General features: G+C 67.5%; 59 protein-coding genes and 1 tRNA gene (2 of these 60 only partly in view). 19 read left to right on the top strand and 41 right to left on the bottom strand.

All coding sequences use genetic code 11. The features are described 5' to 3' along the window. Positions 1-48, top strand: partial view of a GNAT family N-acetyltransferase gene (locus EP380_RS10595; protein ID WP_420845854.1) — the final stretch only. Its footprint begins 1,161 nt before the window's first position; only the last 48 of its 1,209 coding nucleotides appear in the window; its start codon lies off the left edge, out of view; the stop codon is at positions 46-48. Between the two features lie 11 nt (positions 49-59). Here EP380_RS10595 and EP380_RS10590 read toward each other — a convergent pair whose 3' ends face one another. After that, on the bottom strand, positions 60-389 hold the full coding sequence (locus EP380_RS10590) for a DMT family transporter (RefSeq protein ID WP_106569413.1): 330 nt from the start codon (positions 387-389) through the stop codon (positions 60-62). 92 nt (positions 390-481) lie between these two features. On the opposite strand from EP380_RS10590, the gene EP380_RS10585 reads away from it, so the two are divergent. Then, complete coding sequence (locus EP380_RS10585) at positions 482-916, top strand: HIT family protein (protein ID WP_106569414.1); 435 nt, start codon at positions 482-484, stop codon at positions 914-916. Between the two features lie 23 nt (positions 917-939). Here EP380_RS10585 and EP380_RS10580 read toward each other — a convergent pair whose 3' ends face one another. The 6 genes from EP380_RS10580 to EP380_RS10555 form a co-directional block, all read right to left on the bottom strand. Next, positions 940-1,290, bottom strand: a complete 351-nt coding sequence (locus EP380_RS10580) for an AzlD domain-containing protein (protein ID WP_106569415.1) — start codon at positions 1,288-1,290, stop codon at positions 940-942. Beyond that, positions 1,287-2,036, bottom strand: coding sequence for an AzlC family ABC transporter permease (locus EP380_RS10575; protein ID WP_106569416.1), 750 nt, complete (start codon positions 2,034-2,036; stop codon positions 1,287-1,289). Before EP380_RS10575 ends, EP380_RS10580 begins: the two co-directional genes overlap by 4 nt. Before the next feature lie 45 nt (positions 2,037-2,081). Further along, complete coding sequence (locus EP380_RS10570; protein ID WP_106569417.1) at positions 2,082-2,603, bottom strand: hypothetical protein; 522 nt, start codon at positions 2,601-2,603, stop codon at positions 2,082-2,084. A gap of 22 nt (positions 2,604-2,625) precedes the next feature. Next, complete coding sequence (gene clpA, locus EP380_RS10565; RefSeq protein WP_127598493.1) at positions 2,626-5,097, bottom strand: ATP-dependent Clp protease ATP-binding subunit ClpA; 2,472 nt, start codon at positions 5,095-5,097, stop codon at positions 2,626-2,628. Positions 5,098-5,104: 7 nt separating this feature from the next. Beyond that, the gene (gene clpS, locus EP380_RS10560; protein ID WP_106569419.1) at positions 5,105-5,455 is read right to left on the bottom strand and encodes an ATP-dependent Clp protease adapter ClpS; all 351 of its coding nucleotides are present in this window, start codon (positions 5,453-5,455) and stop codon (positions 5,105-5,107) included. A 262-nt stretch (positions 5,456-5,717) separates the two neighbouring features. After that, complete coding sequence (locus EP380_RS10555; RefSeq protein WP_106569420.1) at positions 5,718-6,047, bottom strand: phasin family protein; 330 nt, start codon at positions 6,045-6,047, stop codon at positions 5,718-5,720. 420 nt (positions 6,048-6,467) lie between these two features. Here EP380_RS10555 and EP380_RS10550 point away from each other — a divergent pair, with 420 nt between their 5' ends. Then, on the top strand, positions 6,468-7,742 hold the full coding sequence (locus EP380_RS10550; protein WP_238719821.1) for a D-alanyl-D-alanine carboxypeptidase family protein: 1,275 nt from the start codon (positions 6,468-6,470) through the stop codon (positions 7,740-7,742). Between the two features lie 62 nt (positions 7,743-7,804). Here the strand turns inward: EP380_RS10550 and EP380_RS10545 are convergent, their stop codons facing one another. From EP380_RS10545 to EP380_RS23870, 6 genes are all read right to left on the bottom strand, one after another. Then, a complete protein-coding gene (locus EP380_RS10545; protein WP_106569421.1) occupies positions 7,805-8,500 on the bottom strand; it encodes a DnaJ domain-containing protein in 696 nt (231 codons plus the stop codon). 12 nt (positions 8,501-8,512) lie between these two features. Beyond that, positions 8,513-9,244, bottom strand: a complete 732-nt coding sequence (locus EP380_RS10540) for a vWA domain-containing protein (protein WP_106569951.1) — start codon at positions 9,242-9,244, stop codon at positions 8,513-8,515. Between the two features lie 97 nt (positions 9,245-9,341). Next, positions 9,342-10,280 (bottom strand): division plane positioning ATPase MipZ, encoded by a 939-nt coding sequence (locus EP380_RS10535; protein WP_106569422.1) that lies wholly within the window; start codon positions 10,278-10,280, stop codon positions 9,342-9,344. A 152-nt stretch (positions 10,281-10,432) separates the two neighbouring features. Then, positions 10,433-10,873, bottom strand: a complete 441-nt coding sequence (locus tag EP380_RS10530; protein ID WP_127598491.1) for a DUF1489 family protein — start codon at positions 10,871-10,873, stop codon at positions 10,433-10,435. 76 nt (positions 10,874-10,949) lie between these two features. Beyond that, on the bottom strand, positions 10,950-12,350 hold the full coding sequence (locus EP380_RS10525) for an L-serine ammonia-lyase (protein ID WP_127598489.1): 1,401 nt from the start codon (positions 12,348-12,350) through the stop codon (positions 10,950-10,952). Positions 12,351-12,521: 171 nt separating this feature from the next. Further along, positions 12,522-12,650, bottom strand: a complete 129-nt coding sequence (locus tag EP380_RS23870) for a hypothetical protein (protein WP_275069001.1) — start codon at positions 12,648-12,650, stop codon at positions 12,522-12,524. A gap of 284 nt (positions 12,651-12,934) precedes the next feature. Between EP380_RS23870 and EP380_RS10520 the strand changes: the two genes are divergently transcribed. Continuing rightward, complete coding sequence (locus EP380_RS10520) at positions 12,935-13,627, top strand: DUF599 domain-containing protein (protein WP_106569952.1); 693 nt, start codon at positions 12,935-12,937, stop codon at positions 13,625-13,627. Between the two features lie 113 nt (positions 13,628-13,740). Here the strand turns inward: EP380_RS10520 and EP380_RS10515 are convergent, their stop codons facing one another. Together EP380_RS10515 and EP380_RS10510 are read right to left on the bottom strand one after the other, a co-directional pair. Next, the gene (locus tag EP380_RS10515) at positions 13,741-14,562 is read right to left on the bottom strand and encodes a YdcF family protein (RefSeq protein WP_106569425.1); all 822 of its coding nucleotides are present in this window, start codon (positions 14,560-14,562) and stop codon (positions 13,741-13,743) included. A gap of 38 nt (positions 14,563-14,600) precedes the next feature. Continuing rightward, positions 14,601-15,227, bottom strand: coding sequence for a hypothetical protein (locus tag EP380_RS10510; RefSeq protein ID WP_106569426.1), 627 nt, complete (start codon positions 15,225-15,227; stop codon positions 14,601-14,603). A 273-nt stretch (positions 15,228-15,500) separates the two neighbouring features. On the opposite strand from EP380_RS10510, the gene EP380_RS10505 reads away from it, so the two are divergent. Further along, positions 15,501-15,758, top strand: coding sequence for a YjhX family toxin (locus EP380_RS10505; protein WP_106569427.1), 258 nt, complete (start codon positions 15,501-15,503; stop codon positions 15,756-15,758). Between the two features lie 50 nt (positions 15,759-15,808). On the opposite strand, the gene EP380_RS10500 is transcribed toward EP380_RS10505, so the two are convergent. The 3 genes from EP380_RS10500 to EP380_RS23740 all read right to left on the bottom strand — a co-directional run bounded on the left by EP380_RS10500 (position 15,809) and on the right by EP380_RS23740 (position 17,804). Continuing rightward, on the bottom strand, positions 15,809-16,864 hold the full coding sequence (locus EP380_RS10500) for an aldo/keto reductase (protein ID WP_106569428.1): 1,056 nt from the start codon (positions 16,862-16,864) through the stop codon (positions 15,809-15,811). Between the two features lie 84 nt (positions 16,865-16,948). Then, positions 16,949-17,248 (bottom strand): DUF2218 domain-containing protein, encoded by a 300-nt coding sequence (locus EP380_RS10495; protein ID WP_106569429.1) that lies wholly within the window; start codon positions 17,246-17,248, stop codon positions 16,949-16,951. 91 nt (positions 17,249-17,339) lie between these two features. Continuing rightward, the gene (locus EP380_RS23740) at positions 17,340-17,804 is read right to left on the bottom strand and encodes a hypothetical protein (protein ID WP_238719820.1); all 465 of its coding nucleotides are present in this window, start codon (positions 17,802-17,804) and stop codon (positions 17,340-17,342) included. Positions 17,805-18,012: 208 nt separating this feature from the next. On the opposite strand from EP380_RS23740, the gene EP380_RS10485 reads away from it, so the two are divergent. Then, a complete protein-coding gene (locus tag EP380_RS10485) occupies positions 18,013-19,053 on the top strand; it encodes a DUF1176 domain-containing protein (protein WP_127598487.1) in 1,041 nt (346 codons plus the stop codon). Positions 19,054-19,065: 12 nt separating this feature from the next. Here the strand turns inward: EP380_RS10485 and EP380_RS10480 are convergent, their stop codons facing one another. The 8 genes from EP380_RS10480 to EP380_RS10445 all read right to left on the bottom strand — a co-directional run bounded on the left by EP380_RS10480 (position 19,066) and on the right by EP380_RS10445 (position 25,902). Continuing rightward, positions 19,066-19,485 (bottom strand): DUF1330 domain-containing protein, encoded by a 420-nt coding sequence (locus tag EP380_RS10480; RefSeq protein WP_127598484.1) that lies wholly within the window; start codon positions 19,483-19,485, stop codon positions 19,066-19,068. Positions 19,486-19,516: 31 nt separating this feature from the next. Further along, a complete protein-coding gene (locus tag EP380_RS10475; protein WP_238719819.1) occupies positions 19,517-20,383 on the bottom strand; it encodes an alpha/beta hydrolase family protein in 867 nt (288 codons plus the stop codon). A gap of 61 nt (positions 20,384-20,444) precedes the next feature. Further along, the gene (locus tag EP380_RS10470; RefSeq protein ID WP_127598482.1) at positions 20,445-22,067 is read right to left on the bottom strand and encodes an NTP transferase domain-containing protein; all 1,623 of its coding nucleotides are present in this window, start codon (positions 22,065-22,067) and stop codon (positions 20,445-20,447) included. Further along, on the bottom strand, positions 22,064-22,774 hold the full coding sequence (locus tag EP380_RS10465; RefSeq protein ID WP_127598480.1) for an XdhC family protein: 711 nt from the start codon (positions 22,772-22,774) through the stop codon (positions 22,064-22,066). The genes EP380_RS10470 and EP380_RS10465 overlap by 4 nt, the downstream gene beginning before the upstream one ends. Positions 22,775-22,786: 12 nt before the next feature. Next, the gene (locus tag EP380_RS10460) at positions 22,787-23,125 is read right to left on the bottom strand and encodes an XdhC family protein (RefSeq protein WP_106569434.1); all 339 of its coding nucleotides are present in this window, start codon (positions 23,123-23,125) and stop codon (positions 22,787-22,789) included. 28 nt (positions 23,126-23,153) lie between these two features. Beyond that, a complete protein-coding gene (locus tag EP380_RS10455) occupies positions 23,154-24,413 on the bottom strand; it encodes a vWA domain-containing protein (RefSeq protein ID WP_127598478.1) in 1,260 nt (419 codons plus the stop codon). 14 nt (positions 24,414-24,427) lie between these two features. Then, entirely contained in the window at positions 24,428-25,357 is a 930-nt protein-coding gene (locus EP380_RS10450; protein ID WP_127598475.1) for an AAA family ATPase, read from the bottom strand. A gap of 50 nt (positions 25,358-25,407) precedes the next feature. Further along, positions 25,408-25,902 (bottom strand): flavin reductase, encoded by a 495-nt coding sequence (locus EP380_RS10445; protein ID WP_106569437.1) that lies wholly within the window; start codon positions 25,900-25,902, stop codon positions 25,408-25,410. Positions 25,903-26,072: 170 nt separating this feature from the next. Here EP380_RS10445 and EP380_RS10440 point away from each other — a divergent pair, with 170 nt between their 5' ends. The 6 genes from EP380_RS10440 (at position 26,073) to EP380_RS10415 (ending at position 31,587) form a co-directional block, all read left to right on the top strand. Then, positions 26,073-27,137: a branched-chain amino acid ABC transporter substrate-binding protein gene (locus EP380_RS10440; protein ID WP_238719818.1), complete on the top strand. Its 1,065-nt coding sequence runs from the start codon at positions 26,073-26,075 to the stop codon at positions 27,135-27,137. Continuing rightward, complete coding sequence (locus EP380_RS10435) at positions 27,134-28,138, top strand: P1 family peptidase (protein ID WP_127598471.1); 1,005 nt, start codon at positions 27,134-27,136, stop codon at positions 28,136-28,138. The genes EP380_RS10440 and EP380_RS10435 overlap by 4 nt, the downstream gene beginning before the upstream one ends. 189 nt (positions 28,139-28,327) lie before the next feature. Next, a complete protein-coding gene (locus tag EP380_RS10430; RefSeq protein ID WP_127598469.1) occupies positions 28,328-29,056 on the top strand; it encodes a DUF2259 domain-containing protein in 729 nt (242 codons plus the stop codon). Continuing rightward, on the top strand, positions 29,053-29,583 hold the full coding sequence (locus tag EP380_RS10425; RefSeq protein ID WP_106569441.1) for a hypothetical protein: 531 nt from the start codon (positions 29,053-29,055) through the stop codon (positions 29,581-29,583). Before EP380_RS10430 ends, EP380_RS10425 begins: the two co-directional genes overlap by 4 nt. 57 nt (positions 29,584-29,640) lie before the next feature. After that, complete coding sequence (gene purB / locus EP380_RS10420; RefSeq protein ID WP_127598467.1) at positions 29,641-30,948, top strand: adenylosuccinate lyase; 1,308 nt, start codon at positions 29,641-29,643, stop codon at positions 30,946-30,948. A gap of 90 nt (positions 30,949-31,038) precedes the next feature. Next, on the top strand, positions 31,039-31,587 hold the full coding sequence (locus EP380_RS10415) for an RBBP9/YdeN family alpha/beta hydrolase (protein ID WP_127598465.1): 549 nt from the start codon (positions 31,039-31,041) through the stop codon (positions 31,585-31,587). Between the two features lie 22 nt (positions 31,588-31,609). Here EP380_RS10415 and glmU read toward each other — a convergent pair whose 3' ends face one another. Together glmU and EP380_RS10405 are read right to left on the bottom strand one after the other, a co-directional pair. Continuing rightward, the gene (glmU, locus tag EP380_RS10410) at positions 31,610-33,001 is read right to left on the bottom strand and encodes a bifunctional UDP-N-acetylglucosamine diphosphorylase/glucosamine-1-phosphate N-acetyltransferase GlmU (protein ID WP_127598463.1); all 1,392 of its coding nucleotides are present in this window, start codon (positions 32,999-33,001) and stop codon (positions 31,610-31,612) included. 88 nt (positions 33,002-33,089) lie between these two features. Further along, positions 33,090-33,836: a cytochrome c biogenesis CcdA family protein gene (locus EP380_RS10405; protein ID WP_106569445.1), complete on the bottom strand. Its 747-nt coding sequence runs from the start codon at positions 33,834-33,836 to the stop codon at positions 33,090-33,092. A gap of 240 nt (positions 33,837-34,076) precedes the next feature. Here EP380_RS10405 and EP380_RS10400 point away from each other — a divergent pair. Continuing rightward, positions 34,077-34,152, top strand: a tRNA-Lys gene (locus EP380_RS10400). Between the two features lie 149 nt (positions 34,153-34,301). Further along, positions 34,302-34,475: a hypothetical protein gene (locus EP380_RS23570; RefSeq protein WP_164749823.1), complete on the top strand. Its 174-nt coding sequence runs from the start codon at positions 34,302-34,304 to the stop codon at positions 34,473-34,475. A 221-nt stretch (positions 34,476-34,696) separates the two neighbouring features. Here the strand turns inward: EP380_RS23570 and EP380_RS10395 are convergent, their stop codons facing one another. After that, positions 34,697-35,524 carry a ferredoxin--NADP reductase gene (locus EP380_RS10395; RefSeq protein WP_127598461.1) on the bottom strand — a complete coding sequence of 276 codons (828 nt, stop codon included), beginning with the start codon at positions 35,522-35,524 and terminating at the stop codon, positions 34,697-34,699. Between the two features lie 210 nt (positions 35,525-35,734). Here EP380_RS10395 and EP380_RS10390 point away from each other — a divergent pair, with 210 nt between their 5' ends. Together EP380_RS10390 and EP380_RS10385 are read left to right on the top strand one after the other, a co-directional pair. Further along, the gene (locus EP380_RS10390) at positions 35,735-37,807 is read left to right on the top strand and encodes a hydantoinase/oxoprolinase family protein (protein ID WP_127598459.1); all 2,073 of its coding nucleotides are present in this window, start codon (positions 35,735-35,737) and stop codon (positions 37,805-37,807) included. 3 nt (positions 37,808-37,810) lie between these two features. Further along, a complete protein-coding gene (locus tag EP380_RS10385; RefSeq protein ID WP_127598457.1) occupies positions 37,811-39,523 on the top strand; it encodes a hydantoinase B/oxoprolinase family protein in 1,713 nt (570 codons plus the stop codon). Positions 39,524-39,549: 26 nt separating this feature from the next. Here the strand turns inward: EP380_RS10385 and EP380_RS10380 are convergent, their stop codons facing one another. From EP380_RS10380 to EP380_RS10355, 6 genes are read right to left on the bottom strand one after another with little or no spacing between them, the layout of a single operon-like run. Next, positions 39,550-40,005 carry a MarR family winged helix-turn-helix transcriptional regulator gene (locus tag EP380_RS10380; RefSeq protein WP_127598455.1) on the bottom strand — a complete coding sequence of 152 codons (456 nt, stop codon included), beginning with the start codon at positions 40,003-40,005 and terminating at the stop codon, positions 39,550-39,552. Next, positions 40,002-40,586: an amino acid synthesis family protein gene (locus EP380_RS10375; protein ID WP_127598453.1), complete on the bottom strand. Its 585-nt coding sequence runs from the start codon at positions 40,584-40,586 to the stop codon at positions 40,002-40,004. The genes EP380_RS10380 and EP380_RS10375 overlap by 4 nt, the downstream gene beginning before the upstream one ends. Further along, on the bottom strand, positions 40,579-41,457 hold the full coding sequence (locus tag EP380_RS10370; RefSeq protein ID WP_127598451.1) for a UPF0280 family protein: 879 nt from the start codon (positions 41,455-41,457) through the stop codon (positions 40,579-40,581). The genes EP380_RS10375 and EP380_RS10370 overlap by 8 nt, the downstream gene beginning before the upstream one ends. Beyond that, positions 41,454-42,983: a 6-hydroxynicotinate reductase gene (locus EP380_RS10365; protein WP_127598449.1), complete on the bottom strand. Its 1,530-nt coding sequence runs from the start codon at positions 42,981-42,983 to the stop codon at positions 41,454-41,456. Before EP380_RS10365 ends, EP380_RS10370 begins: the two co-directional genes overlap by 4 nt. Further along, positions 42,980-45,739 carry a molybdopterin-dependent oxidoreductase gene (locus EP380_RS10360; protein WP_420845853.1) on the bottom strand — a complete coding sequence of 920 codons (2,760 nt, stop codon included), beginning with the start codon at positions 45,737-45,739 and terminating at the stop codon, positions 42,980-42,982. Before EP380_RS10360 ends, EP380_RS10365 begins: the two co-directional genes overlap by 4 nt. After that, positions 45,736-46,593, bottom strand: coding sequence for an FAD binding domain-containing protein (locus EP380_RS10355; protein ID WP_127598447.1), 858 nt, complete (start codon positions 46,591-46,593; stop codon positions 45,736-45,738). The genes EP380_RS10360 and EP380_RS10355 overlap by 4 nt, the downstream gene beginning before the upstream one ends. A gap of 173 nt (positions 46,594-46,766) precedes the next feature. Here EP380_RS10355 and pncA point away from each other — a divergent pair, with 173 nt between their 5' ends. Then, complete coding sequence (gene pncA / locus EP380_RS10350; protein WP_127598445.1) at positions 46,767-47,366, top strand: bifunctional nicotinamidase/pyrazinamidase; 600 nt, start codon at positions 46,767-46,769, stop codon at positions 47,364-47,366. Positions 47,367-47,387: 21 nt separating this feature from the next. On the opposite strand, the gene EP380_RS10345 is transcribed toward pncA, so the two are convergent. The 6 genes from EP380_RS10345 to EP380_RS10320 all read right to left on the bottom strand — a co-directional run bounded on the left by EP380_RS10345 (position 47,388) and on the right by EP380_RS10320 (position 53,671). Further along, positions 47,388-48,095, bottom strand: coding sequence for an ABC transporter ATP-binding protein (locus EP380_RS10345; protein ID WP_127598443.1), 708 nt, complete (start codon positions 48,093-48,095; stop codon positions 47,388-47,390). Further along, positions 48,088-48,840: an ABC transporter ATP-binding protein gene (locus EP380_RS10340; protein WP_127598812.1), complete on the bottom strand. Its 753-nt coding sequence runs from the start codon at positions 48,838-48,840 to the stop codon at positions 48,088-48,090. Before EP380_RS10340 ends, EP380_RS10345 begins: the two co-directional genes overlap by 8 nt. Beyond that, positions 48,837-49,799 carry a branched-chain amino acid ABC transporter permease gene (locus tag EP380_RS10335; RefSeq protein ID WP_106569496.1) on the bottom strand — a complete coding sequence of 321 codons (963 nt, stop codon included), beginning with the start codon at positions 49,797-49,799 and terminating at the stop codon, positions 48,837-48,839. The genes EP380_RS10340 and EP380_RS10335 overlap by 4 nt, the downstream gene beginning before the upstream one ends. Further along, positions 49,799-50,680 (bottom strand): branched-chain amino acid ABC transporter permease, encoded by an 882-nt coding sequence (locus EP380_RS10330; RefSeq protein ID WP_106569497.1) that lies wholly within the window; start codon positions 50,678-50,680, stop codon positions 49,799-49,801. The genes EP380_RS10335 and EP380_RS10330 overlap by 1 nt, the downstream gene beginning before the upstream one ends. 139 nt (positions 50,681-50,819) lie before the next feature. Further along, positions 50,820-52,124: an ABC transporter substrate-binding protein gene (locus tag EP380_RS10325; protein WP_127598441.1), complete on the bottom strand. Its 1,305-nt coding sequence runs from the start codon at positions 52,122-52,124 to the stop codon at positions 50,820-50,822. Between the two features lie 158 nt (positions 52,125-52,282). Continuing rightward, positions 52,283-53,671: a hypothetical protein gene (locus EP380_RS10320; protein WP_127598439.1), complete on the bottom strand. Its 1,389-nt coding sequence runs from the start codon at positions 53,669-53,671 to the stop codon at positions 52,283-52,285. A gap of 358 nt (positions 53,672-54,029) precedes the next feature. Here EP380_RS10320 and EP380_RS10315 point away from each other — a divergent pair, with 358 nt between their 5' ends. Continuing rightward, complete coding sequence (locus tag EP380_RS10315; protein ID WP_158264288.1) at positions 54,030-54,473, top strand: MarR family winged helix-turn-helix transcriptional regulator; 444 nt, start codon at positions 54,030-54,032, stop codon at positions 54,471-54,473. A 75-nt stretch (positions 54,474-54,548) separates the two neighbouring features. Beyond that, on the top strand, positions 54,549-54,640 hold the start of the coding sequence (gene mazG, locus EP380_RS10310; protein WP_127598811.1) for a nucleoside triphosphate pyrophosphohydrolase. It continues 745 nt past the right edge of the window; only the first 92 of its 837 coding nucleotides appear in the window; its start codon is at positions 54,549-54,551; its stop codon lies beyond the right edge, outside the window.

Genomic DNA, 54,640 nt, shown 5'->3' with positions numbered 1-54,640 from the left:
CGCGTCGGGGCCTATTTCGAGGAGCACGCCCCGTTCAAGAAGAGCTGACGGCGGCGGGCTCAGTGGGCGAGTGTCTTGGAAAACAGGTTGAGCACCAGCACGCCGGCGACGATCAACAAGATGCCGATGATGGCGGCAAGATCGAGCGTCTGGCGAAACCACAGCCAGCCGATCGCGGTGATGAACACGATGCCGACACCCGACCAGACCGCGTAGATGACGCCGACCGGCAGCACCCGCAGCGGCAGCGACAGGAAATAGAAGGCGAGCGCGTAGCCGCCGACCGTGACCAGCGACGGCCACAATTTGGTGAAGCCGTCCGTCTGTTTGAGCGCGGTGGTTGCCACGACCTCGAACATGATGGCGGCGGCGAGGTAAAAATAGGTCATCGACGGCTCCGCGATTCGGGCCCTGCCCGGTTGACGACGGTGAAACTAGCGCCGAAACATGGCCGCGATAGCGGTCACACGACGAGGATCAGATGAGCCAGCCCGCCTACGACGCCGACAATGTGTTTGCCAAGATCCTGCGCGGCGAATTGCCCGCCCACAGGCTCTACGAGGATGAGCACACGCTGGCCTTCATGGATATCATGCCGCGCGGCGACGGCCATTGCCTGGTGATCCCGAAAAAGCCGTCGCGCACCATTCTCGACGTCGAGGCGACCGACCTGGCCGCGGTGATGGCCACGGCCCAGCTTCTGGCCAGGGCCGTCACCAGGGCGTTTTCGGCCGACGGTGTGACAATCCAGCAGTTCAACGAGCCGGCCGGCGGCCAGGTCGTTTTTCATCTGCACGTGCACGTCATTCCGCGTTTCGAGGGGGTGAAGCTTCGTCCCCATACCGGCGAGATGGCCGACCAGGCTGTCCTGGCCGAGCAGGCCGAAAAGATCAGGACAGCGCTGGCCGCGCTCTGAGTCTTGCGGGAAGCCGCAAAAAGTCAGCCCAGCAGGAAAAGCCCGCCCAAGAGCGCCGCCTCGCCGGCCAGAATGCCGACGAAGACGCGCTTGCCGGCGGCGAGATAGGCCACGAAGCTGGCTATGGCGGCGGCGATGCGCAGGGCGAGCGGCGTGGCGGCGAGCGCGCCGGCCGGAAAGATGATCAGATTGGCGATCACGGCCGCCACCAGCGCGGTCGCCACCGCCCTGATGAAGACCAGAATGTCGGCGTCCTCCGACAGACGGTCGCCGAGATAGACGCCGAGATAACGCCAGCAATCCGTCGCCAGCCAGCCGGCAAGCAGGATGAACAGATAGGGCCACCACCAGGTGTCGATCGCGGCGAAACTCATTCGCGCGCCCTCCGGCTGGCGAAGCGGTGCCAGCCATAGGCCATCAGGCCGCCGAGCAGGCCCGCCGCCAAGAGGTCGACGCCCGGCGCGACGAGATGGAAGACCGGTCCCAGCGCGAGCCCGAATACCATGGCGAGATGGCCGGCGCGCTCGCGCGCCGATCCCCACAGCGAGGTCAGAAAATAGATCGGGGTCAGCAAAAACAGCGCCGCGCCGACGATCGGTGGCAGGTTCTGCGCCAGGCTGAACACGACCGCGACCACGACCATGTTGAGAACCACCAGCGTTGCGCCCAGCCCGGCATAGAAAACCGTGCGCCGGTGCCGGGGCACGGTCGGAAAACGCTCAAGCGCCACCACCCAGGAGGTGACGGCGACGAAATGCGACAAAGCGTAGAGCACCCATTTGCGTGTCGTCGGCGCGCGCATTTCCGGCACGATCGCGACCACCATCGGCATCAGCCGCACCGAGGAGAGCGCGACCGCGAAGGCGGCGGCGAGAAGCGTGGTGTTGGACAGGATCGCGCCGACCAGAACCACCTTGGCCGGCAGCGCCCACACGATGCCGACCATGAACACGGTCTCGGCCATGGTCAGGCCGGCTTCGCGCGCCAGGCCGGCGAAGCCGACAAAGGCACTGGCCAGGATCAGGCCCGGGATCGAAAACGACGCCGCAACGCCGCGCAGGAACCAGCGCCACGGACCGGCATTGTCGACCTTGGTCGTCGGCGGATCGGCGCGGCTCATCGCTTTTGCGCCGGGCGCGTGCCGGCGATGTGCGCGTGCGCGGCCTCAGCCAAGGTCGCGCACCTTTTGGGCGAGTCGGCGCGCGCGGGCGGCGAGCGCCTTGCGCGGCGAGGCCAGCGCGCGGCTGTGGGCGCGGCGCGCCACGGCGGGCTCGATCCGGCCGGTACACGCCAGCTCCACCAGCGCCGACAGGGCAGAGGCGGCGGCGATGGTCGAACGTTCGTCCAGCTTGCCGAGAAGGATCTTCGCCAGCCGGGAGGCTTCGCCCTTCTCAAGGTCGAGCCGGGCGAGGATTTTGGGGAGCTGTTCGCCGCGTTCCCAAGGGCCCGGCCGCGCCAGAAGGCTGATCAGGTGTGCGGCCCGGCCTTGGAACAGGTCGGGCCGGTCGAGCGCGACCTGCATGGCCGCGTGTGCGGCGTGGGCGACCACGGTTGCATCGTCGTCGGCCAGAAGCGCGACCAGCGCATCGAGTTGCCCGGGACAGTCCAGGACCTCCCGGGCGACGGCGCTCGCCTGCCCGATTTCGCCGCGGGCATTCTCGGCCAGACGGTCGCGCAGCCGGTTCATCGCCTGCGTGCCGGCCGCCGGATCAGCTCTTGCGCGGCATTTGCGGCACGAGGCTGCGCTTGGGCGGCTCCTTGTCCTTGTCCTTGCCCTTGGGCGCGGCTGCCGGCTTGGCCTTTTTCGCCGCCGGCTTGGCGCGCGGCTTCTTGGCCGGCTTGCGCTTGGCCGGCACTTCCTTCTTCGGCTTCACCGGCACGGTGTCGGCGATCGCGTCGAGTTTCAGGCCGGTCTCGCCGTCCTCCTTGGTCTCGACGCTGACGCGGACCGTTCCGCCCTTCTTGAGCTTGCCGAACAGGACCTCCTCGGCGAGCGGTTTTTTGATGTTGTCCTGGATGACGCGCGCCAGCGGACGCGCGCCCATGCGCTCGTCATATCCCTTGTCGGCCAGCCAGGCGATCGCGTCCTGCGACAGGTCGAAGGTGACGCCGCGTTCGGAAAGCTGGGCCTCGAGCTGCATGACGAATTTCTGCACCACCTTGTGGATCACCGGCACCGGCAGCGAGCCGAACGGGATCACCGCGTCGAGCCGGTTGCGGAATTCCGGCGTGAACATGCGGTTGATGGCCTCCATGTCGTCGCTGTCGCGCTTGGACGACCCGAAGCCGATCGCCGGCTTGGCCAGGTCGGCCGCGCCCGCATTGGTGGTCATGATCAGGATCACGTTGCGGAAATCGATCTGCTTGCCGTTGTGGTCGGTCAGTTTGCCGTGATCCATCACCTGCAACAGGATATTGAACAGGTCGGGATGCGCCTTCTCGATCTCGTCGAGCAAAAGCACGCAGTGCGGATGCTGGTCGATGCCGTCGGTCAACAATCCGCCCTGGTCGAAGCCGACATAGCCGGGCGGCGCGCCGATCAGCCGCGAGACCGTGTGACGCTCCATATATTCCGACATGTCGAAACGCAGCAGCTCGACGCCGAGCGAGGACGCGATCTGGCGGGCGACCTCGGTCTTGCCGACGCCGGTCGGGCCGGAGAACAGATAGGCCCCGATCGGCTTTTCCGGCTCGCGCAGGCCGGCGCGCGCCAGCTTGATGGACGACGCCAGCGCCTCGATGGCGCGGTCCTGGCCGTAGACGACGCTCTTGAGCTCGGCCTCCAGGCCGGCCAAAACCTTCTCGTCGTCGGCCGAAACCGTCTTCGGCGGGATGCGCGCCATGGTGGCGATGGTCGATTCGATTTCCTTGATCGAGATCGTCTTCTTGCGCTTGGTCTCCGGCAGAAGCATTTGCGAGGCGCCGGTCTCATCGACCACGTCGATCGCCTTGTCGGGCAATTTGCGGTCGTTGATGTAGCGCGCCGACAGTTCCACCGCGGCCTTGATGGCCTCGTTGGTGTATTTGACCTTGTGGAATTCCTCGAAATAGGGCTTCAGCCCCTTCATGATCTCGATCGCGTCGTCGACGGTCGGTTCGTTGACGTCGATCTTCTGGAACCGGCGCACCAGGGCGCGGTCCTTTTCGAAGAACTGGCGGAACTCCTTGTAGGTGGTCGAGCCGATGCAGCGAATCGTGCCCGACGACAACGCCGGCTTCAGCAGATTGGAGGCATCCATCGCCCCGCCGGAGGTGGCGCCGGCGCCTATTACGGTGTGGATCTCGTCGATGAACAGGATCGCGCCGGGAAACTCCTCCAGCTCCTTGACGACCTGCTTCAGCCGCTCCTCGAAATCGCCGCGATAGCGGGTTCCCGCCAGCAGCGTGCCCATGTCGAGCGCGAAGATGGTCGATTCGGCGAGCACGTTCGGCACGTCGCCCTCGACGATGCGCTTTGCCAGGCCTTCGGCGATCGCCGTCTTGCCGACGCCCGGGTCGCCGACATAGAGCGGGTTGTTTTTGGAGCGGCGGCACAGCACCTGGATCGTGCGGTTGATCTCGCTTTCGCGGCCGATCAGCGGGTCGATCTTGCCGGCCTGGGCCTTCTCGTTGAGATTGATGCAATAGGCGGTGAGCGCGTCCTGCTGTTGCTGTTTCTTCTTGCCGCCCTCCTCGGCCTCGCCGCCGCTATGGCCCTGCTCTTCCTCGGCGCCGCGCGGCGAGCGCGTTTCGGTGGCGCCGGGACGTTTGGCGATGCCGTGCGAGATGTAGTTGACGGCGTCGTAGCGCGTCATCTGCTGTTCCTGCAGGAAATAGGCCGCGTGGCTTTCGCGCTCGGCGAAGATCGCGACCAGCACGTTGGCGCCCGACACTTCCTCGCGCCCGGAGGACTGGACGTGGATGACGGCGCGCTGGATGACGCGCTGGAAGCCGGCGGTCGGCTTGGAATCCTCGCCGTAGCCGGTCACCAGATTATCGAGCTCGGTGTCGATATAACCGAGCACGGTCTGCTTCAATTCGTCGAGATCGACATTGCAGGCGCGCATCACCGCGGCCGCGTCCGGATCGTCGATCAGAGACAGCAGCAGATGTTCGAGCGTGGCATACTCGTGATGCCGCTCGTTGGCGTAGGTCAGCGCCTGGTGCAGCGCCCGTTCGAGGCCTTGCGAGAAAGCCGGCATTAGAACCTCACTTCTTTTCCATCACGCATTGTAGCGGATGCTGGTGCTGGCGGGCAAAATCCATCACCTGGGATACCTTCGTTTCCGCCACCTCGAAGGTGAATATGCCACATTCGCCCACGCCGTGGTTGTGAACATGAAGCATGATGCGTGTGGCGGCTTCACGATCCTTCTGAAAAAAACGCTCCAGGACGTGCACGACGAACTCCATCGGGGTGTAGTCATCGTTGAGGATGAGCACCCGATAAAGGCTCGGCTTCTTCGTCTTGGGCTTGGTACGCGTGATAACCGTGGTCCCCCGCCCGGGGGTGCCCCGATCGCCGTCGTCGCCCTGCATTCTTACGGCCTGGTCTCCCATGGCTGCCTTACCTGTCGTCAAGTCTTGGAAGCCCTCATCTCGTTCGCGGGACAGAACGACCTATGTAGTCAATCCTATGCCGATTTTAAGGCCTTCTCTGGCGCTGACAATATGAGCGTTGGCGCTGGCGGGGCGAAATCCGGTCACGATTGACCGATCGTGGCCGCGAAACGAAAAAACCCGGCCGCCTTTGCGCGACCGGGCTTCTGCGGAGCCCGCAAAAAATGCGGGCAATCTCTCGTCGGGCGCGACGGGACGCGCGTCAGACGGTTTTGGACACGACCGATTCGAACGGCTTGTAGGCGTCCTTGGCCAGGTCGGCATAAAGATCGCTCAGCTTGGTGGCCTCGGCGACGAAGGCCTCGTAGGCCTGCTTGGCGTAGTCGCTCTGCACCTGGATCGCGGTGTCGAGCGATTTGGCGGCGGCCAGCTTTTCGATGGCGGCGGTCGCCGTGTCGAAGGATTTTTTGGAGAATTCGGTGGTTTCGACGGCGATGGCCTGAAACCCCTTCGACAGCGCGGCGGCGCTCTGCAGGCCGCTGTCGATATATTCCTTGCCAAGCTTGTTGGTGTCTTCGAACGACTGCATCATGGTGTTTTCCCGGCGTGTTGGAGGAGGCTGCATGCACCTATGTGCGATGCAGCAAACTAGTTTGCACTGCAGCAAATGTCAAGATTGCGCCGTGCTGCCATCGACACGCTTGCCGCTGCGCAGCGCGGGAAAACCCCTGCCGACGCAATCAGGGGGCTGGCCGCGGGTGGCGGCGTTTCCAAGGCCTGCCGCCGGCGCGGCCGTTCGAATGAGAGGCGAATGCCAGGGAAATGGTGAAGAACTCGGTTACCATAAACGGAATGGTAACGGCGTGGCTTCTAGCTTGGGGGAAATGGCGTCGCGGCGTCCGGCTGGTTCGCGGCCCGCAACACACACACCGGAAGGTTTTTGAAGGTGGCAAGCGTGAGCGTATTTGGTTCATCGAGGGTCCGGTCCGCGGTCCGGACGGTTTCAGCAACGTTGGTCGCGCTGGCGGTGTTCGCCCTGGCGCCGGCGCACGCGTCGAAATATGCGGCGATCGTCGTCGACGCCAATACCGGCAAGACGCTGCACGAATCCAATGCCGACGCGCCGCGTTATCCCGCTTCCCTCACCAAGATGATGACGCTCTACATGGTGTTCGAGGCGATGGAGGCCGGCAAGGTCAACAAGAGCACGCGGATTCCGTTTTCCAAACATGCCGCCGCGCGTCCGCCCACCAAGCTCGGCGTGCGCGCCGGGGGCTCGATCTCGCTGGAAACGGCGATCTACGCGCTGGTCACGAAGTCGGCCAACGACGCCTCCGCGGCACTGGCCGAATATTTCGGCGGCACCGAATCCGGCTTCGCGCGCAAGATGACGGCCAAGGCGCGCCAGCTCGGCATGACGAAGACCACGTTCCGCAACGCCTCCGGCCTGCCGAACTCGGCCCAGAAGACCACGGCGCGCGACATGGCCGTTCTGGGCATCGCGCTGCGCGAGCATTTCCCGAAATATTACGGGTACTTTTCGACGCGCTCGTTCAAGTTCGGCAAGCGCCGGATGCGCAACCACAACAAGCTGCTCGGCCGCGTGAAGGGTGTCGACGGCATCAAGACCGGCTATACGCGCGCTTCCGGCTTCAATCTGGTCTCGTCGGTCAAAACCGGCGGGCGCAGCGTCGTGGCCGTGGTCATGGGCGGCCGGTCCGGCCGCACCCGCGACGCCCACATGGCCGAGCTGATCAAGAAATATCTGCCCAAGGCCTCGACGCGCGACCGCGGTCCGCTGGTGGCCAAGCGCACCATCAACCCCGGCTCGATCGCCGTTGCCGGCATGGTTGCTCTGCCCAAGGCAAACATTCCCACGCCGAAGGCGCGCCCGCAGGAGGTCGTCGTCGCGGCCTATGCGCCCGAACCCGCGCCGCGGCCGGGGGCGCCTGTGCCCGGCGGTGGCGGCGATGTGGCCACGGAGATCCGCAATTCCGTCGCCGCCCGGGTGGACCCGGTCAAGACGTCGTCCACCGCCGTTTCGGGATGGGTGGTGCAGGTTGCCTCCTCGCCCAACCAGAAGGACGCGCTGGTCGCCCTGTCACAGACGCGGGCCGCGGCCGGCAACATCCTGTCGGACGCCTCGCCCTTCACGGTTCCGTTCGAACATGAAGGCACCATCTATCATCGCGCCCGTTTCGGCGGGTTCACCACCAAGACGGCTGCGTGGAACGCCTGCAAGGCGCTGAAACGCAAGAAGATCGAGTGCTACGCCGCCCAGCAATAGGCGGCATCCGCATCCGGAATTTCCCGACCCTCTCCCGGGCAGGTTTTTAGTCGACGGAGACTTCAGTCATGACCATTCAGCAGGACATCGCGAGCTTCGTTGATGCGGGCGGCCAGAAAGGACGAGCCGCCGAGGTCGGGGTGCACACGCTGCATCAGGCGGCGATGCGCTTCGCGGATGTCCGCCGCACCGGCCCCCGCTTCAAGACCAAGGATCTCGTAGGCCTCCTCCTTTGTCATGGGGCCCGTGCTTGGAGAGGCTCGCTCCCGCCCGTGCGCGTCACCGTCAAGGCCTTCACGCCAACCGGCAAATCGGCCGTCAAGATAGGTTTCCAATAGCTGCAGGCTTTCCGCGTCGCCGCCGAGCGCGTCGCGAAGCTCGAGAAGCTCGTCGCGATCCATGCCGCCGAGCGTGCGCCCCTCGTGCCGGCCGGCGAGCACGGCGCCTTCAAGGGCGCCGGAATCGTGGTCCAATTCCATTTCCAGCGCCGCCGTGCGCACGGTCGATACCCGCCCCCGCGACGGGCGTGCCTGCCGGCGCCGGCGCCCGGACACAAACCAGGCCGCCGCCATCGACATCAGAACCCCGGCCAGGCCGACCCGTCCCGCCAGCATCAGGCCGAGACCGGCAAGCCCGACAAACACGGGCCCGGCCACATTCAGCCCGGCGGCCAGCCTGGCGGGATTGGCGCGCAGGAACGCCAGCGCGGCCAGTACGGCGACAAGCAGGATCGCCGCAAGGTAAAACAGCACCGTCATGTCGCGCGTCCGCTACCGTTTCTTGCCCAGATGTTCGATGAGGAGGCGGTCGCCGGCGCTGCCGCGCGCCTCCAGGGCGGCAAAGCCGCCGGTGGCGTAGACGGCGATCGACGACAACAGTTCGGCCAGCCGGCCGGCGGCGGCGCGGTCGAACCGGAACCAGGCGCCGCGCGACAGCCGCGCGATTTCCTTCAACGCCACTTCGGCCGCACCGTCATGGCCCTCCTGGAAAACGAACACCGGCACGCCGCGCAGGCCGAGCCGGCCGGCCTGATCGGCGAGTTCGTCGACATTTTCCTCCATCGCGTCGCCGATGAAGACCAGCGCGTCGATCTTCTCGCGCTCGTTCTCCTTGAGGGCGTGCGACAGCACCTTGCCGATCTGGGTACGCCCGCCGCGGCAGTCTATCCGGGTCATCAGCCGGGTCAGCTCGTCGGTATCGAGCACGAACTTCGAGGCGCGGCATTCGCCGAAACCGCGAAAATAGACCAGCTGGACCCGCAATTTTCCCGACTGCCCCGCCGCCTGGAACATCTCGCCCTGAAGACGGCAGGCCAGATCCCAGGTCGGCTGGCGGCTCATCGTGGCGTCGAGGGCGAGCACCAGCCGCCCGCGCGCCAGGCCCGACACGGTCCGCAACGCCTTGGCCTGGCGCAGGAAGGCGTCCACCGCCCCCGCGTCGGAACGCTGTTCGGCCGGCCGGTCGGCCTGCCTGCGCGCGAGCGGTTTGTCCCGTTTGTTCATCATTTTTGGAAAATGTGGCGTGCGGAGGGAACTTGCAAGCCCGTCGATGGGCCAAAGATGTGGGCGATCCGGTCGGAACCGGCGCGGCGCCGGCCCGTCAGTTGGCGAAGATGTCGGGCAGTTCGAGCGGCCGGCTCGAGGAATCGGCCAGCTTGCGGCGCATGGCGAGCCGCTTGCGGCCCATCTCGTTGGTCGGCAGCCGCAGGGCGGACAGAAGCAGCCGGATTTCCTGGCGCGCGGCCAGATGCGACAGGGTCGGCTTGGTGCCCAGCACGTGTTCGTCGAAATCGTCGAGCGCGGTCAGCCCGATGGGAAAGAACTCGCGGAAGATGACGCGTTCGGAAATCCCGTCGGCGAGCCGGAAGCCGAGCCGGGCGGCCAGGTTTCTCAGGCACGAATCGACCTTCTGCTCGTTGCGCGAGGTGAAGGAGGACATGCGGTTGCGTACCACCACCCAGTCGAGGATCGCATTGTCGGTCTGCCGGCGCTCGCGCCGTGCGTCGCGCACGGAGGCCGAATATTGCGAAAGTTCCAGAATGTCGTAGCTCACCGGATCGATGCGCGCGAGCACGTCGAAATCGATGAAGGAATCGTTCATCGGCGTCACCAGCGTGTCGGCGATGCGATGCGCCAGCCGGTTCAGGAACGTATCGGAACCGGGCGTGTCGATGATCACGAAATCGTGGGCGTTCTCGATATCGGCGAGCCCGCCGGCGAGCTTGCGGAATTCTTCGCTCTCGGCATCCGAGATCGTGTCGTGCCGGGCCGGCGGCACGTGGAAATGCTGCGGAACGGCGAGCGGGATTTGGGCCTTGTGTGCCCAGCGGCGCCGGTTTTCCACGTAGCGCGTCAGGGAAAGCTGGCGCCCGTCGAGATCGACGGTGGCGACCGAATAGCCGGACTTCAGCAGCGCGACGGCGATGTGGATCGCCGTCGTCGACTTGCCCGAGCCGCCCTTTTCGTTGCCGCACACGACAACGTGAGCGCCGCGATCGCGCCGCTCGGTCGCATGTCCCTTCACCCCCGCCAACAACATCGTTGTCACTCCACCCAATGGCGAGACTGACTCTTTTTTCCGGCGGCATCAATCATTTCCGCTGCACTACAGCAAGAAGTGCGATTTTTGGTAAAGCGCGCGGCTTCTTTCACCCAGGCGGGCGGGTGTTGTTTGGGCGCGGTGAACGAAGTCTAAAGCAGACCGAGCTCGGCAAGTTCGCGCCGCAGCTCCGGCGGCAGCGTCTGCCAGCCGCCGCCGCTTCTGTCGTCGATGTCGCGCGGTGCGTCCTTGGGCTGCAGGTAGCGCCAGCCCTGGAAGGCGCGACGGGGTTGCCATTCGGTCAGCACGATCCGCGAATCGAAGACCAGCCGGCAGCGCGACACGCCCTGTTTGTCGGTAAACGGCCTGATGTCGGTCAGGCGCTGCCGGCACTGGACGTTGCCCTTGATCACCCAATAGAGCGACCCGCCGTCGAGCAGTTCGTCGCGGCGTTTGGGGATCATGCGGGTGGTGTGGAAATGTTCCGGGGTCTCGCCGGCGCCGCGCATGGCGTCGAGTCTGGCCTCGATCCAGCCCTGAAGATCCTCGACGCTATCGGCGCCGACACACAGTTTGACCAAGTGAAGTGCCATGCGTGAAAGGGTGTAGCGCTGATCCGGCCCGGGTCAAGCGGCAGCGTCGGTTCTCCACAACGGCCCCTGCCCGGCCTCAGCACTCCACCACGTTGACCGCGAGCCCGCCCTGGCTGGTTTCCTTGTAGCGCTCGTTCATGTCGAGGCCGGTCTGGCGCATGGTTTCGACCGCCACGTCGAGCGGCACGAAATGCGTCCCGTCGCCCTTGAGCGCCAACGAGGCGGCGGTGACCGCCTTGACCGCGCCGAGCGCGTTGCGTTCGATGCACGGCACCTGGACCAGGCCGCCGACAGGGTCGCAGGTCATGCCCAGATGATGCTCGAGCGCGATCTCGGCGGCGTTTTCCACCTGTTCGGGCGTGCCGCCCATCACCGCCGCCAGCCCGGCCGCGGCCATCGCCGAGGCCGATCCGACCTCGCCCTGACAGCCGACCTCGGCGCCCGAGATCGAGGCGTTGTGCTTGATGATGCCGCCGATCGCGGCCGAGGTCAGCAAAAAGTCCTTGATGCCGCGCGCGTCGGCGTCGACGTGGAATTTCAGCCAGTAGCGCAGCACCGCCGGCACCACGCCGGCCGCCCCGTTGGTCGGCGCCGTCACAACGCGCCCGCCGGCGGCGTTTTCCTCGTTGACCGCCATCGCAAACACCGCCAGCCAGTCGTTGGCGAGCAGCGGGTTGGGACGGTTCTCGCGCCAGTCCTGTTCCAGCCTGTCGTGCAGCACGCGCGCGCGCCGGCGCACCTTCAGCCCGCCCGGCATGATGCCGTCCTTCGACAGGCCGCGCTCGATACAGGCCTGCATCGCCGCCCAGATGCCTTCGAGGCCGGCGTCGAGCGCCTCGCCGCTCTGGCGGGTCTGTTCGTTGACCCGTTTCATCTCGGCGATCGACAACCCGCTTTTTGCAGCCATGTCGAGCATTTCCCGGGCGGTGCCGAAGGGATAGGGAACGCTCGGGCCCGCCGGCGCCGCGCCGCGCGCCTTCAGCCGCTGCATCTCCTCTTCCGAGACCACGAAGCCGCCGCCGATCGAATAATAGACACGCCGCAACAGGACCCGCCCCTGCCCGTCATGCGCGCAAAACGCCATGCCGTTGGCGTGGCCGGGCAGTGGCGTGGACTTGTCCAGCACCAGGTCTGAGTCGGGATCGAAGCGGTAGGCGGGATGGCCGGCCGGCCTGACCGTCTTGTCCGCGCGCACGGTGGCCAGAATGGCCTCCATCTGATCGGGGTCGACCGTGGTCGGGTTCTCGCCGGCCAGGCCCAGAATCACCGCACGGTCGGTGCCGTGGCCGATGCCGGTAAAGGCGAGCGAACCGTGCAGGCTGGCCGAAAGGCTTTCCACGGCGACACCGCTCGGGCGCGGCCACTCGTCGCCGGCGATCTCGTCGAGAAAGCGGCCGGCCGCGCTCATCGGCCCCATCGTGTGCGAACTCGATGGGCCTATGCCGATCTTGTAGAGATCGAATACGGAAAGAAACATTTTTCCAGTCCGGTGCTTCGCGCCGTTGTCTGCCGTTTCGCGCCGGACCGCTTCACGCGGTCCGACGATCCCTGGTCCGTGCGCGACATACACCCGATACGCGCAAACAGAAAGGGCGCGGCATGGCTGCCGCGCCCCGGTCTTTGTGAATTCTCTGGATCGGGCTCGGGCCTACCCCGCGGTCGCGATCACGGCCGTTTCGGCGCCGCCGATCAGCCACGCGACGAGAATGACGAAGGCAAAGCCCGCAATGGCCTTGGCAGTCACACCCCAGCACGACTTTTGAACGCTATCGTCCATGATGTTCCGTATTTTCCGTGTTTGCCCCCGGCGCGCCACCGTCGTGTCCCGCACGCGCCGCTTCGAGGCCCGTGCTTTAGCCCCTCGCCTGCCGCACTGCAACACCAAAAGCGGCGCAATTGCGGCCAAAAGCGGCGGCGCCAGCCCGTCCCTCCTAAAAACATCCTTCTTTATCAATAGATTAAAATTTTACACCCGGTAACGAAAGCGCAACGGTTTGGTCGAAATCAAGGCGGCGAGAAGGACGGAATTTTCGACCGGATCGGACTATGCTCGTCGCCATGATCGGTGATTCCCTTTCCGCCCCCGACCTGGCCGCGTTCGCGTTCTTCCTTGTCGCCTGGATCGGCCATGCGTTGACGACGGCCGGGCATTTCTTCTCGCGGCCCTGTCTCAGCCAGTTGATGAACGCCCAGCGCGAGGCCTGGCTGCGCACGATGGCCGTACGCGAGATGCGCATGGTCGACACCGGCATCATGACCGGGCTCCAACAGGGCACGGCGTTTTTCGCCTCCAGTTCCCTGATCGCGCTCGGCGGCTGTTTCGCGCTGCTGCAGGCCTCCGACGCGGTGGTGGCGGTGCTGGCCGACGTGCCCTATTCGCCCGAGCCGACGCGGGCGCTGTTCGAGGACAAGGTGCTCGGCCTGATGATCATCCTGGCCTATGCTTTCTTCAAGTTCGGCTGGGCCTACCGGCTGTTCAACTATTGCTCGATCCTGATCGGCGCCGTGCCGCAGGCCGGCGAGACGGCCGACGCGGACACGGTCGAGCGCAGCGTCGCGCGCGCCATCGGCATGAATGTCGTGGCCGGCGGCCATTTCAATGCCGGCCTCCGGGCGATGTTCTTTTCGATCGGGTATCTCGGCTGGTTCCTGGGGCCGATCGCGCTGGCGGCAACGACCCTGTTCATTCTGACGGTGCTGGTCCGGCGGCAATATTTTTCCAAGGCGCGCGAGGCGCTCGCGGCGCACGTCTAAAGCATTTCCAGGCGAAGTGGACGCCGGTTCGCCGTTCAAAAACGCGTCAAAACGATAAGGTGGAGCCGGTCTGCGCTTCCGCGAAAAGCAGAACGGCTCCAGGTTTGGCCCCGTCAGCCTCGTTCGGCCATCTCGTCCTGGCGCGGCGCGGGCAGCAGGGCGTCGGTCCAGCCGGCCAGCCGGTAGGCGGCAAGCCCGATCCATTCGCGTACGGCGATCACCATATTATGCAGCGAATCGATCGGGTTGTCCTGGGCGAGGCCCGGCGTTTCCAGGCCGCTGGTACGGTAGTCGACCGGCCAGGGGATGACGGCAAAACCGGCCTGGCGAAACAGGCCCATGGCGCGCGGCATGTGGAAGGCGGAGGTCACCAGCAGCCAGCGCTCGCCCGGTTGGGGATCGGCCAGCCGCAGTGAGAATTGCGCGTTTTCGTAGGTGTTGCGCGACTGGTTCTCCAGGATCAGCCGCTGCGGGTCGACGCCGAGCGCCTGCAAGAGCCGCGGCGCGGTGTCGGCGTCGCCTTCGCCTTTTAGCCGCAAGGCGCCGCTGCCGCCCGAGATCAGGATTTTGGCCTCGGGCAAACGCCGGGCCAGGATCGCGGTTTCCACGAAACGGTCGCCGCCGCGGTTCAGTTCGTAGCCGCCGCGCACCCGGTTGACCCCGCCCTCGAAGCCGCCGCCGAGCACCACGATGCCGGTAACGGTGTCGGGCAGCGCGCCGGGGCGCTGAAACCGGTCCTCGAGCGGTTGCAGCACAAGCGCGCCCGTCGTCGTCCACCCGCCGAGAAGCAGAATCATGGCCGCGGCGGCCGTCGCGGTTCCGGCGCTGCGCCGCCAGCCCGCCAAGGCGGCGATCAGCCCGGCTATCAGCAGCAGGACCGCCAGGCTCAACGGATTGGCCAGCGCCCAGAAGATCTTCGATACGACGTAAAACAAGCTGGATTTCTCCCCTGGCGCATCGGCGCCCGACCGGCTCAGGGCCGAGCCGGGTTTTCTCGTTCGTCCGTTTTCGGCCGCTCGGTCCTCTCCGGTTCCGGCGGGGCGAACCGGTCGACGAACTGCCGCAGTTCGGAAAGCACGGCGGCGGCTTCGGCTTCGTCGAGCCCGATGCCGAAGCTCCGCGTCGTGCCGTCGACGACGAATCCGATCCGGCGCGGCGCGAAAATGCTCGACACTTCCGGCGGCTTGTCGGGCATCAACCCGACCGAGGAGACCTTTTCGACCGGATAGACCTGCCTGCGGCCGAAGGGCCGGAAGCCGCGTTCGACCACGATCGCGCCAGCGCCGACCAAAAACAGTTTTTCGACGCCGACCAATTGCCACAGCACCACCCCGCCGATCAGGAAACCGGCCGCCGTCCACACCGCCAGCCAGAGCAGCACGAAGATGTCGAGCGCCTGCGGGCCGCCGCCGAGCACCTGGGTCACGACGAAGACTTCGCCCACCGCCCACCCGATCAGCCAAAAAGACAAGAACCCGATCGCCAGCGGCTCGCGCCGGGCGGGGTTGTAGACGCCGATGCCATCCTCGGTTTCGCGGATGACGATCCGCCCTTGTCGGCGCGCCGGCACGCGCTCGGCCCGATCCGTCGCATCACTCATATGTCCGATTTCCCACCCGTGACCCTGTTGCAAATTATCAACGCGCGCGGCTTACGACAATTCGTGCCTGCCGTACCGGATTGACCCGAGGCGGTTTTCGTCTATCACCCGGCAGTTCGGAGTTTTTATGTCCACATTTTGTGAATCCCGATAAAGCCCGATCCGCTCGCGGATCGGGCCCACCCATGAGCCGGCACGGCGCGCCCCCGGGGCGCGGCGCTGCCTGTCGTGGTCGCGGCGCCTGGCGCCGCGCATCGTGGATTTCACCGAAAAATGGACATTTCACGCAAGGAACAGCGCGTTCTGCACGTGCTGGCGCAGGGCGGTTTCATCCGTTTGCTGCGCGACGAAGACGGACAGGTCGAAGACATCGAGTGCTATAGCCGCGAAGGCTGGCGGCTGACGCGTTTCGACCCGCTTCTGTTCGGCAAGCTCCGGCGCAAGCGCGCCATCGCCTCCAGCCGCGGCGGTCCCTACCGCATCACGCGCCGTGGGCTCGCCCTGGTGCGCGCGCAGATGGACAATCGCTGAGTCGCGCCCGTTCCGGCCGCCGCGCCGTGCGGCCGGAACGGGCGGCGCCGTTACGGACAGGGATTGCCGAGGCGCTGGTGCACGGCGTCGACGGCGTCCTGCATCTCCTGGGTCCAGTCCACCGCGGCCGACGCCAGCGCGGTCTCGAGCTGGGCGATCGAGGTGGCGCCGATGATGTTGGACGTCACGACGGGACTGTGGGTGACGAACGCGTTGGCAAACAGGGCCGGCTCCATACCGAATTGCCGCGCGAGCGCGTTGTAGGCGTCGAACGCCTCGGCCGCGTTCGGCGTCTCGTAGCGTTGCAGCCGGTCGAAAAGCTGCTTGCGCGAGCCCTTCGGCAAGGCACCGCCCTCATATTTTCCGGTCAGATAGCCTTGCGCCAGCGGCGAATAGGCCAAAAACGCGACCCCTTCGCGGCGGCAGACCTCGGCCAGGTTCACCTCGAAGGTCCGGTTGACGAGATTGTAGGCGTTCTGGATCGAGGCCACGCGCGGCCCGACCTGCCGCTCGCTTTCGGCGATGAAGCGCATCAGGCCCCAACTGCTTTCGTTCGACAGACCGACATGGCGGATCTTGCCGGCCGTCACCAGCTCGTCGAACACGGCCAGCGTTTCGGCGATCGGCGTCTCGTCCGCCGGCCCGTCGGCCTTGTCAGCGGCGCCGACGCGGGTCGGGTTGGAGCCCCAGGGTATCGGCCGTTCGGGCCAGTGGATCTGGTAGAGGTCGAGATAGTCGGTCTGCAGTTTCGCCAGCGACTTGTCGATCGCGTCAAAAATGTCGGCACGCACGAGTTTCGACGGCCGGCCGCCGCGAAACCAGTCGTTGGCCGTGCGCCCGACGACTTTCGAGGCCAGAACCACATCACCGCGATTGCCGCGCGCCTTCATCCAGCTGCCGATGATCGCTTCCGTTCGGCCCTGGGTCTCGGCCTTGGGCGGGATCGGATAGAGCTCGGCCGTATCGATGAAATTCACGCCGCGCGCGAAGGCCAGATCCATCTGCGCGTGGCCCTCGGCCTCGGTGTTCTGCTCGCCCCAAGTCATCGAGCCGAGGCAGATTTGCGAAACAAGCAGGTCCGTGCGGCCGATGCGGCGCTTTTGCATAAAAACTCTCCGGGAGTGATCGATCCGGGCGGATCTTGGAGAGCCGACTATAACGGCCGATCGATGCGCGTAAAAGCGTTCGCCTCAGCGCCAGTCGATCGCCGGCGGTTCGCGGAAGGCGAAACGCTCGAGATGGCTGGCGATCACCGTGCGCATGCGCTCGAGGTCTTCCGGCGTGCCGGCGTTCACCGTCATGGTCAGCGTCTCGTCCCCGGCCTCAAGCTCGCAAGCGCCGAAATCGAAGGCGATCGAGCCGCGTTCGGGGGTGAAGGTGACGGGACGTTTGTGCCCGAAATGCTTGCACAATTGCTGCAGATAGCGGCTGGCCTTGTCGGTCGCCACCGTCGCGGTGGCCCTCAGCGAAGCGTCTTGCGGGGCTGTCATGATCGTCTCCTGTTGATGTCAGCCAGGAGAGATCGGTCAGCGCGGTCCGGAAAGCAAGTTAAATCTGACAAAATTACTCAAGTTACAACGGTCAGCGTTTGGCCGCCGCGTTGCGCTTGGCCCGGTCGATCAGCATGTTGGCGATCTGCATGCGCACCAGCGCCCGCTCGCGGCGATGCGGCGCCACCTTGTCGGGGTGGTTGTCGCGGGCGAACTCGCGCCGGATCCGGTCGAAATCCTTCGGCCAGCGCGCATAGGCGATCTTGAGTTCGGCCGCGATCGCGCCCGGATCGGCCGGCGGCAACGGGTCTTCGGGCGGGTCGGGCGTTTCGATGCCGGGCGCGTTCTCGGCCAGGCTCTCCAGGCCGGTGCGGCGGTAAAGGCTCGCCACCACCTCGCCGGGAACATTGGCCCACAATTCCTCCACCGCCTCGGAGGACGGCACGAAGCCGAACGGCACTGACGGTCCGGCGCGCTCCGCCTCGCCCTCGTCGGCCTTGGCGGCGATGAGTTCGTCGAGAAGGGTTGCAAACTCGCTGGTCGAGAAGCCGCTCAAACCACCTGCTCCAAGGGTTTCGCCACGAACGCACCGACACGATAGGCGCAAGGGATTAACAAGCTGACTGAAAAACCGGACCAAATTGAGTCATTGCCCGGCGGAGGGCTTGCGTCTCGCGCGCGCTGGGTGAGACTGTTCATAGCATCGCCCCGATGGCCGCCTATGCTGGGTGCGAGCGCAACACCGTGATCGCAGGAGAAACAGCATGCGCACCGGTCTATCTTGCCTTGTCGCCGCCATGGCGGCCGCCGCGCCGGCCGCCGCGCAGGACCGGCCCTATCTGGACGACCGTTCCGATGCGGCGGCGCTGATCGCCTCCTACTATAACGCCGTCAACCGCAAGGAATATGCCCGCGCCTGGAGCTATTTCGGCGACGACAAGCCGGCCGCCACGCTCGACGATTTCGCAGCCGGCTATGCTGCGACCGAAAGCGTCGCGCTCGTTGTTGGGGCCGCGGCCGCGGAAGGCGCGGCCGGTAGCGTGTTTTACCGGGTCCCGGTCGCGATCCGGGCGACGGAAGACGGCGGCGCCCCAAAACTCTTTGCCGGCTGCTACACGGCGCGGCTGATCGATCCGCAGATCCAGGACGAGCCGTTCCGCCCGCTGTTCATCGTCGCAGCCAGCCTTGAGCCCGCCTCCGAACCGCTGGAGGATGCGCTGCCGGCGCAATGCGGCGATGCACCGGCCGGGCCGGCCGGCGATGCCGGACTCGAGCGCGCCAAGGCGCTGTTTCAGGCGAGTTACGCCCAGAGTTGCGGCGGGGCGCCGCCCGGCAGCGACGGACCGCGCGCGCCGGATGTGCACACGATCGGCTTCCGCTACAGCACCGACGACGCCGATGCGCCGGAACGCCAAATGCGGCTGTTCCGGTTCTACTGCCGGGCCGGCGCCTACAACGAGATGCATGTCTATTACCGGGAGGACGAGATCGACGGCGTGCGCGAACTGCATTTTGCCATGCCCGAGCTCGACATCCGCTATCGGGACGACGACAGCGAGGGCCCGGTCGATTCGATGCGCATCGTCGGTTTCACCGCCGAAAACCAGCTCGTGAACTCGGATTACGACCCGGAAAACTTCGTCGTCACCGCCTACGCCAAATGGCGCGGGCTGGGCGATGCCGCCGCCTCCGGCACGTGGCTGTTCCGCCAGGGCCAGTTCTCGCTGGTCAAATACGAGGTTGACGCGACCTATGACGGCGCGGTCAATCCCGAACTGCTTTTGGACTATTATTCCGCGCCGTAGCCGGCCAGAAATTCAGCCGTCGAAGCCGCTGCCGGTCGCTTTCGGCGCCAGGCGGATCAGGCGGGAATCGGCGACCGCCGCCTGGCGATGCACGACCGCCTTCTGGTAGTCGGGATCCTTGACCATCTCCACGAAGGCGGCGGCGGACGGATATTCGGCGATGAAGCACCGGTCCCAGTGCTCGTCCTCGGGGCCGATCAGCATCAGCCGGAAATCGCCGGCCCACACCACCCTGCCGCCGACCCGGCGCAGGACCGGGCCGCTCTCGCGCCCATAGGCGGCATAGGCCTGCGCGCCGGTCGCCTGGCGCCCGTCCGGATAGGCGGCCTGCGCGCGCAGCCGCACCAGATTGAGCATGTGGACGGGCCCCTCCTCCGCCATTTTCCGGAAAGTGCCGAATGTCTCGCGGGTCGGATCGACGAAGCCGGCCATGGGCGATCTCCAAAAAATCAAACGGGTCGTGTCAGCGCTGCGCCAGCATCCAGTTGAGCGTCTCGCGCCAGTCGGTCATGCGAATCGGCGTTCCGTGGGTGCCGGTTTCGAAGCGCACGAAGCGCACGGGATAGTCCGGTGCCGCCGCCAGGATCGCGCGGAAGAACGTTTCCTGCTTTTCGACCGGAAACACCGTGTCGCGGCTGCCCTGACCGATGAAGACGGGAACCTTCCGCTTGAAAGCGGGGCTTTTCAAGAAACCCGTATCCCAGTGCGAACCGAGCAGAAGCAGCCCGCCCAGCCGCGACGCGACACGCTCGTCCTCTGCCAACGCATAGCACAGCGCCCCGCCCATCGAGCCGCAGGCAACGAAGACCGGCGCGGCCGGCGAGCGCGCGGCGTAGTGATCGATCAGCATCGCGATCGCCTTTTTGCCGCCGGCGCCGAAATCGGGAAAATCGGGCGACAGATAAAGCCCGTCATTGCGCGTCATCAGGTTCTTGATGCGGTTGAAATTGCCGCCGAAGGTGAAATCGTCGACCCCCTGCCGGCGGCTGCCGCCCTGGCCGTGCAGATAGATGGTGATGATCTTGGCGCCCTCGCGCCGGCCGACCGCGTAGTGGCGCAGATCGCCGAGCGCGTATTGCTGCTGGAACGCGCGCACGCGCAGCGACACATAGTCGTCGCGCACCCGCCGTTCCGGCACCGCGTCGCGGCCGTTGATGTCGCGCATCTCGCGATAGTCGACGACGCGGTATCGGCCGCCGTCGGCCGAGCTAAGGGTTGCCGGATAGGCGAACAGCCGGTCCTTGTGGGGGGCGAGTTCGAAAGCGCCGGCGCTGCCGGCGGCAAGCGACAAGGCGACGACAAGCAGAAAACGGCGAAGGGTCGTGGTCATCGCCGCGACTGTGCCGTCCGCTGCCGGGCTTGGCAAGCCCGGCATGGGCGTTGCCGCGCTGCTATTCCTCGAGCACGCCGCCGGCCCGGGCGAGCGCGTCCTGCGTGTCGACATCGATGCTCGCCGCCGCGCCGATTTCGACGTCGATCACCTCGGCGAGCCCGCTTTCGACCAAATGGCGGGCGCCGGTGTCGCCGGCGAGCCCGTCGACGGCAACAAACACCGCCCGCGGCAGGATGACGGGGTTGCCGCGCTTGCCGTTATGGGTGGCGCGCACCACGGCGCGCCCGCCGGACCGCTCGAAGGCGTCGATCAGCGCATCGAGTGCCGCCGTGCCGATCGCGGGCATGTCGGCAAGCAGCACCAGCGCGCCGTCGGCCGCCTCCGGCACGGCGTGCAGGCCCGCCTTCAGCGAGGTCGACAGGCCCTGGGCGAAATCCGGGTTCCGGCGGGTCGCGACGGCAAGCCCGGCAAGCGCCGCGGCCACGCGCTCGGCCTGATGGCCGAGGATCACCGTCAGCCCGTCCGCGCGGCTTGCCAGCGCGCGCTCGGCGCTGCGCCGCACCAGCGGTGTGTCGTCGAACGAGGCCAGAAGCTTGTTGGGTCCGCCCATGCGGCTCGAGCGTCCGGCCGCCAGCAGCACGGCGTGCACGTTTGCCGGTTTTGTCTGGGCGTCGGCCGGCGGGCGCGCCTCGCGCGGCTGCGGCCGGGTGGCGATCTCCATCAACAGCCCGCCGACCCCCATGCCGGCGATCGTGCCGGCATCGACGTCCAGACCGGCCAGCATGCGGTCGAGCACCCAGTCGAAGCCGTTTTCCTTCGGGCTGCGGGCGCAGCCCGGCGCGCCGAGCACCGGCACCGCGCCGATGTGCCCCTTGACCAGCAGATTGCCGGGATCGACCGGCATGCCGAAGCGTTCGACCGTGCCGCCGGCGCCGCGGATCGCGGCGGGGATCACGTCGTCGCCGTCGCTGACGGCCGACGCGCCGAAGGCGATCACGATGTCGCTGCCGGCGGTGGCGTCGGCGAGTGCGCGCGCCAGGCTCGCCTCGTCGTGCGGCGTGCGGCGCTCGAAGGCGATCGCGCTGCCCGACGGCTCCAGCCGCGCGCGCATCGTCTTGACCGTCTTGTCGAGCACGCTCGGCTTGGTGCCCGGCAGGCTCGTCTGGATCAGGGCGACGCGTCGGGCCGCGAACGGATGCACGCCGAACACCGCGCCCCGCGCGGCGATCGCCTCGACCGCGTCGACCAGCGTGCCGGCGACCGCGAAGGGTATGATTTTTACCGTGGCCACCATCCGGCCCGGCTCGACGCGCACATGGTCGTTCAGCGTCGCGATGGTGATCGCCGGGTCGACGGCGTTGATGGCGTCGATCAGCGCGCGGTCGACGCAAAACACCCCTGCCGGCCCGGCATGCAGATTGACCCGTCCGGTCGCCGCGTCCCGGACCTCCACGCCGCGGCTTTTGAGTGCTGCGGCGATCCGGCGGGCGGCCTCGTTTTCGTCCAGGTCGCCGGGGTCGAGCACGGCGGCCGCGACCTCCGCGATGCCGGCCTCCCTCAAGGCCGCGATCTCGGCCGCGCCGAGGCGGGTGCCCTTCTTGATCCGGCGCGTCCCGGCCTGGGTGGCGTGGGCGAGTATCGCGCCCTCGGCCCGGTCGAGCGGTACGGGACCGAACTTCATGCCGCGCGGCTTTCGGTCACTGCCGCCAGTCCGCGCGAGCGCAGGGCGGCGACGATCTGGGCCAGGACCGCCACGGCGATCTCGGCCGGGCTTGCCGCGCCGATATCGAGGCCGATCGGCGCATGGATGCGTCCGCTTGCCTCGTCCGTCACGCCGGCTTCGGCGAGCCGGGCCAGGCGCTTGGCGTGGGTCTTGCGGCTGCCGAGCGCGCCGACATAAAAACAGCCCGTCTCCAGCGCCGCCTTGAGCGGAAAATCGTCGATCTTGGGATCGTGGGTGAGTGCGGCGAGCGCGGTATAGGCATCGAGCGGCCGCCGTTTGAAGACGTCCTCGGGCCATTCGGCTGCAAGCCGGGTCTCGGGAAAGCGTTCCGGCGTGGCGAAGGCGGTGCGCGGGTCGATGATCTCGATGTCGAAACCGGCGATCCGGGCCATCGGCGCCAGCGCCTGGCTGATATGGACCGCGCCGATCGCCACGATGCGCGGCGGCGGCAGATGGACGTTAAGGAAGAACGACCCGCCCTCGGCCTCGACCGTGCCGGATTTTCCGGAGCGGAATGCGCGCTGCAGCGCCTCGCCGAACTGGCCTGAGAGCACATCGCCCTCGCGCACCAGCCGGTCGCTCCCGTCCGCGAGATCGGTGACCAGGATCGCGGCGCGGCGCGCGCGCCGTTCGGCATTCAGCGCTCTCAGAGCTTCAGCACGCATGGCGTCCTCCGCTCAGCCGAGAGGTTCGACATAGACTTTGATGCGCCCGCCGCAGGATAGTCCCACCTCCCAGGCCGTCTCGTCGGCGACGCCGAATTCGAGCAGGCGCGGCGCGCCGGTCTCGATCACGTCGGCGGCCTCGGCCACCACCGCGCCTTCCACGCAGCCGCCGGAGACCGAGCCCTCGAAATTGCCCTCGGTGTCGATGACCAGATGGCTGCCCACCGGGCGCGGCGCCGAGCCCCAGGTTTCGACCACGGTCGCGAGCGCGAGCGCGCGCCCGTCCTTTATCCAGCGTTCGGCGATCAGCAGCGGATCGCGACGGTCGTCGAGGGCCGAGAGGTTCTCCATGACTGCACTCCTTTGCCCGACACTAGGATCACGCCGCACGCTTGCCAAGGGAAACCGCGTCCAGAAAACGGCGCGGATCGGCCGCACGCGCGCCGCGCCGTGTCGACAACGCCGCGCACAGATCGTCCAGCGCCTCCAGCGTATGCACGGCGCGGAACTCGTCGACATGCGGCAGCATGGCGCGCACGCCGCGGGCGCGCGCCTCGAACCCGTCGAAGCGCAACAAAGGATTGAGCCAGATCAGCCGCCGGCAGGATTTGTGCAGCCGCTCCATCTCGCGCCCGAGCAGATCGATATCGTCGCGCTCGAGCCCGTCTGTGATCAAAAGCACGATCGCACCCTGGCCGAGCACGCGGCGCGACCACAGCCGGTTGAACTCGTAAAGCGTATGGCCGATGCGCGTGCCGCCCGACCAGTCCTTGACCGCCGCCGCGCAGTCGGCCAGCGCCGCGTCGGGATCGCGATGGCGCATCTGCCGGGTCAGATTGGTCAGCCTGGTGCCGAACACGAAGGAGTGCACCCGCTGGCGCTGCTCGGTCAACGCGTGCAGGAAATGCAGGAAGATGCGGGTATACTGGCTCATCGAGCCGGAAATATCGGCGATCGCCACCAGCGGCGGATGAACTTCGCGCACGGAACGGAATTTCGGCAGAATGAGTTCGCCGCCGGTGCGCAAGCCGGCCCGCAGCATGGCGCGCGGATCGGTGCGCGCGCCGCGGGGGTCCGGGCGCCAGCGGCGGGTGCGCACCTGGTCGAAAGGCAGCCGCAGGGCCGCGATCGCCCGCTTCGCCTCGGTCAGTTCGGCGGCCGTCATCTGCGAAAAATCCTTGGCGCGCAGGGTCTCGCTGGTCGAGGTGGTCAGCCGCGCGTCGACCTCGATCTCGGGAATTTCCTCGCGCGGCCGGTTTTTCTCGTGTCCCTCGAACATGGCGTCGGCGACGCGCGATTCGGCCGCGCGCGGCCGTTCCTTCTCGCGCTGGTCGACCGCCTGCGGCGAAAACATCGCCAGCATTTTTTCCACCAGCTCGCGCGATTTCCAGAACAGCCGGAACGCCTCGTCGAAGACAGCGTGGTCCTCGCGGCGCGTCACCAGCACCGCATGCAGGGTCCAGTAGAAATCGTCGCGCGTGCCGATGCCGCCGGCCAGCACGGCCTCGATCGCCTCCTTGACCGCGGCCGGGCCGACGCGCATGCCGGCCTTGCGCAGCGCGCGGGCGAAATAGACGATATTGTCGGCGATGCGCCCGTCCGGCGGTGGCGTGCGGGGAGCGGTAACCTGCTGATCCATGGCCCCGGCCGGCCCTAGTCGCTCGCCGCGAGTTCGCTGCGCACCTCGTCGAGCAGCTTGCGCCCCTCGCCTTCCTCGATGCGGGCGATGTCGTCCTGATATTTCAAAAGCACGCCGATCGTGTCCGACACGGTTTCGGGATCGAGCGCGACCTTGTCGAGTTCGGTCAGCGCGCTCGCCCAGTCGATCGTCTCGGCCACGCCCGGCGCCTTGAACAGGTCCATCTGGCGCAATCGCTGGATGAAGGCGACCACTTCCTGCGACAGGCGCTGATTGGCCTGCGGCACCTTGCGGTGGACGATCTCCAGCTCGCGCGCAGCATCGGGGTAGTCGACCCAGTGATAGAGGCACCGGCGCTTGAGCGCATCGTGAATCTCGCGCGTGCGGTTGGTGGTGATCACCACGATCGGCGGTTCGGCGGCGCGGATCGTGCCGAGTTCGGGCACGGTGACCTGGAAATCGGACAGGATTTCGAGCAAAAAGGCCTCAAAAGCCTCGTCAGTGCGGTCGAGCTCGTCGATCAGCAGCACCGGCGCGCGGCCGTCCGTGCCGGAAAGCGCGTCCAGGATCGGCCGGCGGATCAGGTATTTTTCGGAAAAGACGTTCTTTTCCATCGTGCCGCGGTCGACCGCGCCGGCGGCCTCCTCCATGCGGATCTCGATCATCTGGGCGGCGTAGTTCCACTCATAGACGGCCGAGGCGACGTCGAGGCCCTCGTAGCATTGCAGACGGATCAGGCGCCGGTCGAGCGCGCTCGCCAGAACCTTGGCGATCTCGGTCTTGCCGACGCCGGCCTCGCCTTCCAGGAACAGCGGCCGCTGCATGCGCAGGGCCAGGAAAAGCACCGTCGCCAGTGCGCGATCGGCGACGTAGTCGGCGCCTTGCAAAAGGGCGAGCGTGTCGTCGATCGACTGCGGAAGGGCGGGCGGTGTCGGGCGCGTCATTGCGTCTCCGGATAAGGGATCGACCCTGGAAGCGGTGTGCCGCCCGACCGTCAGAGCACGCGGTAGGTGCGGTTGTGGTAAAGAAGCGGCTCAAGGCTATCGCCGATATCGAGGCCTGTCACCCTGCCGAAATAGACCCGGTGGGTGCCCAGTTCCTTGGTGTCGACGATTTCGCAGTCGAACACCGCCAGCGCGCCCTTGAGAACCGGCGCGCCGGTCGAGATACGGTCCCAGTCGGCGGCGGCGAAACGCGCGTCCTGGCTCTTGCCGGTCAGGCCGGAAAAATCCGACGACAGCGCCTCGTGGGCGGCCGTCAGCGTGTTGAGCGCAAACACGCCGTTGCGCAGGAAGCAGTCGTTGTTTTCGTTCTCGCGATTGAGGCAGACCAGGATCGTCGGCGGGTTGTCGGTGACCGAACAGGCGGCGATCGCCGTCACGCCGCGCCGGCCGAAAGGCCCGTCGGTCGTGACCACATGCACCGCGCCGGCGAATTGCGCCATCGCATCGCGATAATGGCGCGGTTCGATTTCGCTTTTCTTCAACACCTGCCGCCCGGCCTTTCCGCCAGCGCTGCGCTGGCCCTGCTGACATGCAATATAGGCCCGTGCGCTTACGCCACAAGCCGGGTAGGCGCAAGACGAGTTGCGCTGGTCCGGCGGCTTCTTTACGAAACGGCGAAAGCGGTCCCGCAAGCGGAAACCATCACGCGATGCGCATGTCGAAGCGATTGGCGATCCTTTTTGCCGCCATGTTGGGCGCGCTGCCGGCCCGCGCGGCCGAGCCGCGGCTCGGCCTGGCCGCGCCGCTGTCGGGCGCGAGTGCGCTGCTGGGCGCGCAGATGGAAGCCGGCGCGGCGGCGGCCGTCGCCGCCGACGGCAAGGCCGCGCTCGTGGTCGAGGACACGGGCTGTTCGGCCGAGGGCGGCGCGCGCGCCGCCGGCGCGCTGGTCGCCGAGGGCGTCGATCTCGTCACCGGCTTCGTGTGCATGGCGGCGGTCGAGGCTGCGATGCCGGTCCTCTCCCAAGCCGGCATTCCCGTCATCGTCACCGGCGTGCGCGTCGACGCCCTCACCGACCGGCGCGACAAGACCGGCTGGCCGGTGTTTCGCCTCGCCCCGCGCGCCGACGCGGAGGCGCAGGCCGTCGCCCGCATTCTGACCCGCGCCTGGCGCGGCGAGCTGTTCGCGATCATCGACGACGGCACCATTTACGGGCGCGAACTGGCCGAAAGCCTGCGCGTGGCGGCCGAACTGGCCGGGCTCGAGCCGGTGTTCATCGATACGTTCCGGCCGCAACTGCCCAACCAGATCGCGCTCGCCGGCCGGCTGCGCAAGGCGGGCGCGACCCATGTGTTTGCCGGCGGCGACCGGGCCGACATCGCCCTTCTCGGCCAGGCGGCGGCCGAACTCGGCTACGACGTGCAGATCGCCGGCGGCGAGGCCCTGCGCGCCGCGCGCGACGAGGTCGACCTTGTCGCCGGCACCTTGATGGTCGCGCCGCCCGACTGGGCCGACATCGCAGACCCGGCAATCGTCGCCGCCCTGCGCCAGGCCGGCACCGAGCCCGACGGCTACGTCCTGCCGGCCTATGCCGCCGTCGAGGTCGCGCTGGCGGCAAAACGCGCCGCCGCCGACGCGCCGCTCGCCGGCGTGCTCGCGGCGACGCGCTTCGAGACCGCGCTCGGCGCCGTGCGCTTCAACGATATCGGCGACTGGGCCGGCACACGCTACCGGCTGTTTCGCTATGACGGTCAAGATTTCGAACAGGTCGATCTGGAATGAGTTTTACCCCCGGTCCCCGCAACCTTTTGACCGACATCGCCGGCCTGCGTGTCGGCGCGGCTCACGACGAGGCCCTCAATTCAGGCGTCACCGCGGTTCTGTGCGACACGCCGGCCGTGGCCTCGGTGCAGGTGATGGGCGGCGCGCCCGGCACCCGCGAGACCGATCTTCTGGAACCGCACAACAGCGTCGAAACCGTCAATGCGCTGGTGCTTTCGGGCGGGTCTGCCTTCGGTCTCGACGCGGCGTCCGGCGTCCAGGCCTGGCTGCGCGAGCACGATATCGGGCTCCAGGTGCACGACCAGCGCGTGCCGATCGTGCCGGCGGCGATCCTGTTCGACCTCGTCAATGGCGGCGACAAGGGTTGGGGACGCTACCCGCCCTATCGCGAGCTCGGTTACCAGGCGGCGCAGAACGCGGCCACCGCCTTCGAACTCGGCACGGCCGGCGCCGGTTATGGCGCGCTGACGGCCGGTCTGAAGGGCGGCCTCGGCTCGGCCTCGACGCGGCTTGCCGACGGCACCACGGTCGCCGCCCTGGTCGCGGTCAACGCGGTCGGCTCGGTGACCGTCGGCAGCACGCGCCATTTCTGGGCGGCCCCGTTTGAGGCCGGCTCCGAGTTCGGCGGCCTCGGCCTGCCAAGCCCGCTGCCCGACGATGCCGGCCGGGTGCGGCTGAAGTTCCGCGATCCGGGGCTCGCCGCCAACACCACCATCGCGGTGGTGGCCACCGATGCCGCCTTGACCAAGGCCGAGGCCAAGCGCTTGGCCGTCACCGCCCATGACGGGCTCGCCCGTGCGATCTGGCCCGCGCACACGCCGGCCGACGGCGATCTGGTCTTCGCGCTTGCGACCGGCGCCCGGCCGGCGCCCGACAGCGTGGCGATGATGGAGCTTTACGCCGCTGGCGCGGCCACGCTGGCGCGCGCCATCGCGCGTGGCGTTTATGCCGCCCGTCCCGGACCGCGCGACCTGATGCCGGCCTGGTCGACGCTGGGCTGAGGCGTCGGCAGGCGAAATGGAAACCGGGCCGCCGTTCAAAAACACGTCAAAACAATAGCTTGGGGCCGAACGGTTCTGATTGCGAAAAGCCGGCGCACGGGGTTGGCCGCACCGTTCCTGCCCGGCGGCTGCCCGTGATAGACTCGCCTCAGAATCGGTCCAGGATCGGCCCGCAACAAGGATTTCGTCATGTTCTACCGTGCCGCCGCGATGCTGTGTGCCGCAGCCCTTTTCCTGTGCGCGCCGGCGGCCTCGGCCGGCGATGTCGCCGAGCTCGACATTCTCGGCTTCTCGGATGACGCCTCGATCTTCGCCTTCGAGGAGTACGGCATCCAGGACGGGTCGGGTTTTCCCTATGCCAACCGCTATTACATCGACGTCGAGAACGACCGTTTTTTGCCCGGTTCGCCGTTTCGCGTGCTTATCAGGGACGAAACGGTTAGCCTCGATACCGCCCGCGCCCAGGTCAAGGCCGCGGCCGAAACCATCGTCGCCGACGACGAGCTGGCACGCAACAGGGGCTGGCTTGCCGGGTACAATCCCGTCACCGAACTGTCGGGCGAGCCGGGCCGGATGGTGGTCAATCCGCGCCCGGTTCTGCCGCCGATCGACACGGCGGTCGCCTTCCATCTCGAGGAGATCGGCATCGCCGCGCCGGAACGATGCGCCGCCTTCGGTCCCGTCGTCGGCTACCGCCTGTCGCGCGTCGATCTGGAACCGGGCGGCACGTTCGTTCGCCTGCATCAAGACGAAGCGATCCCGCAAAGCCGCGGCTGCCCGTTCGGATACCGGCTCGGCGCGGTGCAGACGGTTTATCCGCAGGGCGGACCGCCCTCCTTCGCGGTGATGATCGCGGTGCGCGGCTTGGGCTTCGAGGGGCCGGACATCCGCTGGCTGGCCGTGACCGGCCGGCTGTGACCCCTGAAAGACGCACCGCGCCGGCCGGGGCGTTTGCCGGCCTCTATGCCGCCGTCGCCGGCAAACGAACCCTGGCGGGCCTGGCGGCGGGCGCGCTTTTGTGGTCGCTGCTGATGGCGGCCAGCGCCGTTTTGACGCTTTACCGCGACGGCTGGCAGGAGCCGGCCCATATCCGCGCGGTGGCGGTCTTGTTCGGTCTGGCGGCCTTCCTCGCCTATCCCGTTGCCGTGATCCTGGCCGGCTGGGCGAGCGGCGGCAAGAAATTCGACACGCGGCTTGCCGCCCATCTCTTCCTGCTCGGCGCCGGCACGCTCGGGCTGACGGCGGCGTTTTACGGGCTCGACCATCGCGCCTATTTCTCGCAGTGGCACGCCGCGCCGTTCACCGTCACCTGGTCGATCCAGTATTTTTTCACCGTGGCCGGCGCGTTCTACCAGTTCGCCGCGTTCGGCATGCGGCTCTACCTGCCGCTCGGCATCCCGGCGCTTTGCCTGTTTGCCCTGTGGCATGCGGCGAAAGCGCGTTGAGCCGCGGCGGCGGCTCTGTTACGACGCAGCCACCTATTCCGCAAACAGGATGCAAGCATGATCCCGCGCTATTCGCGGCCCGAAATGGTCGCAATCTGGTCGCCCGCGACGAAGTTCCGCATCTGGTTCGAGATCGAGGCGCATGCCTGCGACGCGCTCGCAGAACTCGGCGTGATCCCGAAAGAGGCCGCCAAAACCATCTGGGACAAGGGCGGCGCGGCCACGTTCGACATTGAACGCATCGACCAGATCGAGGCCGAGACCAAGCACGACGTCATCGCCTTTTTGACCCATCTGGCCGAGATCGTCGGGCCGGAGGCGCGATTCGTCCACCAGGGCATGACGTCGTCCGACGTGCTCGACACCTGCCTGAACGTGCAACTGGTGCGCGCCGCCGATCTGCTGTTGGCCGATCTCGACGCCCTGCTCGCGGCGCTGAAAAAACGCGCCTTCGAGCACAAGGACACGATCACCATCGGCCGTTCGCACGGCATTCATGCCGAACCGACCACTTTCGGCGTCAAGCTCGCCCAGGCCCATGCGGAGTTTTCGCGCTGCCGCGAGCGGCTGGTCTTCGCCCGCGGGGAGATCGCGACCTGCGCGATCTCGGGCGCCGTCGGCACGTTCGCCAATATCGACCCGCGCGTGGAGGAACACGTGGCGGCCAAGATGGGGCTGGAACCGGAGACGGTGTCGACCCAGGTGATCCCGCGCGACCGGCACGCGATGTTTTTTGCCGTGCTCGGCGTGATCGCCTCGTCGGTCGAGCGCCTCGCAGTGGAGATACGTCATCTGCAGCGTACCGAGGTGCTGGAGGCGGAGGAATATTTCGCGCCCGGCCAGAAAGGCTCATCGGCCATGCCGCACAAGCGCAATCCGGTGCTGACGGAAAATCTCACCGGGCTTGCCCGCATGGTGCGTGCCTACGCCCTGCCGGCGATGGAAAACGTCGCGCTCTGGCACGAGCGCGACATCTCGCATTCCTCGGTCGAGCGCATGATCGGGCCCGACGCCACCGTCACGCTCGATTTCGCGCTCGCTAGGTTGACCGGGGTCGTCGACAAGCTTCTGGTCTACCCCGAGGCGATGCAGAACAATCTCGATCGGTTCCGCGGGCTGGTCCATTCGCAGCGCGTGCTGCTGGCGCTGACCCAGGCCGGGGTGTCGCGCGAGGACGCCTACCGGTTGGTGCAGCGCAACGCCATGAAAGTCTGGGAGCAAGGCAAGGATTTCCTTGAAGAATTGCTCGCCGACGCCGAGGTGCGCGCCGCGCTTTCGGAAGACGCGATCCGCGAGAAATTCGACATCGGCTATCACACCAAACATGTCGACACGATTTTTGCCCGCGTGTTCGGTCAGGCCTGAGGCGATCGCCGCGCCGGCAGCGGAGCCGCCGTGCCGTTTCGCGTCCGGGCGGCCTTGCCCGGCGCGGACCGCCTCGCTACATGGGCGGCCATGAAGGCCAAAGACACCGATATCCTGATCATCCCCGGCTACACCAATTCCGGCCCCGGCCACTGGCAGAGCCGCTGGCAGTCGAAACTGTCGACGGCGCGCCGGGTCGAGCAGCGCGAATGGTCGAAGCCGGTGCGCGACGACTGGATCGCCCGCGTCGCCGAGGAGGCCAACCGGGCCGAGCGGCCGATCCTGCTCGTGGCCCATTCGCTCGGTATTCCGACCGCCATCCATGCCCTGCAGGCGATCGAAAAGCCGGTCGCGGGCGCGTTCTTCGTCGCCCCGCCGGACGTAGCCAACCCAAAAATCCGCCCGAAACATCTGATGACGTTCGGTCCCTATCCGCGCGAGCCGCTGCCGTTTCCCTCGGTGGTGGTGGCGAGCCGCAATGACGAGTTCTGCGCCTTCGACGTCGCCGAGGACATCGCCGCCGCCTGGGGATCGTTGTTCGTCGATGCCGGCCAGGCCGGGCATCTCAACGCCGAATCGGGATACGGGCCCTGGCCCGAGGGTTCGCTTCTCCTGGCGAAATTCCTGTCGCGGCTGTAGAGCCCACGGCGGTAGCGGCGGCTCAGCCGCGCGCGGCCCGGTCCTTGGCGGCCTTTTCGGCGGCGCGGCGCTGCTTTTCGGCCTGATAGCGCGCCTTCAGCTTCGATGCCCGTCCTTCCTTGACGGTTTGCGGGGCGCGGCCGAAGGCGAGCGCGTCGTCGGGCACGTCGGCCACGATCACGCTGCCGGAGGCGACATAGGCGCCGGCGCCGATCGAAACCGGCGCGACCAGCGAGGAATTCGAGCCGATGAAGGCCTCGGCGCCGATCTCGGTGCGGTCCTTGGTAAAGCCGTTATAGTTGCAGGTGATGGTGCCGGCGCCAATATTGGCCTTGGCGCCGATCGTGGCGTCGCCGATATAGGTGAGATGGTTGACCTTGGCGCCGGGACCGATCTCGGCGGCCTTGACCTCGCAGAAATTGCCCACCTTGGCGCCGGCGCCGAGATCCGCGCCCGGCCGCAGCCGCGCGAAGGGACCCACTTCGGCGCCGTCGGCGATCGTGGCGCCCTCGATATGGGAAAAGCCGCGCACGCGCACCCGGTCGCCGATCTGCACGCCGGGTCCGAACACGACATGCGGCTCGAGCGCCGTGTCGCGGCCGATCACCGTGTCGTGGGCGAAAAACACCGTCTCGGGCGCCGTCATCGACACGCCGTCGAGCAGCATGCGCCGGCGCCGGCGGGTCTGCCAGATCGCCTCGGCCTCGGCCAGTTCGGCGCGGTTGTTGATGCCGAGCACATTTTCGAACGCGACCTCGGCCGCGACCACGCGCAGGCCCTGCGCGCGCGCGATCTCGACGATGTCGGTCAGGTAATATTCGCCCTTGGCGTTGTCGTTGCCGACCGCGTCGAGCAGGCCGAGCGCCCGGGCGCCGTCGATCGCCATCAGCCCGCCATTGCAAAAAGTAATCGCCCGTTCCGCCGCGCTGCAGTCGCGGTCCTCGCGAATCGCCACCAGCTCGCCGCCCTGTTCCACCAGACGGCCATAACCGGCGGGCTTGTCGGTGCGAAAGCCCATCACCACCACGGCGGCGCCGTCGGCCAAGCCTTGTCGCGCCTCGGCCAGCGCCTCGGCCTCGATCAGCGGCGTGTCGCCGAACATCACCAAAATATCGTCGAACCCGTCGGCGATCGCGTCGCGGGCGGCGAGTACGGCATGGGCCGTGCCCAGCCGTTCGGCCTGGACAAAGGTCCGGCAGCCGGCGGCGTGGGACTTCAGCGTCTCGGAGACGGTTTCGGCGCCATGGCCGACCACCAGGGCGAGCGCGCCGCTGCCGGCCGCGCGCGCCGCGCCGAGCACATGGGCGGCCATCGGCAGGCCGGCGACCGGGTGCAGCACTTTCGGCAGATCGCTTTTCATGCGCGTGCCCTCGCCGGCGGCGAGGATGATCGACAGGCAACTGCGTTCACTCATGGAGATTTCCGTATCGCGATTGGGGACGGGTCGCGCCGTCTTTATCATTGCGCGCCCGGCAATCCAATCGCCCCGGCGGGCCGGCGGCCTATCCCAGTTGACCGAGCGCGGGAAAGGTTTCCAAAAGCCAGTAGGAAGCGGCCTGGATGCCGCCGGTCAGAAACAGCACGCCGGCAATCACCAACAGTCCGCCCATCACCTTTTCCACCCGTCCAAGATGCAGGCGGAAACGGCCGAGGAAGCGCATGAAGGCGCCCGAAAACAGCGCCGCCAGCAGGAACGGAATGCCGAGGCCGAGCGAATAGGCAAACAAAAGCGTCGCCCCCTCGCCGACCGTGCCGCGCCCCCCGGCCAGGGTCAGGATCGGGCCGAGCACGGGACCGATGCACGGCGTCCAGCCGAAGGCGAAGGCCAGCCCCATCAGATAGGCCGCGGCCGGCCCGGCCTGCGACCCGCCGGTCTGGAAACGGGCCTCGCGCGACAGGAAGGGAATGCGGATCAGGCCGAGAAAATTCAGCCCCATCAGGATGATCAGGATGCCGGCGACGATCGCCAGTTCCTGCTGCCAGGCGCGCAACAGGCCGCCGATGGTCGAGGCGCCGGCGCCCAGCGCGACGAAGACGGTGGAAAAGCCGAGCACGAATGCGGCGGCCGCGCCGAGCAGGGCGAGCTTGGTTCGGGTGACCTGTGCGGCGGCGTTGCCGTCGCGGAAATCCTCCACCGAAACCCCGGCCATATAACATAGATAGGGCGGCACCAGCGGCAGGACGCAGGGCGACAGGAAGGACAAAGCCCCTGCCCCGACCGCGCTCGCATATCCGACATCGATCGCCATGACGGCCCTTGCACCTCGTGTCCGCGCGCGCCCGGCCCGTGCCGGCCGCGCCGCCGTGACCCGGCTATACCCTCGCCGACCGGGCTGTGCCAATCACCCTTTTGTGGGCGAATTGTCCCGGTCCGCGCCCGGCGCGCGACCTTTCACCAACAAGATCGCCGCGGACGCGCTTTTGCGGTTGACCCGAGGGTGGCGCCTCCCTATTTTCCGCCCACTTTCGGGGCGGCAACGGCCCTGCGGGAGCGCGTAGCTCAGTTGGTAGAGCAACTGACTTTTAATCAGTAGGTCCAGGGTTCGAGCCCCTGCGCGCTCACCAAAAACTCCCAATAAAATCAACAATCCAAAAGAAACGAAACCGGAACGCCGTGCGAGAAAAACCACTGTGCGAGAAGGTTTTCTCGCACGGTGTTCACGGCCCGTTCCGGCCGCTGGCCGCCGCCGACACGCTGTGTCAGTGTGACACGCATGATGCCGTCGATTCCCACTCTCATGGTGATGGCGATTCTTGGCTGGATGGCCTGGGGTCTTTGGTTGACGATTCAACAGAAGATCCGGCCGTCGGTCTATGCTGGCGGCCTGGTCGTGCTCGCGATCGTCTATGGCCTGATGTCAGGCGCGCCGCGACGGCGGGGTGCGTGATCGCACCATACACGCGGCGGGCTTCATGGGCGAGGTTCGAGGCTGCGGACCGTGATTCCTGAAAGCGTATCTCCCACGCGATCTGGCAACATTCGGGAGGCACGGTCCGTTCCCTGCCCATGGACGAGGTATGGGCAGGGCCTTTCACGAAAAAACCGCCGGCGTCGGGCGACGCCAGGCGGTTTTTGCGATGTTGCTGCGGCTTCGTTCGGAGCCGCCGCTCAGCCAACGAAGGCGCGCTCGACGACGAAATCGGCCGGCGCGGCATTGGAGCCCTCGACCAGGCCGGATTTTTCCACCAGCGCCTTGACGTCGCGGATCATATCGAGCGATCCGCAGATCATCACCCGGTCGCTGGCGGGGTCGAACGGCGCGACGCCGAGATCGGAAAACAGCTTGCCCGATTCGATCAGCGTGGTGATGCGTCCCGTCCGCTCACCGTCCTCGCGCGTGGTGGTGGGATAATAACGCACGCGCCCGGCGACCAGCTCGCCGATCAGCGGATCGGCCCGCAACGCGGCGATCAGCTCGTCGCCATAAGCGAGCTCGGCGACGTCTCGGCAGGTATTGGTCAACACGATCTCGTCGAATTTCTCATATGTGTCGGGATCGCGGATCAGGCTGGCGAAGGGGGCGATGCCGGTGCCGGTGGCGATCATGTAGAGCCTCTTGGCCGGGCTCAGCGCGTCGTTGACCAGCGTGCCGGTCGATTTCTGGCGCAACAAAACGGTGTCGCCGGGCACGATCTTCTGCAATTCCGACGTCAGCGGGCCGTTCGGCACCTTGATCGAATAAAACTCCAGTTCCTCGTCCCAGGCCGGGCTGGCGATCGAATAGGCGCGGAACACTGGCTTTTCGGCGTTGGGCAGGCCGATCATCACGAATTCGCCGGAGCGGAAGCGGAAGCTCTGTGGGCGGGTGATGCGGAAGGAAAACAGCCGGTCGGTATAGTGTTTCACCGAGACCACGGTCTCGGCATGCACGCCGGCGGGAATCGGAAAGTCCGGCTTGCGGGCAGTCTCGTTGCTGTTTGCGGCGACATTTGTCATCCGGTGCACCTTCCTGGCAAGCGTCGGTTGAAATGGCCGCGCGGCGGCCGGCTGTGGCGGACGGTGCCGGGCCCGTCCGTGGGATGTTCGACCCTGTGTCTTGCTCGCGAAATTAATTAGTATACAAATGAATATCGGGTCAAGATCGAGACCGGGAGAGCTGTTCCAAATTGCCGGCCATTGTTAGGCCGCGCGTTCGGGAAAACCGAGATGGACGAAAAAAATCGCGCCGGCCCCGCCTCAACCGTGGCCGGCATCGACGTCGGCGGCACGTTTACCGACCTGATCCTGATCGACGCGGCATCGGGCGGCCGGGTCCGGCTCGCCAAGACCCCCACCACCGGCGCCAACCAGGCCGAGGGCGTGGTCGACGCGCTCGCCCAGACCGGTTTTCCCGTCGAGGCGATCGACCTGATCGTGCACGGCACCACCACCACCACCAACGCGGTCTTGGAACGCCGGCTGGCGCGCACCGGCATGATCACCACGCGCGGCTTTCGCGACATTATCGAGCTCGGCCGGCGCACCCGGCCGCAGCCCTACGGCATGACCGGCCGTTTCGAGCCGGTGATCGCGCGCGATTTGCGGCTCGAAGTCGGCGAGCGCATGACGGCGGCCGGCACGGTACACACGCCGCTCGACGAGGACGAACTGCGCGCCGCCGTCGTCCGGCTCCGCGACCGTGGCTGCGAGGCGCTCGTCATTCATTTCCTGCACGCCTACGCCAATCCCCGCCACGAATTGCGCGCCGCCGAGATCGCGGCCGAGCTCTGGCCCAACGACCACATCACCATGGCGCACGCATTGCTGTCGGAGGCGCGCGAGTTCGAACGCGGCGTGACGGCCGCCGTCAACGCCGCCGTGCAGCCGATCCTGCAGCGTTATGTCGAGCGGCTGCGCCGCGACCTGCGCGGCAAGGGCTACAAGCGCGAATTTTTGGTCATGAACGGCAATGGCGGCATGATTTCGGCCGGACTGGTGGCGCGCGAGGCCGCCAAGACGGTGATGTCGGGTCCGGCCTCCGGCGTGATGGCGGCCGCCTACACCGCGCGGCGCGCCGGCTTCGGCGACATCGTCACCTACGACATGGGCGGCACCTCGACCGACGTCGCCATGGTGCGCGCCAGCCGCCCGGCGGTCTCCAACGAGATCGAGATCGAATACGCCATGCCGATCCACGTGCCGATGGTGGACGTGCGCACCGTCGGCGCCGGCGGCGGCTCGATCGCCCGCGTCAACAATGCCGGGCTTTTGGAGGTCGGCCCCGAGAGCGCCGGCGCGCTGCCCGGGCCGATCTGCTACGGCCGCGGCGGCACCCGGCCGACCGTGTCGGACGCCAATCTGCTGCTCGGCCGGCTCAATGCGCAAAAGCTTCTCGCCGTCGACGGGGCAGCCGATCTCGACACGATCGGCGACGTGTTTGCGCGCACGCTCGGCGCGCCGCTCGGCCTCGACGCGACCGGGGCGGCCGGCGCCGTGCTCAGGATCGGCAATCTCAGGATGGCCGGCGCCATCCGCATGGTCTCGATCGCCAAGGGGCACGACCCGCGCGATTTTTCGCTGTTCGCCTTCGGTGGCGCGGGCCCGCTGCATGCCTGCGCGCTCGCCCGCGAGCTGGGCATTCCGCGCGTCATCGTGCCGGCCCGGCCCGGCATCACCAACGCGCTCGGCTGCGTGGTCGCCGATCTCAGGCACGATTTCGTGCGCACGCTGAACCGGCCGCTGGCCGATCTCGACATGGCGGCGGTGCAGGCGATCCTCAACGAACAGGCCGGCGAGGGCCGCGACCTGATCGCGCGCGAGGCGGTGCGGCCCGAACGCATCGAGATCGTCCATTCCGCCGACATGCAGTTCGTCGGCCAGACCCATCTTCTCAATGTCGCGCTGCCCGGCCCCGCCGTAGAGCGCGCCACGCTGCAGGCCTTGTTCGAAAAGGCCTATTTCGCCCGTTTCAAGGTAAAACTGCCGGAAATCCGCGCCAATCTGGTCAATCTCAACACCTCGGTGATCGGTATCCGCCCCGAACTCGACCTGTCGACGCTGATCGATCCGGCCGGGCGGGCCGACACGCTCGCCGGCGCGCAGGCGGCGACGCGGCCGGTCTGGTTTGCCGGCGACTGGCTGGACACCCCCGTCTACGCCCGCGAACAACTGCCGCTTGAGGCCCGCATTGACGGCCCGGCGATCCTGGAACAGATGGACGCCACCACCGTGCTGGAACCCGGCGACCGGGCCGTGAGCGACGGCGACGGCAATTTGATCATCACCGCTGCAAAGGCGTGAGCCATGGCCGAGCTCGACCCGATCACCCTGACCGTTATCCAGGCCGCGCTGCAGCAGGTCTGCGACGAGATGGATTTGGCCTTTTCGCGCGCGGCGTTCTCGCCGGTGATCGCCGAGGCCAATGACCGCTCCGACGGCATCTATGCGGCCGACGACGGCGCGCTGATCGCCCAGGGCGTCGGCGGCCTGCCGGTCTTTGTCGGCGTGATGGAATATTCCACCCGCACGCTGATCGAGATGATCGCCGACGGGCGCTGCCTGCCGCCCGAGCCGGGCGACATCTATATCGTCAACGATCCCTATCTCGGCGGCACGCATTTGATGGACGTGCGTTTTGCCCGGCCGGTGTGGCGCGACGGCAAGATTTTCTGCTGGCTGTCCAATACCGGCCACTGGCCCGATATTGGCGGCTCGGTTCCGGGCGGGTTTTCGGCGTCGGCCACCGCCGTCGAGCAGGAGGGGCTGCGGCTGCCGCCGGTCAAGCTTTTCAAGCGCGGCGAACTCGATCCCGAAATCCACGCCATCATCGCCTCCAATATCCGCGTCGCCGACCAGCGCATCGGCGACATCAAGGCCCAGGCCGCCGCGCTGATGGTCGGCGAGGAGCGGCTTTGCGCCCTGCTCGACCGCTATGGCGACGACACCGTTCTGGCCGCGATCGCCGAATTGCGCCGGCGCGCGGCCGAGCAGATGCGTGCGCGTATCGCCGACATCGCCGACGGCGTCTATCGCGCGACGGCCCATGTCGATTCCGACGGGGTCGTCGACCGACCGCTGACCATCGCGCTGGCGGTCGAAAAGACCGGCGACCGGCTGGTGTTCGACTTTGCCGGCTCGAGCCCGCCCTGCGCGGGGCCGATGAACAGCGTGCTCGCCACCACGCTGTCGTCGATCTACCTCGCCATGCGCCACATCTTTCCCGACGTGCCGCTCAGCGCCGGCGCGTTCGAGCCGCTGGAGATCCGCCGCCCCGAGGGCACGTTTCTCGACGCGCATTATCCGCGCCCGGTCTCCGGCTGCGCGGCCGAGGTCTCGCAGCGCATCGCCGAAGCGGTGTTCGCCGCCCTGGTCCAGGCCCTGCCCGAGCACGTGACGGCCGCACCGGCCGGCTCGTCCGGCAATTTCGCCCTCGGCGGCCACGATCCGGCGCGCGGGCGCGATTACGTCATGTACCAGATTTCCGGCGGCGGTTATGGCGGCAACAGCGACCATGACGGGCTCAGCAATGGCTGTTCGACCATCGGTATTTCCAAATCGCCGCCGATCGAGGTGATGGAGCAGGCCTATCCGATCCTCTACCGCCACTACGCGCTGCGCGAGGGCTCCGGCGGCGCCGGCCGGCAACGCGGCGGCTTCGGGCTCGCCTACGAGGTCGAGCTCCTGCGCGGCGAGGCGCGCGCCTCCTTCGTTATGGACCATGGCCGGTTCGGCCCGCAGGGCGTGCTCGGCGGCGCCGACGGCGGCGTCAACACCGTCACCGTGTGGCGCGACGGGATCGCCCACGTGCCGCAACATCTGTCGAAGGAACAGGACATCGCGCTCAAACCCGGCGACCGCGTCAGTGTCGGCACGCCGGGCGGCGGCGGTTACGGGAACCCGCGCGAACGCGATCCCGCCCTGGTGCGCCGCGACGTGGCGCTCGGTTATTACACCGAAGCCGAAGCGATGGAGAAATTCGGCGTCACGGCCGATTTGCTTGCCGACGACGAGGCCTGAAGCGCGGCGGGCGTGTCGTCGCCCGTTCAGCCGATCTTGGCCAAAAGCCGCATCAGGCTGGCGCGCTCGCGCCCGGTCAGCGGCGCCAGCGTCTCCTCGGTGATGGCAAAGGCAAGCGGCCGCAGCCGCGCCAGCGTCTCGCGCCCCTTGGCACTCAGCCGCACGACCAGCCGGCGGCGGTCCTGCTTGTGCGTATCGAGCTCGACCAGGCCGCGCGTCTTCAGCCGGTCGATGACCCCCTTGATCGTGGCCGCGTCCATGGCGATCAGGGCGCCGAGCTGGTTCTGCGAGGTCTCGCCGACCTCCTCCAGCCTGGCAAGCGCGGCGAATTGCGGCGGCGTCAGGTCGCCGATGCGGGCCGAAAACAGCGCCAGATGGCGCTGGTTGGCCTTGCGCAGCACGAACCCGATATGGTCTTCGAGCCTGTAGTCTTCTTCCGCCGCCGCCCTTTCCGGTCGGGCCGCCTTCGCCGCAATGCTCATCGCAACCCGTCCCGTCCCTTGACCTCGCCGGCGGTGAGCCCGCCCATGCGGGCGTGGACGCGCCCGCCGCGGCTCATCGCCAGGCAGAACAGGATTTCGTCGGGGCGCGGCCCGTCGGGCGCGCTGACGGTGATGGCGTCGAAATGGCTGCGCACATAGGCGGCGTTGGTGTGGCCGAGCGGAATGTCGAGCGTCGCCCCGAAGCCTGCCACCTTCATCGCCGAGGGCACTATCGCCATCGATTTCGGCAGCCGCTCGCGCATCGCGTATCCGCCCGGCACGTGCCACAGCGCGCCATGCTCGATCTCGCCCTGCGTGCCGACGATCGCGCCCTTGCCGTAGCCGTCGATCTTCTCCGCGTCGCCGCCGAGCGCGGCGATCAACCGTTCCGTCAGCGTCGCCCCGAGCGGTTTCAGGTCGTCCATCGCTGCTTCGATGTCTTCTTCATAACGGCCGGCGAACGGGTTCTTGACCAGCGCCATTGCCGCCGCGCGCCGCCGCGGTTCGGCCGCCGCCGGGCCGCCGTCGTGGACGATCTCCTCGAAAAACACCGCCAGCTTGCGGATCGGAAAGTCAGGCATCGAGCAAATCTCCTTGAAAGGTCCCGGCCGGCATCGCGCCGAAGGAACCGGACAGGCGGCGGGCGCCGCGAAGAAAAAGCGCCGCCGCGACAACCAGGCCGCGCGCGCGGCAGGACTCCGCCTCGGCAAGGCCGCGCGCCAGCGCCGTGTCGATCTCCACCGCATCCAGCGCGCCGACCCCGGTCGTGACCGGCCGCGCGCCGAGATCGCTGTCGGACGACAGCGTATTGGCCGGCGCGCGCGCGATCGCGGGATGTCCCGGCAGGTCGACGGCGTTGGCGATCAGCGTCGCGGCGACGTCGGCCGCGGCCGCGTCGGCGGCCAAAACGGTGACGGCGTCGGCGATACCCAGCGAATGGCTGCGGCCGCGCCAGCCCGAGGTCGCGATCCCGCGCACCGGATCGTCGGCGTCGATCGTCACCCGGTCGGAAAAACCGTGCCCCGTGCCGGCGACGGCAAGACGGATCATTTGCCCGGGCGCGAGGAAGACGGCGCTGTCGCCGCCATTGTTGACATAAGCCCGCTCCAGTTCGCGCCCGGTCACCAGGGCGGTCAGCACCTCGTCGGCGACCGCGCCGGCGACGGCGGCCATCGGGGTGACGAAACGGCCGGCATGCCGGCACGCCGCCTGCTCCATCCGGCGCGCGGTGGCGCCGGCGAAATGGCGCGGGATGTTTGTCGACGGCGCGCGCAGGGCGCTGAGCTCGCCGACCAGCTCGTCGAGCACGGTGGAAAAGCGGGCCGCCGCCTGCCGGTAGCCGGCCGCGCGCTCGGCCGGCACGCCGAACGCCTCGACGATCAGGTCGATCGGACCGTGCTGCATGTGCAGGCGTCGCCCGTCCGGCAGCCAGGCGATCCGCGGCCCGCTCATGGCCGTTCCCGCCGCCGCTGGCGGAGCGGCGGCCAGGGATTGCCGCCCGGCGCGGGCCTATCCCGGCGCGGATTGTGATACGCGCCGCCGCGCGCCGCGATGTCGTCGACCGAACGGATCTCCTCGGCATAACCGCCGAGCCGGAGATAGTCGTCGCGGCGCAGGGTGAATTCGACCGGCGCCACCAGCGCTGGCGTCGGCACGTAGCCGAAGGCGTTTTGCGGCATGCGGGTGACATCGACCATGATGGTGATGCCGCCGCCCGGCCAGACATAGACCGGCGCGCCGCCGCAGGTGACATAGGTGTTCAGACCCTGGACCGAGCGGGTGAGATTGACCGGGTTTTCTGTCACGCCGGCGCGGAGCGACCCGCCGGCACCGCCCATAAACAGCACCGTACACAAAGCCGGTTCGCAATTATCTTCAATAAGATCGACAGATTTCTTCAAGCGATCCGGAAAAGGCTTCGCAACCGGCTTTAAGTCCTGGTCGAGCTCGTAATAGGCGAATTGCTCGCCGGTGGTCGACACCATCAAAAGCGACAGGCCGGGCCGGGCGCCCTTGTTGGCGTTGAAGGGGCCGAGAATCTCCAGCGGGTCGGCGATGGTGGTGCCGCCCCAGCCGAGGCCGGGTTCGGAGACTTTGAAATAGCGGCCGGGCGTGGAGCGCCGGCCGATGATCTTGATGCCGGTGTCGGGCCAGCCAAGCACCTTGCCGGCCTGGTGTTCCGACACCACGCCGGTGATGTGGTCGTCGACCACCACCACCTCGTCGACCAGGTCGCGCCACTGGGTGGCGAACATGCCGATCGTCGCCGAGCCGCAGCCGACGCGCATGCGCTGTTCCTGGCGGCCGTCGATCACCGGCGCCTTGCCGGCCTCCACCACCAGCATCGCGCCGTCGTCGATCGTCAGTTCGACCGGCTGGCGATTGCACAGCGCCAAAAGCGTGTCGCAGGTCACCCGTCCCTCGGCCTTGGAGCCGCCGGTCAGGTGGCGCACGCCGCCGAGCGAGAGCATCTGCGAACCGTATTCGGCGGTCGTGACGTGGCCGACCGGCTCGCCGTTGGCCCGCACAGTCGCCGTCTCGGGCCCGATATGACGGTCGGTGTCGATCTTCACCTTGACGCCGCAATAGGAAAAAATCCCTTCCGTCACCACGGTCACCAGATCGACGCCCTCGACCTCCTGGCTGACGATGAAGGGGGCGGGTTTGTAGTCGGGATAGGTGGTGCCGGCCCCGATGGCGGAGACGAAGCGGCGGCCGGTGTTGACCAGTTCGCCGTCCCAGGGCTCCTCCGGGTCGAGGAACGGCACCAGCGGCGTGCCCTCCTCGGCGGCGTGGTGCAGGATGGTCAGCGGATCGGTGCGCACGATCTTGCCGCCGACATTGCCGTAGCGGTCGCAGGCGCCGGTGCGCCCGTCGGCGATGTAGCACATCACCGGACAGGCATCGCAGCGGACCTTTTCGCCGGTGGTGTCGGGCCTTTCCGGCGACGGCTCGAACCGTTCCGACAGTTCGCTCATCGCCCCGCCTCCGCCGCCCGGATCGCCGCCAGAACCCGGCTCGGCGTCGCCGGCAGCCTGTCGACCAAAACGCCGGTGGCGTCGCGAATGGCGTTCAGGATCGCCGGCGCGGTCGGGATCAACACATGCTCGCCCAGCCCCTTGGCGCCGAACGGGCCTTCCGGGTCGGCGATTTCGACCAGAATGGTCTCGATCGGCGGCACGTCGCCGATGGTCGGGATCAGATAATCGTGCAGGTTTTCCGTGCGGCCGGGCACGTAATCCTCCATCAGCGCCATGCCGATCCCCTGCGCGATGCCGCCCTCGATCTGGCCTTCGGCGAGCTGCGGGTTGATGGCGCGGCCGACATCGTGCGCGGCGGTGATTTTCAAAAGCGCGACCGTGCCGAGGCTGCGGTCGACCGCGAGCTCGACGATCTGCGCGCCGTAACCGTAAACGGCATAGGGCACACCCTGCCCGTTCTCGTCGAGCGCCGTCGTCGGCGGGTCGTAGCTCTCCTCGGCCGAAAACACGTAACCGCGCCCATCGAGCGGCAGCGTGTCGAGCGCGATCTGCCGGCGCGCCTCGCCCTCGCGCACGACCAGCAGGCCGGGCTCGATCTCGATGCGGGCCTGCGAGGAGACATTGGCATAACGCAGGATTTTTTCGCGCAGGGCGCGGCCGGCCTTTTCTGCCGCCTTGCCGCTGACATAGGTCTGGCGCGAGGCCGAGGTCTTGCCGGCGTCAGGGGTATGCGCGGTGTCGCCGTCGATAAGGCTGAAGGCGACCAGCGGCAGGCCGGCAGCGTCGGCGCAGATCTGGGCGATCACCGTGTTGGAGCCCTGGCCGATATCGACCGCGCCCTGGTGCAGCACAACCCGGCCGGCGGGCGAAATACCGACCCGGATCGTGGAGGGGTTGGGCAGCGAGGTGTTGCCGCAGCCATACCAGCACGACGCGATGCCGACGCCGCGCCGCACCGTCCCGTCGCCGGCCGCCGCGTTGGCCGTTTCGGCGTCGGCCAGCGCGCGCCGCCAGTGCGGTTCGAGCGCGGCCAGGCAGGCGCCGATGCCGACGCCGGACGCCAGCACCTGCCCGGTCGCGGTTCTGTCGCCGTCGGCAAGCGCGTTGCGGCGCCGAAGCTCCAGCCGGTCGATGCCGAGCTTCGCGGCGAGCGCGTCGTAGAGCGTTTCGAGCATGATGGTGGCCTGCGGCACGCCAAAACCGCGAAACGCGCCCGCGACCGGCCCGTTGGTGTGCACGGCGCGCGCGCTGGCGCGGTAATTGGGCGTCAGATAGGGCCCGCAGGCATGCACCGGCACGCGGTTGGCGACTGTCGGGCCCCAGCTCGCATAGGCGCCGGTGTTGAAATCGCCGGCAAATGCCAGCCCGGCGATGCGTCCGTCGGCATTGGCGGCCAGCGTGGCGCGCATTGACGCGGGATGGCGCTTGGTGGTCGAGGCCATCGAGTCGGCGCGCGTATAGGCCAGCACCGCCGGCCGCCCGGTCTTCAGCGCCACCAGCCCGACCAGCGGCTGCAGCGAGACGTCGAGCTTGGAGCCGAACCCGCCGCCGGTCGCCGCCGGCACGATGCGCACCTTGTCCGGCGGCAGGCCGAGCACGGCGGCGGTGTCGTCGCGGTCCATATAGGGCGCCTGGGTGCAGGCCCTGACGACCAGCGTGTCGCCGTCGAACACGGCATATCCTGCTTCCGGCTCGATATAGGCGTGCTCGACATAGGCGGTTTCGATCGTGCCTGAGACCGACACCGCCGCGGCCGCGATCGCGGCCTCGGCATCGCCGCGTGCGACCAGGCCCTGCGTCAGGATATTGCCCGGACGATCCTCGTGCACGAGGCCGGCCCCTTCCGCGACGGCTTCGGCCGGGTCGAGCACATGCGGCAATGCGTGCCAGTCGATCGGAAATTCTGTCGGGTCGAGGGCCGCGATCGCCGCCGGCTCGCCGGCGACCAGCGCCACCGCCTCGCCGCGAAACCGCGCGGTGCCCTCGGCCAGTGCCGGCTGGTCGGCAAACGGGCCGATGACGCCGAAGCGGTTGCGGCCGGGAATGTCGGCGGCGGTGAACACGGCGGCGAGGCCCGGGCGCGCGGCCACGAACCCGTCGAGGTCGCCGAAGGAAAAACGCGCATGCCAGTGCGGCGAGCGGATCACCAGCACCGACAGCGCGTCGGCCGGCCGTTCGTCGGCGCCGAACCTGTCGGTGCCCGTCACCTTGGCCGCCCCGTCGAGGCGCATGACCGCCGCGCCGACCGCGCGGCCGGTTTCGGGCGGCGGGCTGTCGCGGCCGGTTTCGAGCAGACCGGCGTCGATCACGGCGGCGATGATCTTGCGGTAGCCGGTACAGCGGCACAACACGCCGCCGAGCGCGTCGCGCACCTCTTCCTCGCTCGGGGCGGGATTGCGGTCCAGGAGCGCGGTCGCGGCGACCAGAAAGCCCGGCGTGCAAATGCCGCACTGGGCCGCGCCATGGCGCAGGAACGAGGCTTGCAGGGCCGACAGCCGGCCATTGGCGAGCCCCTCCACGGTGGTGACGCGCCGGCCCGCGGCCGACGCGGCCGGCATCAGGCAGGCGCAGACCGCCGCGCCGTCGACAAGCACCGTGCAGGCGCCGCAATCGCCGGCGTCGCAGCCGAGCTTGGTGCCTGTCGCGCCGAGTTCGTCGCGCAGCACGGCGGAAAGCCGGGCCACCGGCGAGACTTCGGCTGAAACCGGCGCGCCATTGAGAGTAAAGCCGATCGTTTCGCGCACCGGGCTCACGCTGCCTTCTCCTTGCCCGCGCCATCGTCGCAGGCCTGCCGGATCGCCCGGCGCAAAATCTCGGCGGCCGCTTCGCGCCGATAGGCGGCACTGGCGCGCACGTCGTCGATCGGCGTCAGTTCGACAAGTTGGTCGGGGCCGAAATCGAGCGCGGTCTCCGGGCGGCGGCCGCGCAGCGCGTGTTCGAGCCCCGTCATGCGCCGGGCAACGGGCGAGCACGCGCCGAGCGCCAGCGCGATCTCGCCAATCGTGCCGTCTTCGGCCAACGCGACGCGCGCGGCCGCCATCGCGATCGAGATCACCAGATAGCGGCGCGCGCCGAGCTTGACGAAACCGCTCCCACCGGCCGTCGCGGTTCTGGGCACGACAAGGGCGACCACCATTTCGTCCGGCGCCAGCGCGGTCTCGCGATTGCCGCGCACGAAGGCGCCGAGCGGCACGCGACGGCGGCCGGCCCTGGCCGCGATCTCCACGCTGGCGTCGAGCACCAGCAGCGGGGGCGCGCCGTCGGCGGCCGGCGAGGCGTTGCACAGATTGCCGGCCACCGTGGCCGCGTTCTGGATCTGGACCGAGCCGACCTCGCGGGCGGCCGCCTTCAGCGCGTCGAAGGACGGCGGCAGATCGTGGGCGATCAGCTCGGACCATGTGGTGCGGGCGCCCACGACATAGGCATCGTCCGTCCGGGAGATGCCGCGCAATGCATCGAGCCGGTTGATGTCGAGAATGTTTTCGCGAATCGGGCGCGCGCCCTGCCCCGGATAGAAATCGGTGCCGCCGGCCAGGACCCGCCACCGCCCCTCGGCGAGCAGATCGAGAGCCTCCTCCAGACCCTGCGGTCGAGCGTAGTTTGCCAACGGGGTTTTCCCTCATTTCCGCCGGTTTCGAACAGGCGTTTCCGACGCGGCAAATTCATTCGTATGCAAATGATATCAGTCCGCCGTGACTTGTCAAAGCCGGCCGCTGCCGTCACCATGGCGCCGGTCGCGCCTGCCGCGCGCCGCTCCAGCCCAGTCACAAGAGGACGGAAATGGCCGACAAAGCCCTGCTCGTGATCGATCTGCAAAACGATTTCTGCCCGGGCGGCGCGCTCGCCGTTACCGGCGGTGACGAGATCGTGCCGGTGGTCAACCGGCTGATCGAGACCTTCGATCACGTCATCATGACCCAGGACTGGCATCCGCCGCGCCATTCCAGCTTCGCCTCCGAGCACACCGGCAAGGCGCCGTTCGAGACGGTCGCCATGCCTTATGGCGAGCAGACCTTGTGGCCGGACCATTGCCTACAGGGCAGCGATGGCGCCGCCTTTCACGCCGGGCTCGACTGGACCAAGGCCGAGCTCGTCGTGCGCAAGGGGTTCCGCCGCGAGATCGACAGCTATTCGGCGTTTTTCGAAAACGATCACGAAACGCCGACCGGGCTTGCCGGCTATCTGCGCGAGCGCAACATCGCCGATCTGACCATGGTCGGGCTGGCGACTGATTTCTGCGTCGCCTATTCCGCGCTCGATGCGGTCCAGGAAGGGTTTTCGGTCACCGTGATCTTGGAGGCCTGCCGGGCGATCGATCTCGGCGGCTCGCTGGCGGCGATGACCGGCATGATGAAGGAGGCCGGGGTACGCCTGGTCTGAGCCGGTTTCAGCGGCAGCTCCCTATCCCAGACCGACATAATGGCGCACCAGTTCCGGCTCGGCGCGCAGGCGTTCGACGTCGACCACGTCGCGGTTGACGCCGTTCTCGATGAAGGCGACGCGGTCGGCGACCGGCAGCACCGCGTCGACCCGCTGCTCGACCAGGATCGTCGACACGCCCTGTTCGCGCAGCCGCGTCACCGTTTCGCGGATGCGCGCGATCATCGACGGCATCAGCCCCTCGGTCGGCTCGTCGAGCAGGAGCACCGAGGGCTCCACGCACAGCGCGCGCGCCATGGCCAGCATCTGCTGCTCGCCGCCCGACAGCGTGCCCGAACGCTGGGCCAGCCGCTCGCGCAAAACCGGAAACAGCGCCAAAACCGCCTCGCGGGTGTCGCCGCCGCGGCCGCGCGTCATCAGGCCGATCTCGAGATTTTCAGCCACCGTCAGTTCCGAAAACAGCCGCCTTCCCTGCGGCACATAGGCCACGCCCCGGCGCGGCACCTCGTGCGCGGGCAGGCGCGCGAGATCGTCCGAACCGAGCAGGATTTCGCCCGAACGCACCGGCACCAGCCCCATGACCGCTTTTAGCGCGGTGGTCTTGCCGGCGCCGTTGCGGCCAAGCAGGCACAGGACCTCGCCTTGCCGCAGGGTCAGAGAAAAATCGCGCAGCACATGAACATCACCGTAAAAGCAATTGATCTTGTTGATGATGAGGATGTCAATCATCGTCGGGTGTCCCGAGATAGGCATGCTGGACGGCGCTGTCGGCGCGGATTTCGGCCGGCGTGCCCTCGGCCAGCACCGCGCCATTGTTCATCACCGTGATCCGGTCGGCGAGCGCCATCACCACCGGCATGTTGTGCTCGATCAGAAGCACGGTCGCCGAGCGGGCGATGTCGCGCACCAGCGCGATGAAGCCGTCGATCTCGGCATCCGACAGGCCCTGCGTCGGCTCGTCCAGGATCAACAGCCGCGGTTCGAGCGCCAGGCCCATGGCGACCTCGAGCAGGCGCTGGTGGCCGTAGGCGAGCTTGCCGGCGGCCTGCTCGGCGCGGTCGGCCAGCCCGACGCGCTCCAGCGCCTCGGCCACGCCCCGGCGCAGATCGGCCGGCGAAAACCGGCTGCCGCCGCGCTCGGCATGGTCGATCAGCCGGCGCTGGGCGGCAAGCGCCACATTGTCGAACACGCTCAGATTGGCGAAGATCGAGGTGATCTGGAACGTGTAGGCGATGCCGCGCTTGACCCTTTGATGGGCGGGCAGCCGGGTCACGTCGACGCCCTCGAACAGGATCGTGCCGGCACTCGGCGCGATCCGGCCGCACACAAGGCTGACGAAGGTCGTCTTGCCGGCGCCGTTCGGGCCGATAATCGCCCGGATTTCGCCGGCGTCGAGCGAAAAATCGACACTGTCGACGGCGCGCAACCCGCCGAAGGACCGGCTCAGGCCGCGCGTCTGCAGCAATGGGCTCACGGCAGCCATCTAAGCCACCTTTCGCGGATCGTGCCGAGCACGCCTTTGGGGAAAAACAGTACCAGAACGATCAGCGCGACGCCGACGATCAGCAGATAGGCGGAGGTGTAGCCCGACGTGATGTCGACCACGTAGAACATGAACACAGTGCCCAGAAGCGGGCCCAGCACCGTGCCGGCACCGCCGAGCAGCACCCATAAAAGCGGCAGGATCGAATACTGGATCGTGGCGAAGGTGGAACCGATATAGCCGAACAGCACCGCATAGGCGGCGCCGGCGGCCGCGCAGAACGCGCCGGAAATCACCATGGCGGCGAGCTTGTTGGAAAACACGTCGTAGCCGAGCATGCGCACCCGCTCCTCGTTTTCGCGGATCGCCACCAGCACGCGCCCGAACGGCGCGCGCACGATGGCGAAGCTTGCCATCAGCACGACCGAAAACAGCGCCACGGCGATGAAATAGCGGCTTGCGGGGTCGCTCAGGTCGATCTCCAGGCCCGGCAGCGCCAGCCGGCGCGCGGCTTGCGGCAGCACCAGCCCCTCCTCGCCGCGGGTCCATTGCGTGAAATAGAGCGTGGTCAGGTAAAACACCTGCGAAAACATCATCGTCACGATCATGAAGGCGACGCCGGTCGTGCGCAGCGCCAGCATGCCGACCACCAGCGCCAGCAGCGCGCCGGCGCCGACGCCGGTGGCGAAGGCCGCGCCGACGCCCCAGTCGAGATGGTAGACGGGCAATCCGGCGCCGTAGATGCCGGCGGCGAAGAACATCGCATGGCCGAGGCTGAGCAGCCCGGCATAACCGAACACGATATTGTAGCCGGCGGCGAACACCGCCAGCACCAGCACCCTGGCCAAGACGCCGCGATGATAGTCGGGCAAAAGCCAGTAAAGCACCACGAGGGCCGCCAGCACCGCCAGGTGCAAAAGCAGCGCGCGCGTCGTCGCCCGGCCCGCCATCAGCGCGCGGCCTGGCCGAACAGGCCCTGCGGTCGGAAGACCAGCACCAGGGCGACCAGAAGCGTGGCGATCATCTTGGCGAGCGTCGGCGAAAAGAACACCGAGATGATGCCGTCCGACAGGCCGATCAGCACCGCCGCCACCACCGTGCCGCGCAGCGAGCCCAGCCCGCCGATGATGACGACGATGAAGGACAGAAGCAGCGGGTCGAGCCCCATCAGGTAATGCGCCTGCTGGATCGGTACGATCAGCACCGCGGCGACGGCCGCCAGCATGGCGCCAAGCGCGAACACGGCGGCATAGACCTTGTCGACGGGAATGCCGAAATTCTGCGCCGTCTCGCGGTCGAACTGGGTCGCGCGCATGATCAGGCCGATGCGGGTGCGCGTCAGCACCAGCCAGGTGGCCAGGATCAGCCCGATCGAGGCGGCGATCACCGCCAGCTTGTAACCGGAATACCCGAACCAGGGCAGCGCGATGCGCAGGCTGAACGGCGCCTGCACCGGCCGCGCCTCCGGCCCGTAGAAGGTCAGCGCCAGTTGCTGGATGATGTAGAGCATGCCGATCGTGGCCACGATCGTGGCCTCGGGATCGTAATTGAGCCGGCGCAGCACCGTCCGCTCGCAAACCAGCGCAACCAGCCCGACCACCAGCGGCGACAGCACCAGCGCCAGCAGGAACCCCGTCGCCGGACTGCCGGTCACCAGGGTGGAAAAGAACCAGGCGAGCACCGCGCCCAGCATGAAGAACTCGCCATGGGCGACGTTGACCACGCGCATGACGCCGAACACCAGCGACAGGCCGAGCGCCGTCAGCGCCAGCACGGCGGCGGTCACCAGGCCTTCCAGGGTGGCTAGAAGAAGATGGGGGCCAAAGGACATGACGAACCGGTCTCGGCACCTGCGAGGGTTGCGGTGCGTTTTGAAGAAGGGCGGGCGCGGCGGAAAAGGACGGGCTTTTCGCGATCGCCGCCGTCTTCCGGCGCCCCGTGCGGCGTGCAGCGGGGCGCCGGGCGCGGCGTCAGAGCGACTGCGTGGTGTAGTCGCCTTCCGGCTCGTACATGCTGTCCTCGATCTCGGTGCGGTGCACGACCTCCAGCCTGCCGCCGGAAACCTGCGAGATGTACTGGTGCCCGAAACACTGGTGCAGCTTGCCGTTGAAGATCTTCTTGCCCTGCGGATGCTCGGGGCCGGCCGCGAACTCGGTCATCGCCTCGGTCGCCTCGATCAGTTTCTGGCGGTCGCCGGGCCCCTGATAGCCGGCCGCCTCCATCGCCGCCTTGATCACGTAAAGCGTCTCCCAGCAGCCGAACATGTGGGCGGCCGTCGACACGTCCTTGGGATCGTCGACGGACGCGCCGTTCTGGTCGATGCCGACCGCGTCGCGATAGGCCTTGACGTAGTCCGGCGCGTCGGCCTGCAGGTAGCGCGGCATGCCTTCCCAGAAATGGCTGCCGTCGAGGAATTCCAGGCCAGGGCTGGCCATGTCGACGGCCTCGAGCGAATCGATGAAGCCGAACAGTTTCGGGCCGCCGCCGCCGTAGAACTCGCCGAGTTCCTTGACGAAGGTCAAAACGGCCGGGCCGACCATGACGTGGTAGAGCACCTCGGTGTCGGACGGGATCTGCGGGAAATAGCGGGTGAACGAGCTTTCCGTCGGCGGAATCGGCACGTGCTTGATCACCTCGCCGCCCTGCGCCTTGACCGCTTCGGTGAAGAAATCGCGGTGATCGTGACCGAACGCGTAGTCGGGAAAGATCATCGTGACCTTTTTGCCGAGATTGGACGTCACCCATGGCGCCATCGAGGAGACCTGCGCCTTGACGTCGGTGATGCCGGGCTGGAAGACGTAGCGATTGAGCTTGCCGGAGGCGACGTGATAGCCCTCGCTGACGACGTAATAGGGCATTTTCAACTCGCCCGCCGTCGGCGCCGCGCCGACAACGACATGGCTGAACAAGGTGCCGTAAACGACGTCGACCTTGTGCTGGCTGGCGAATTTCTCCACCACTTCCGCGCCGCGCTTGGGATCGGTGCCGTCGTCCTCGGTCACGATCTCCAGCGGACGCCCGTTGATGCCGCCGGCCGCATTGATCGCCTTGGCGGCCGCCATGGTGGTGCGCTCGTACCAGCGGCCATAGGCGGCGCCGATACCGGTGCGATGGGCCTGGAAGCCGATGCGGATCGGTTCCGACGACTGCGCCTGGGCATAGCGCACGAAACCCGGTGCCAGCGTCAGGCCGGCGGACGCGCCGAGCCCCTTGAGGGCGGTCCGGCGGCTGACATTACCCGTCAGAATGCTGGTTTTGCTGCGTTTTTCGCTCATGCCGTATCCCTCATGATTTCCGGTTTCGTTCGACAGCGGCGCTTGCCGGAGCCGGGCCGCGACGCGGATGGAAACTCGATTGTACACAAATCAAATCATCAATCCCTGGGCATGGCAACTGCCGCTCACCCTGCGTAAGGAAGGAGTCGGCGCGCATGTCAATAGCCGGTCGGTGTCGACAAAAGCCACAGCCCGAAAACCGTGTAGGCCACCATCAGCCCGGCAAGCGGTATCTGGCTGATGGCCGCGCGTCGGGCCGAGCCGTAGCAGCGCCAGGCGATGACGTGGCTTGCGGCCACGGCCAGCAGATGCCCGCCGACGATCGCCGCCGACTGAATATTCCAGATCAGCCAGGCCGTGTCGGCGCCGGCCGTCAGCGCGGCTGCCACGTGCAGCCCGGCGGTGCCGAACAGGTTCCAGCCCGCCGCGAACGGATCGGAAATCGCCGCCAGCGCGTATTGTCCATCGACGAGCAGCGCCGGCAGGTGGTGGGAATAGTGATAGCCGAGCACGATCGGCATCAGCGACCAGACCAGCCGCCCGGAGAGAACGGCCTGGTCCGGCCCCTGCCCGGCCATGCGCGCCCCGAGCCGCACCGCGCCGTGAAACAGCGCCCACAAGGCGACGAAGGCCCCGGCGGCCCCGACGCTGTTCGACCACACCACCGCCGAGCGGCCTGGAAATTCCAGCGGATTGACGCCGAACAGGCCGAGCCAGAAAAAGGTGCGCATCAGCCCGTCGAAGGATATCGCGCTCAACGCCAGCAGCAGGAAGGCGGCCGCGCTTGCCGACAAAGCCGGCGCGTTCACCAGCCGGGCGCCGGGCAGACAAAGCCGCAGCGCGATCCGGCCCGAGCGGTGGCGGCGGATGTCGACAAAGGCCATACGCGCCACCATCGTCATCAGCAGCGACAGGAACTCCGCCCGCCGGCTCCAGCGGCGGTGTCCGAACACGACCATGCCGCAAAAGGCGACCGCCCAGTAGACGGCCATGGCGCGCGCCAGCTTTTCGGGATCGGCCGGCGCGATATAGACCAGTTCGAACCAGACGAAGGCCGCGAAGCCGGCAAAGGCCGGCCAGCTCGCAGCCCATCGCGGATAGGGCAAAAACGGCCGCGCGTCGGGGCGGCCGAGCAGGCGCATGACCAGGCGCCACGGCCCGTACCAGGGCTCGATCCATCGCCACAGATCGCCGAAAAGCCCCTGGACCAGCACCACGCCGATCCACACGAACACCCAAAACACCAGCGGCAGCGGATTGGAGAGCGGGTCGCGGCTGCCGAAAAATCCGGCCGTCAGCAAGGCAAGCAGCACGAGAAAGGAGATGGTGCTGGTGACGGCCCGCAGATCGAGCCACGTTGCCGCGCCGGCCGATCGCCAGCGCGCGAGCCGGTCGAGCGGCGCCGGCGGCACCAGCGCCAGCACCGCGAAACTCAGCCACACGGCCAGCCCGCCGCCGATCAGATAATACCCGGTCGGCAGCAACAGCACATAGGCCCGGTCCGAGACATGGGCCAGCGCCGGCACGGCGGTCGCGGCAAGCAGCAAGGCGGCCGCCGCGAACGCGCCCCGGCGCGGGCGTGCAAAGCCGGCTGGGAATTGGCCCCGTCGCCCGGCGCGTGGCCGATCATCTCGGTCGGTGTGGCTGATTGGCATGATTTGTCGGCTGCACTGAAGATACCTATCTTAAACGGAAAGCATGGGGCGTGTCCGGTCTTTTGCGATGTGCCCACCGTCCCATGGCCGCAAATATGATCGCAATGCATTCGGACTGGGGATGAATGCAAGAGATTGCTAAATAAGCGATGGTCATTACACGTAAAAATGGCTATCCAATTCCTTGGACGACAACGGTTGAGGCATCATGTTCGGCGCACCGCACGACACCACCGCTCCTGAGAGTGTCATGGAAGAGTTGGATCAGGGCATTCTGCCTGGCCTGCTCGGCCGCCAGATCCGGCTGACCTATCTGGCCGCGTTCCGGCTGGTGGAAAACCGGCTCGCCGCCTTCGGCATCACGCCGCAGCAATTTTCGCTTCTGACCATCGTCGAGCGCAATCCCGGTTCGCGTCAGAGCCTGTTGGCCAAGGCGCGCGGGCTCGACAAATCGACGCTGGTGCCGATGATCGACCGGCTCGAACGCGACGGCCTGGTTGAGCGCCGGCCGCTGGCGACCGACAGGCGCATCCGCACGATCTGGATCACCGAACGCGGCCGCGAGGTGCTTGCCGGCGCGATACCGGCGGTACAGGACGGCGACCGCACCATCGGCTCGAATCTCAGCGAGGCCGAACAGCAGGAATTTCGTCGCCTGTTGGAAAAAGTCCGGCTCGGCCTGACCGAGCAATAGTCCCGTCTGTGGATAATCCGCAGCGGCGTGGCCGCGCCGATGGCGTTTCGCGCCCGGCGGCGTAGTCTCGGCGCCATGCAAGCCTCCAAGGACATTTCGCGCCTGATCGAGATCATGGCCGCGCTGCGCACCCCGCATACCGGGTGCCCGTGGGACATCGAGCAGGA

The organism is Nitratireductor alexandrii, assembly GCF_004000215.1.
Lineage (GTDB): Bacteria > Pseudomonadota > Alphaproteobacteria > Rhizobiales > Rhizobiaceae > Mangrovimarina > Mangrovimarina alexandrii.
Note: the sequence above shows the minus strand (reverse complement) of the source record. Positions and strands in the feature narration are given on the sequence as shown.

What these genes read in the sequence shown, in the direction of transcription:
- EP380_RS10345 (WP_127598443.1), bottom strand. Translation starts at nt 48,095, where the DNA reads ATGATTGACATCCTCATCATCAACAAGATCAATTGCTTTTACGGTGAT.
- EP380_RS10525 (WP_127598489.1), bottom strand. Translation starts at nt 12,350, where the DNA reads ATGTTTCTTTCCGTATTCGATCTCTACAAGATCGGCATAGGCCCATCG.
- EP380_RS10335 (WP_106569496.1), bottom strand. Translation starts at nt 49,799, where the DNA reads ATGGCGGGCCGGGCGACGACGCGCGCGCTGCTTTTGCACCTGGCGGTG.
- EP380_RS10375 (WP_127598453.1), bottom strand. Translation starts at nt 40,586, where the DNA reads ATGCCTGACTTTCCGATCCGCAAGCTGGCGGTGTTTTTCGAGGAGATC.
- EP380_RS10450 (WP_127598475.1), bottom strand. Translation starts at nt 25,357, where the DNA reads ATGACGCGCCCGACACCGCCCGCCCTTCCGCAGTCGATCGACGACACG.
- purB (WP_127598467.1), top strand. Translation starts at nt 29,641, where the DNA reads ATGATCCCGCGCTATTCGCGGCCCGAAATGGTCGCAATCTGGTCGCCC.
- EP380_RS10370 (WP_127598451.1), bottom strand. Translation starts at nt 41,457, where the DNA reads ATGAGCGGGCCGCGGATCGCCTGGCTGCCGGACGGGCGACGCCTGCAC.
- EP380_RS10365 (WP_127598449.1), bottom strand. Translation starts at nt 42,983, where the DNA reads ATGAGCGAACTGTCGGAACGGTTCGAGCCGTCGCCGGAAAGGCCCGAC.
- EP380_RS10385 (WP_127598457.1), top strand. Translation starts at nt 37,811, where the DNA reads ATGGCCGAGCTCGACCCGATCACCCTGACCGTTATCCAGGCCGCGCTG.
- EP380_RS10590 (WP_106569413.1), bottom strand. Translation starts at nt 389, where the DNA reads ATGACCTATTTTTACCTCGCCGCCGCCATCATGTTCGAGGTCGTGGCA.
- clpA (WP_127598493.1), bottom strand. Translation starts at nt 5,097, where the DNA reads ATGCCGGCTTTCTCGCAAGGCCTCGAACGGGCGCTGCACCAGGCGCTG.
- EP380_RS10495 (WP_106569429.1), bottom strand. Translation starts at nt 17,248, where the DNA reads ATGACAGCCCCGCAAGACGCTTCGCTGAGGGCCACCGCGACGGTGGCG.
- EP380_RS10435 (WP_127598471.1), top strand. Translation starts at nt 27,134, where the DNA reads ATGAGTTTTACCCCCGGTCCCCGCAACCTTTTGACCGACATCGCCGGC.
- EP380_RS10570 (WP_106569417.1), bottom strand. Translation starts at nt 2,603, where the DNA reads ATGAACCGGCTGCGCGACCGTCTGGCCGAGAATGCCCGCGGCGAAATC.
- EP380_RS10315 (WP_158264288.1), top strand. Translation starts at nt 54,030, where the DNA reads ATGGAAGAGTTGGATCAGGGCATTCTGCCTGGCCTGCTCGGCCGCCAG.
- EP380_RS10475 (WP_238719819.1), bottom strand. Translation starts at nt 20,383, where the DNA reads ATGACCACGACCCTTCGCCGTTTTCTGCTTGTCGTCGCCTTGTCGCTT.
- EP380_RS10585 (WP_106569414.1), top strand. Translation starts at nt 482, where the DNA reads ATGAGCCAGCCCGCCTACGACGCCGACAATGTGTTTGCCAAGATCCTG.
- glmU (WP_127598463.1), bottom strand. Translation starts at nt 33,001, where the DNA reads ATGAGTGAACGCAGTTGCCTGTCGATCATCCTCGCCGCCGGCGAGGGC.
- EP380_RS10380 (WP_127598455.1), bottom strand. Translation starts at nt 40,005, where the DNA reads ATGAGCATTGCGGCGAAGGCGGCCCGACCGGAAAGGGCGGCGGCGGAA.
- EP380_RS10415 (WP_127598465.1), top strand. Translation starts at nt 31,039, where the DNA reads ATGAAGGCCAAAGACACCGATATCCTGATCATCCCCGGCTACACCAAT.
- EP380_RS10325 (WP_127598441.1), bottom strand. Translation starts at nt 52,124, where the DNA reads ATGAGCGAAAAACGCAGCAAAACCAGCATTCTGACGGGTAATGTCAGC.
- EP380_RS23870 (WP_275069001.1), bottom strand. Translation starts at nt 12,650, where the DNA reads ATGGACGATAGCGTTCAAAAGTCGTGCTGGGGTGTGACTGCCAAGGCC.
- EP380_RS10430 (WP_127598469.1), top strand. Translation starts at nt 28,328, where the DNA reads ATGTTCTACCGTGCCGCCGCGATGCTGTGTGCCGCAGCCCTTTTCCTG.
- EP380_RS10405 (WP_106569445.1), bottom strand. Translation starts at nt 33,836, where the DNA reads ATGGCGATCGATGTCGGATATGCGAGCGCGGTCGGGGCAGGGGCTTTG.
- EP380_RS10460 (WP_106569434.1), bottom strand. Translation starts at nt 23,125, where the DNA reads ATGGAGAACCTCTCGGCCCTCGACGACCGTCGCGATCCGCTGCTGATC.
- EP380_RS10535 (WP_106569422.1), bottom strand. Translation starts at nt 10,280, where the DNA reads ATGTTGTTGGCGGGGGTGAAGGGACATGCGACCGAGCGGCGCGATCGC.
- EP380_RS10545 (WP_106569421.1), bottom strand. Translation starts at nt 8,500, where the DNA reads ATGACGGTGCTGTTTTACCTTGCGGCGATCCTGCTTGTCGCCGTACTG.
- EP380_RS10390 (WP_127598459.1), top strand. Translation starts at nt 35,735, where the DNA reads ATGGACGAAAAAAATCGCGCCGGCCCCGCCTCAACCGTGGCCGGCATC.
- pncA (WP_127598445.1), top strand. Translation starts at nt 46,767, where the DNA reads ATGGCCGACAAAGCCCTGCTCGTGATCGATCTGCAAAACGATTTCTGC.
- EP380_RS10580 (WP_106569415.1), bottom strand. Translation starts at nt 1,290, where the DNA reads ATGAGTTTCGCCGCGATCGACACCTGGTGGTGGCCCTATCTGTTCATC.
- EP380_RS10575 (WP_106569416.1), bottom strand. Translation starts at nt 2,036, where the DNA reads ATGAGCCGCGCCGATCCGCCGACGACCAAGGTCGACAATGCCGGTCCG.
- EP380_RS10510 (WP_106569426.1), bottom strand. Translation starts at nt 15,227, where the DNA reads ATGAGTGATGCGACGGATCGGGCCGAGCGCGTGCCGGCGCGCCGACAA.
- EP380_RS10395 (WP_127598461.1), bottom strand. Translation starts at nt 35,524, where the DNA reads ATGACAAATGTCGCCGCAAACAGCAACGAGACTGCCCGCAAGCCGGAC.
- clpS (WP_106569419.1), bottom strand. Translation starts at nt 5,455, where the DNA reads ATGGGAGACCAGGCCGTAAGAATGCAGGGCGACGACGGCGATCGGGGC.
- EP380_RS10540 (WP_106569951.1), bottom strand. Translation starts at nt 9,244, where the DNA reads ATGAACAAACGGGACAAACCGCTCGCGCGCAGGCAGGCCGACCGGCCG.
- EP380_RS10470 (WP_127598482.1), bottom strand. Translation starts at nt 22,067, where the DNA reads ATGAAGTTCGGTCCCGTACCGCTCGACCGGGCCGAGGGCGCGATACTC.
- EP380_RS10555 (WP_106569420.1), bottom strand. Translation starts at nt 6,047, where the DNA reads ATGATGCAGTCGTTCGAAGACACCAACAAGCTTGGCAAGGAATATATC.
- EP380_RS10455 (WP_127598478.1), bottom strand. Translation starts at nt 24,413, where the DNA reads ATGGATCAGCAGGTTACCGCTCCCCGCACGCCACCGCCGGACGGGCGC.
- EP380_RS10500 (WP_106569428.1), bottom strand. Translation starts at nt 16,864, where the DNA reads ATGCAAAAGCGCCGCATCGGCCGCACGGACCTGCTTGTTTCGCAAATC.
- EP380_RS10465 (WP_127598480.1), bottom strand. Translation starts at nt 22,774, where the DNA reads ATGCGTGCTGAAGCTCTGAGAGCGCTGAATGCCGAACGGCGCGCGCGC.
- EP380_RS10480 (WP_127598484.1), bottom strand. Translation starts at nt 19,485, where the DNA reads ATGGCCGGCTTCGTCGATCCGACCCGCGAGACATTCGGCACTTTCCGG.
- EP380_RS10485 (WP_127598487.1), top strand. Translation starts at nt 18,013, where the DNA reads ATGCGCACCGGTCTATCTTGCCTTGTCGCCGCCATGGCGGCCGCCGCG.
- EP380_RS10440 (WP_238719818.1), top strand. Translation starts at nt 26,073, where the DNA reads ATGTCGAAGCGATTGGCGATCCTTTTTGCCGCCATGTTGGGCGCGCTG.
- EP380_RS10505 (WP_106569427.1), top strand. Translation starts at nt 15,501, where the DNA reads ATGGACATTTCACGCAAGGAACAGCGCGTTCTGCACGTGCTGGCGCAG.
- EP380_RS10530 (WP_127598491.1), bottom strand. Translation starts at nt 10,873, where the DNA reads ATGGCACTTCACTTGGTCAAACTGTGTGTCGGCGCCGATAGCGTCGAG.
- EP380_RS10330 (WP_106569497.1), bottom strand. Translation starts at nt 50,680, where the DNA reads ATGTCCTTTGGCCCCCATCTTCTTCTAGCCACCCTGGAAGGCCTGGTG.
- EP380_RS23570 (WP_164749823.1), top strand. Translation starts at nt 34,302, where the DNA reads ATGATGCCGTCGATTCCCACTCTCATGGTGATGGCGATTCTTGGCTGG.